The following is a 56,901-nucleotide window of genomic DNA, read 5'->3' as shown; positions in this document are numbered from 1 at the left end:
TGGCCGGACCATGAGTCGCGCCTGAATGCGCAACCCTTTGTCGTGCCGTTCGCACTCTCACTTGCGGCGCCATGCGCCGCTTCATGCCGGGGTCAAGGGACCTGCGGCTCAAACCTGGTGGAGGCTTATGACCATGACGTCTCTGACGCTCAACAAGATTACCTCGCAACGCGGAATCTCCGTCGGCGAGGCAACCAAGAAGATTGCCGATCTCGGCTGGAATCCTTCCTACGTCCAGGAAGCGATGACGTTTCCGACCGACTACAAGATCAACAAGACGCCGCGCGACCCGATGAAGCAGGTCCTGCGGTCGTACTTCCCGATGCAGGAAGAGAAGGACAACCGGGTCTACGGTGCGCTGGATGCCGCACTACGTGGCGACATGTTCCGCAATGTGGAACCGCGCTGGGTCGAGTGGATGAAACTCTTCCTGGCGATCATTCCCTTCCCGGAAATCTCCGCTGCCCGCTCGATGGCAATGGTCGCCCGTATCGCACCCGGCGAGGAACTCAGGACCGGCTTCACGATGCAGATGATCGACGAGTTCCGCCACTCGACGATCCAGATGAACCTGAAGAAATGGTACATGGAGAACTACATCGACCCGGCGGGCTTCGACATCACCGAGGAAGCCTTCGGAAAATGCTATGCCACGACCATCGGCCGGCAGTTCGCCGAAGGCTTCATAACCGGCGACACCATGACCGCCGCCTGCATGTACCTGACGGTGGTCGCCGAGACCGCCTTCACCAACACGCTGTTCGTCGCCATGCCATCGGAAGCCGCCCGCAACGGCGACTATGCGCTGCCGACCGTCTTCCTGTCGGTGCAGTCCGACGAGAGCCGGCATATCGGTAATGGCCACTCGCTGCTGATGGCGGCGCTCAAGGAGCCGGAAAACCACCTCTTGCTGGAACGTGACCTGCGCTACGCCTTCTGGCAGAACCACGCGATCGTCGATGCCGCCATCGGCACCTTCATCGAATACGGCACCACCAACCGCGACAAGAACAAGGAGTCCTACGCGGAAATGTGGCACCGCTGGATCTATGAGGACTACTACCGCACCTACATGCTGCCGCTCGAGAAATACGGCATCAAGGTCCATCACGACGACGTCCAGGCGGCCTGGGAGCGCATTACCAAGAAGAATTATGTCCATAAGGTCGGACAGTTCTTCGCGGTCGGCTGGCCGGTCAATTTCTGGCGCATCGAAGCCCAGACCGACAAGGACTTCGAGTGGTTCGAGCACAAGTATCCGGGCTGGTACGCCGAATTCGGCGACTTCTGGAAATGGTACGCCAAGCTCAGCCACAAGGGCGAGAAGGTGCTGCTGTTCAACAGCGACGTCGGTTACGTCTATCCGCACCGCTGCTGGTCCTGCCTCGTTCCCTGCCTGATCCGCGAGGACATGGTGGTCGGCGAGATCGACGGCCAGTTGCACACCTTCGCCCACGAGCTCGACAAGTGGACCGCGACCGTGGCCTTCGCCGACGAATATGAGGGCCGTCCGACACCCGCCATGGGCCGCTTCAGCGGCAAGCGCGAGTGGGAGACGCTCTATGACGGCTGGGATCTGGCCGATGCCATCAAGGACCTGAACTTCGTCCGCTCCGATGGCAAGACGCTCGTACCGCAGCCGCATATGCGCTTCGACGACAAGGAGATGTGGACGCTGGACGACGTGCGCGGCAACAAGCTGGGATCGCCGTTGAACGCGCTCCGCGGCATGACGCCGGAAGCACGCGCGCAGCACCTGGCGGACTACGCCAAGGGCTTCACCATCAATCCCTGCAACTGATCAGGCCAAGGGGGCGGGTTCGTCCCGCCCCTTCCTTTTACTGGAGGTCCGTATGTCGGAAACCCACACGGTCAGGCTCAGCCCAGTCGGCGTCGAATTCGACGTCGAGCACGGCGAAACGGTACTCAACGCCGCTTTCCGCCAAGGCATCGCCCTGCCGCACGGCTGCAAAGAAGGGCAATGTTCGGCCTGCAAGAGCGTGTTGCTCGATGGCGAAGTCGACATGCTCAAATACTCGACCTTCGCGCTGAACGACATGGAGAAGGAAAGCGGTCACGTCCTTTTGTGCCGCTGCATCGCCTACTCCGATCTGGAAGTCGAGCTTCTCAACTACGACGAGGAGATTTTGGCGAAAGCGATCGCCGTGAAGACGTTCAAGGGCCGGATTGCTCTGATCGAGCACCTGACCCACGACATTCGCGGCATCGAGATCGAACTCGGCTCGCCGTTAAAGTTCTGGGCGGGGCAATATGTCGACATCACGGTTACCACGCAAAAAGGGGAGACGATTACGCGCTCGTTCTCCATGGCAAATACGCCGGACCAAACCCAAAAACTCTGCTTCATCATCAAAAAATACCCTGAGGGAAAGTTCTCCGGCGAGCTCGATTCCGGAGGAATCAAGGTTGGAGCCGAAGTCACCGTCGTCGGACCCTACGGAACCTGCTTCCGTCGGGAAGAACGGCAAGGACCCCTAGTCCTGGTCGGCGCCGGCTCGGGCTTGTCGCCGATCTGGTCGATCCTCAACGACCATCTGAAGAGCGGCGAGAAACGTCCGGTCTATTTCTTCTACGGCGCCAGGACGCGCAACGACCTGTTCTATCTCGACAGGATCGCCGCGCTGATCGGCCAGCATTCGGATGTCACTTTCATTCCTGTGCTGTCGCACGCGACTGATGACGCCGAATGGGAAGGCGAACGCGGTTTCGTACACCAGAGTGTCGACGCCAAGCTCAAGCAATTGGCGGTCGACGGGCAGGGCGATGTCCACGCCTGCGGCCCGCCGCCGATGATCGATGCGCTTCAGCCGGTTCTGTTCATGAACGGGTTCGAGACTGAGCGGATCTTCTTCGACAAGTTCACCACATCGGCAGGTGCAACGCCGGCCCACTGAGGGGGCGGCCATGTAACTGCAACCACAACTGCAACAAGGGAGTGAAGACTATGCCAGCTATCTCGAGTTCAGTCGGATCCGGAGCCGCCGGCGCGGCGATCTTTGCCGACTCCGACAGCCGGAAGTACCGGTATTTCGACCCGAAAGGCCAGCGTGCCACGCACTACGAAGACATGACGGTCGACGTACAGCCTGACCCGGAGCGCTACCTGATCCAGGACTGGATCATCTCCTTTGCCGACGGCAAGGGCGCTTATGTCAAGCAGAACACCGCCGCGCAGAGCTCCAACTGGCACGCCTTCCGCGCCCCCGATCAGGAGTGGGAACGCACGCACTACCAGCGCCAGTCGAAAATCGAGACGATGGTGCAGAGCGTCATCAACAATGCCCGCAAGTCGGGAGCGCCGAAGACCTTCGACAAGGCCTGGGTCAAGATCCTGCAGACGCAGCTCGGCGCCTGGAAACACGCCGAATTCGGGCTCGGCACCTCGCTGATGCAGGCGCAGCGTTACGGCTACACCCAGATGATCAACAACGCGACGCTGACCAACTCGTCCTACAAGCTGCGGCTTGCCCAGGACATCACGCTCTACCTCGCCGAAATCGGCATGGACTTGCCCGGCTGGGACGACGAACTTGGCAAGAAGGCATGGCTTGAGGACCAGAACTGGCAAGGTACCCGCGAAGCGGTCGAAACCATCATGGGCGCGACCGACTATCTCGAACAGTATTTCGCCATCAACATCATCTTCGAACCGCTGGTCGGTGAAGTGTTCCGCTCAGGCTTCCTGATGCAGATCGCAGCCGCCAACCACGATTTCATCACGCCTGCGGTGATCTCGGCGGCGGAAGCCGACTACGAGCGCAACCTCGCCAACACGATCGACCTCATGCACCTGCTCGCCAACGACGAGAAGCACGGCGCGGCGAACAAGAAGCTCTTCCAGGGCTGGGTCAAGAAGCACGGCGCGCTCGCCGACAAGGCAGCCATCGGCCTGCAGCCGATCTGGTCGATGCCACATTCCAAGCCGGTCGCTTTCGCCGATGTCCGCGCCAAATCCGAGGAACGGATTGGCCAGATCCTCGGCGAACTCGGCCTCAAGCGCTGACACAGGGAGAAATTGTCATGTCACTAGCAGCACGCGACGCAACGCATTCCAACATCTTCAAGGAGATGAAGGACATCACCTTCGAACAGACGATTTCGCATCAGTGCGGCGTCACCATGAATGACTCGGTCGAGGCCAGGGCCATCGCCGAATTCATGGGCCTGAAGCCGAATGTGATCGTCACCTACCAACCGGCGATGATCCGCATCGATGGCACCGGCAAGCTGATCTTCAAGATGGACGAGATCAGCGAATATCTCGGCCGCGAGATGACAGCGGAAACCTTCGAGGTCAACAGCTCGACCCACTACGGGCGGATGGTGCGCATCGACGACAACACTGTGATCCTGTTCGGCAACATGGACGAGATGTTCGAATACATCGAATAGCCGCCAAAAAATCGGCGCGCCGCTTGGTTGCGGCGCGCCTAACCGATCAACACCCACTTTGCGGAGGGAAGAATGTTTAGAACACCGGAAGGCAAGGATATTTTCGTGGTCGACGGCCACACCCATTTCTGGGACGGCAGCCCGGAAAACCAGAAGAATATCCACGGCAAGCAATTCATCGATTGCTTCTACGCCTATCACACGGGGCTGAGCCCCAAGGACCAGCTGTGGGAGAAGAGCAAGTTCGAAAAGTATAGTGCCGACGATCTCTATCGCGACCTGTTCATCGACGGTCCCGATGATGTGGCGATCGTCCAGTCGACCTATCTCAAGGATTTCTACAAGAAAGGCTTCAACACGATCGAGCGCAACGCCGAAGTGGCCAAGCGCTACCCGGAGCGGTTCATCGTCAATGGCGCCTTCGATCCACGCGATGGCGAGAAGGCACTTGAGTACATCCACTTCCTCAAGGAGACCTATGACGTCAAGGGCGTGAAGATGTACACGGCCGAATGGAATGGCGCCTCCAAGGGCTGGAAGCTCACGGACCCCGATGCCTACAAATGCTTCGAGCTCTGCGACAAGCTCGGCATCAGGAACATCCACGTCCACAAGGGTCCGACCATCATCCCGCTCAGCAAGGACGCCTTCGACGTGCATGACGTCGACCATGCGGCGACGGATTTCCAGAACCTCAACTGGATTGTCGAGCATTGCGGCCTGCCGCGCCTCGACGATTTCTGCTGGATCGCGACGCAGGAAACCAACGTCTATGGCGGCCTGGCGGTGGCGCTGCCCTTCATCCATTCCCGCCCGCGCTATTTCGGCGAGGTCATCGCCGAACTGTTGTTCTGGATCGGGCCGGAGAAGATCCTGTTCGGTTCCGACTACGCGATCTGGACGCCACGTTGGCTGGTCGAGAAATTCTGGGCCTACCAGATCCCCGAGGACATTGCCGCAGAACGTGGTGTGCAACTGACCGACGAGATCAAGGAGAAGATCCTCGGCCTCAACGCCGCGCGTCTCTACAACATCGATATCGAAGCCAAGAAGAAGGCGCTCGCCAGTTCGCCCTTCAGCATCGCAGCGGAGTAGGAGCCATGGCAACCGCCAGCGTTTCCGGCAACCGCGAGAACGAACTCTGGCGGCGGCTTGGTGAGGTCAACGACCCGGAGCTCGACGAACCGATTACCGAGATGGGTTTCGTCGAGCGGGCCGCGATGACGAGCGATGGCAGCGTGGAGATAGACTTCCGCCTGCCAACCTACTGGTGCTCGCCCAACTTCGCGTTCCTGATGCTGGACGGCGTCCGCAAGGCGCTCGACCAGCTCTCCTGGGCGCCAGCCTATCGTGTCAAGCTGCACGACCACATGTTCGCGGAAGAGGTCAATCGCGGCATGGAAGCCGGCAAGACATTCGGCGATATATTCGCCGAACTTGCCGAGGATCAGGATCTCGGCGCTTTGCGCGAAACCTTCAGGATGAAGGCATTCAAGCGGCGCCAGGAGGCGATCTTGCGCGGCCTCAAGGCGCACGGTCTGACGGATCGGGAAATAGTCGGCATGGAACTGCCGGCATACGACGTCGCACGGTTCGAACCGGGCGAGGCGGCCAAACAGAAGCCGAGATACAGGGCGGCCCTGCTTGAACGCTTTCCCGACCGCCGGGCGGACGATCCCGTCTTCGTGACATGGGAAGGGCACGGCATACCGTCCGGCGCACTTGGTGCCTATCTCGCCGAACTGCGCGCTGTGCGCGTCAATATGGAGTTCAACGGCGCGCTTTGCCGTGGGCTCAAGCAGACCAGATACAAGGAACTGGATGTGGTCGACGGCGAACCGACGCTGGTCGACTTCATCATGGATCGCGTGCCGGCACGCGCCGCGCCGACCGCCTGAAGCAGAGCTGAAACAACGGCCTCCCTCGCACGAGGCCCCTAACCAACAACCCGCCCGTAAGGCGGAAGGAGGAATCATGCCTAAAATAATGCTTCACAATTCCGAGGCCCGCCGTGCTCTCGCCCGTGGCGTCTTCCGGCTGGCCGCTGCCGTCGAGCCGACGCTCGGCCCCAAAGGCATGAACGCCATGATCGACCGGCCCATTGGCACGCCGATGGTGACCCGCGACGGCGTCAGCATCGCCTCCGAAATCGAACTGCACGACCGTTTCGAAAACATGGGCGCGCAGGTCGTCCGCGAAGTGTCGATGCAGACCAACGAGGTCGCCGGCGACGGCACCACGACTGCCATCGTGCTCGCTAACGCGCTCATCCAGGGCGGTGTGGAGGCGAATGAACGCGGCGCGAAATCCGTCGACCTCTGCAAGGGCATCGACCTTGCCGTGGCGGCGGTAGTAGCGGCGCTCAAGGCATCGGCCAAGCCCGCCAAGGGCAACGGCATCCTGGCTTCGGTCGCCAACATCGCGGCCACCAATGCCAAGCTTGGCGCACTGGTGGCGGAAGCCCATCAACGGGTGGGGGCCGAAGGCGTCATCACCACTGACTTCAGCGTCACCACCGAGACCACGCTCGATGTCGTCGAGGGCATGTCCTTCGAACGCGGCTACCTCTCTCATCACATGGTGACCGATCAGGAGAAGATGGAGGCGGTTCTCGAGCGGCCCTACATCCTGATGACCGACCTCAAGATCAAGGAGCCCGGGCAACTCGATGCGGTTCGCCGCATCGCTGACGAGGCCGGCCGGCCGTTGCTGATCGTGTCCGAGGAGATGTCGCCGGAAGTGGTGGTGACGCTGCTCGGCAAGCAGGGACCGGGAAAATACCTCGTCGTGCATCCTCCGGAATATGGCCATTGGCGCAAGGCGATGATGGAGGATCTGGCCATCATCACCGGCGGCAAGGTGATCGCCCGCGACCTTGGCGGCCGGCTGGAGGACATCACTGCCGACGATCTCGGAACGGCTGACCGGGTGAAGACCAGTGCGTCCTATACCTCGATCATTCGTGGCGGCGGCGACCATGCGGCAATCGCCTCGCGCCGCGCCCAGGTGCAGCGGCAGTATGAAGCCTCGCCGCCGAACATCGATCAGGACAAGCTGCGCGAACGCCTGGCCAAGCTCTCTGGCGGCACCGCGATCCTTTACGCCGGCGGTGTTACGCCGGTCGAGCAGAAGCGAACCATTCAGCTCATCGAGGATTCGCTCAATGCGGTGCGCGCAGCATCGGAGGAGGGCGTGGTCGCCGGCGGTGGCTCGGCGCTTGCCCAGATCGCGCCGCTGCTCGACAAGGTGGCGGCCGGCGTCGACGGCGATGTCGCTGAAGGCGTGCGCCTGGTGCGGTCGGTGCTGTCGCGACCGCTCTGGCGCATCGCCGCCAATGCCGGCGCCGATCCCGAAGCGGTGGTGGCGGAAGTCACGCGCATCAATGGCGGCCACGGTTACAACGCGTCCGCCGGCAGCTACCAAAACATGTTCGAGGCAGGGATCATCGATCCGGTCCGCGTCACCTACACAGCACTCGCCAACGCAGCTTCGGTGGCAACGCTGATCCTGACCACGGAAACGTTGATCGGCCATCTCGCCGAGGACGAGGACCCGACGGCCGGACCGGCCCGCGGCGGCGGCTCAGAAAAGCTCGGCCGCGCCTGAAGCAATCCAAACAATCTCGACGTCGAAAGGATACGACGATGAAAGCTGCCAGACTTTACGAATACGACCCGAAGATGAACGTCCAGCTCAAGATCGAGGAGGTCAAGGCGCCGACGATCACCGCCCCCGACGAGGTGATCGTGCGGGTTGGCGCCGCCGGCCTCTGCCGCACCGACCTGCACATCATCGAAGGCGTGTGGAAGCCGACGATGGATCCAGAAGGCACGTTGTTGCCTTACATTATGGGCCACGAGAATGCCGGCTGGGTCGAGGAGGTCGGCAGCGGCGTCAGATCGGTCAAGCGCGGCGACGCGGTGATCTGCCATCCCTTCCGCTCGTGCGGCATCTGCCTCAACTGTCGACACGGCGAGGACATGTACTGCGACAACGGCCAGTTTCCTGGCCTTGGCATGAATGGCGGTTTCGCCGAGTATTTCATCACCAGCGAACGCTCGCTGATCAAGCTGAACGCCAACATCACGCCGATCGAAGTGGCGCCGCTGGCCGATGCCGGCATCACCGCCTACCGCGCCGCCAAGCGGGCGGCCAAGCTCTTGAGGCCGGGGAGTTACTGTGTGCTGCTCGGCATAGGCGGGCTCGGCCATATCGCGCTGCAATCGCTGCACGCGATCTCGGGCTGCCGCATCATCGCCGTCGATCGCGAGCCGGCGGCGCGGGTGCTGGCCAAGGACCTTGGCGCCGACTTCATCCTCGATGGCGGGCCGAATGTCGTCGAGGAAGTCAGCCAGATCACCGGCGGCGGCGCGCATGTGGTGATCGACTTCGTCGGCGAGCTCGGTGTCGAGAACATCTGCTGGAAGATGGTGCGCAAGGGCGGGCAACTGTTCGTCGTCGGCTATGGCGGCAATATCAACGTGCCGACCGCGCACCTGGTCATCGAGGAGATCAATATCGGCGGCAGCCTGGTCGGCAATTTCACCGAGCTTGTCGAACTGATGGAGCTGAACGCCGACGGCAAGGTGAAGATGCACTACACCGAATACAACCTCGCCAGCATCAACACCGCGCTCGACGATTTCAAGAACCGGCGGTTCACCGGCCGCGGCGTCATCGTGCCTTGAAACTTTGGACCGGACTTCGCGCGGACGGGTGCGGCGTCTGGTCCCCACAATCCATCCAGAGGGAAAAAAGATATGAACAAATACATCTGTGAATTCATCGGAACCTTCGCGCTGGTCTTCTTCGGCTGCGCGACGGTTCTGTTCATGCGCTCCGAGGTCGGTCTGCTTGGCGTCGCCATGGCGTTCGGCATGTCGGTGGTGGCGATGGCGTATGCGATCGGGCCGATTTCGGGCGCCCATCTCAATCCGGCTGTCAGCCTCGGTTTCTTCATCTCCGGCCGCATGAAATCGAACGACCTTATCGGCTATGTCGTTGCGCAATGTGTTGGAGCGATCGTCGCGTCGGCGGTGCTCTACGTGATCGCGCAAGGCAAAGGTGGCGGTTATGACGTGACGGCGAACGGCTTTGCCCAGAACGGCTGGTCAACCTACTCGGTAACCTCGGCGTTCCTGTTCGAGGCGGTCGCCACTTTCCTGTTTCTGCTCGTCATCCTTCGCGCCACCGCCGAAGGCGGCGCTGGCCCTCTGGCCGGCCTGGCGATCGGGCTGACGCTGGTCATGATCCATCTCGCCGGCATTGCCGTCTCCGGATCGTCGGTCAATCCGGCCCGCTCACTCGGCCCGGCGCTCTTTGCGGGCGGAGCTGCACTGTCGCAGCTCTGGCTCTATATCGTGGCGCCGTGCCTCGGCGCGGCCGCAGCCGGACTGGCATTGCGCGCGGGGGTGATCGGCGCGAGCGAACCGGCGGCTCAGCCGGCCTGATTGCTTGTCGGATCCGGCAAGCTTTTCTTCCTGAACCCTGTGGCTGATGCCATGGCGTTTTCCGTGTCGGGACGTCAGCGAAGCGCGATCCCGAAACGAGTTTCTTTGCTTCGAGCTTTGGAAAAACGGGAGGACAATATGGATCTTATCACAGGGTTGGCCGTCGTCATCGGCATTATGGGCGGCATTGCAACATGGGCAGCGATCACCATCGGCAACCCTTACTTGCTGATCTGGGCGGTATTTGTCGGTTGGGGGAGTTTCTATCACTGTGGCGGCAAGGAAGCCGGTTTCAAGAACTCGGCGATTGCAAACCTCTGGGGAGCAATCTGCGCCGCCGGCGCACTGATAGCCCTGACGTCTATTGGTGTTACCGCGATCATGGCCGGCATTTGCGTCGGCATTTCAATCGTCGTCCTGATACTCGCTGCCAAGCTGCCATTGCTGAGCGCCATTCCTTCGGCGGTCTATGGCTATGCAACGACCGCCGCGCTTTTTCTGCTTGGCGCGGCCGCCTATGGCGAAGGCATCAGCGGCATCGCCAAGGTCGCGACCGCTGTGGTTATCTCGCTGATCATCGGCAACATCCTCGGCTACGTCTCGGAGAAAGTGACCGGTGCTGTCGTAAAGGCCTGATCATCCCCGCGACCGCTGCCTGAAGGCAATCTCGATTGACGAATTTCCCAACCCCGCGGCGCGAATGCCGCGGGTTTTTTGTTGTGCCGGTGAACGGAGCTGGGCCTAGAGGAAACCGCGCCGGATGCCGTATTGTCCGAGCTTGCGATAGAGCGTCGGCCGCGAAATACCGAGCCTCAGGGCGACCTTGCTGAGATTGCCATTCTCGGCGGCAAGCGCGTTCTTGATCGCCTGGCATTCTGCATCCTCGAATGTGCACACCGGTGCTTCGAGCATGGCTGCGGGATGATCGCTGTGCAGGGTCATATTGTGGCGATCGCCGGCACTGATTTCCCCGGGAAGATCCTGGAGCCCGACGGCCCCACCGCGCGCCAAGATGTGCAACCGCCCAACGAGGTTCTTCAGTTCGCGCACATTGCCCGGCCAACGATAGGCGAGCAACGCGTCTAGCGCTTGGTGCGAGAATTCCAGCGGGTCCTCGCCTGCCGCGGTGGCGATCTGCCGGTTGAAGTGTTCGATCAGCAGCAGCACATCCTCGCCGCGCTCGCGCAGCGGCGGGACAGTGATCGAGACCGCGCCGATTCGATAGTAGAGATCGCGGCGGAAGCGGCCTGCGGCAACTTCCTGCTTGAGATCGCGATTGGTCGAGGCGACCAGGCGCACATCCACCGGGCGACCCCGACTGTCGCCAATGCGGTTGACCACGCGCTCTTCCAGGACACGCAGCAGAAACGGCTGGATCTCAAGCGGCAATTCGCCGATCTCGTCGAGGCTGAGGACGCCGCCATTGGCGAGCTCGAAAACGCCCGGCTTGCCTTCACGCGAGGCGCCGGTAAAGGCGCCGGCGACATGGCCGAACAATTCGCTGCCGAATAGCTCCTTGGTGATCGCCCCGCAATTCATCGCGATGAACGGGTCGTTCGCCGTGCGCCGGCTGCCGGCATGGACAAGCCGCGCAAACAACTCTTTCCCGACGCCTGTTTCACCTTCGACCAGCAGCGATGCAACGCTGCTCGAACGGGCGACGCGGCAGGCGACGTCGATGGCGGCCTGCAGCGCTTCGCTTTCGCCGACGATCAAGGCGACAGCATCCTGAAGATGCTTGTTCACTTCCCGGTGGACCACTGCGAAGCTGGAGACTGCCGGCACGGGGGGGAATACCAGCGCCGCGCCGCGGAGGTCGCCGTCGAGCTTGAGCGGTGTGATGTGGCAGGATCGCAGATGCGCCGGCAGCGCCTTGGCAAGGTCGGCGTCGGAGCCGGACGACGGAAGGTTCATCAGCCAGCGGCCACGGCCTGGCTCCATCGGGCCGTCCATCATCTCGGTGGTCTCGCCGTCAGGCACGTTGTTGCAGAAGATGGCGCGGCCGCGATGGTCGACAATCACCAGCCCGTCTTTTCGGCGGTAGCTGGGAGCCGACGAGATGAAGGCTTCGAGCAGGCGCGTGCGCTGTTCCTGCTGCTGTTCGGCCAATGCCTTTTCGATCTGCCGGGCCGTGGCGGCGACGAGCGCGGTGTTGTGCGGCCGAAAGATCGGCGAATAGCCTGACAGGTCGACCACACCGATGATTTTGCCGTCCAGCGGATCGCGGATCGGCGCGCCGGCGCAGGTCCAGGATTTGATGCCGGCGCAGAAATGCTCGGCCGCATGGACGAAGGTCGGCTGACCGGTCCACAGCGCCGTGCCGATGCCGTTGGTGCCGACGGCGCCCTCGTTCCATTTGCCGCCGATGGCGAGGTGGATATCCATGCCGTCATGCAGCGTCTTCTTGTCGCCGATGGCATCGATCAGCACACCGTCGCTGTCGGCTAGAACCAGCATTGCGCCTGTCCCGTCCAGCAACTGGCCAAGGGAGGCGAACGACCGGCGCGCCGCCGAAAGCAGTTCTGCATTGGCGCGGGTCAAATATTCGATCTCGTCGCGATCGCTGCTTAGAGGCGCTTCAATCCCTTGAGCGTTGATGCCGCCGGTGGCGCTGCGATACCAGGAATCGTGAATGAGCGAGCGGACGTGGCTTGGATGGACAGGATCGCGGGCACATTTGGGCTCGTCGGCCAGAAAACTTTCCCAGGCGCGCATGGTGGCGCGCTCGTCATAGTCGATGTTCCCCAGAACCATTTGCCCGGCGGTCGCCGACGCACGCGCCGGAAGAGCATCGATCTTCATCTGATGGGGGCCTATCTCGCGTTTCATTCAGTCATCACAGAACCTTTGAGGCATGCCATTTCTGTATGCTGTCGCGTTCGTATGCTGCCGCGGGTTGGACGTGAGGAGCACGCCCAGGCGTCTGCACGGTCAGTCGATGCCGAGTTTCGCGCCGATATCGGCTGCAAGCTGTTCTTCGGTATAGGTGGCGGCGAGGCGGGATCCGTCCAGGTCGGCAAGCACCTCGGCGACGGTTTCGTCGACCGGCGAGAAAAAGCCGTTCTGCTTCGTTGCCAGGACGAAGATCTGTTCCCCACCCCGGTTGCGGACATCGCCGATGTGATGAAGTTGGCGGCCTGTGTTCTGATCCTTCGAAATCACGCGGCCGTTCATCGTGACATGAATGGACGGCTTGGCTTCGGCCACAGGCGCGGCACTGCCGCCAACATGGATGATCAGGCCTTCCGCCTTTGGTTGCTGGCGTGGCTTCCTGGAAGCCGAATAGCCGCCGCCGCTGATCTGGTCGGCAAGGCGAACGATGGTCGAGCGGTTCTGCTCGATCAATCTTTTGACCTGAATGTCCTCGCGCCTCGGGCCATCCCGCTTGGAGATGATTTCGACCATGAATCCTCCCAGATTCGCTCAGCGTTGCCGTTGATACGGCCCATTTCTTCTTTTGAGGTGAACCCTACACCGCCCCGGTGGAGTTCGCCATTCATATCACACACATAGTGCCAAAATGTGGGTCGTTGGTAGCAGGCGGCTGCTACACGGGATTTCCGGTATTCGGACGTTTTGAGCAATATGTCCGCAGGTCAGGCTGCCTTGTTCCTCAATTCCGAGGGTTCGCTGTTGAGTAGTCGCCTGTCGCGCAGGTAGAGCGCGCACGTGGTGCGCAGCATGGAGGCAAAGTTCGGGATATGGCCGTTGATCTCCAGCGCTTCATCGTAAAGCGTCGAGAGGAATTTCGGCGCCGTCATCCCCTGTCCCTGGGCGATCTCGTCCAACAGCGTCCAAAAAGTGGCCTCGAGCTGGATGCTCGTCGAATGGCCACCTATTCGAACTGAGCGATTGATTAGCCGATACCCTTCCGGATCCTGCCCGGCAAAGACCTTACACATGCGAAGACCTCCCGTTTGATGTTGCCTTGGGCGAAGGTGCGGCTTCTGAGCCCATTCGCCGGGATGATACCAACCCGAAGCGCATTTTCCGCTCAATTTGCAGTGACTGCAATCGGACCTTGGTGCGTGAACCAGCCTTACGCCAATTTCCTAGCGTGGTAACCGGCTGCCACCCCTTTTTGCAACCAATGGGCCATCATCGACGGTATCCGAGACCACGCGGCAGACTGGAGGCTCCTTTGGCGAAAGCAATTCATTCGATGATCCGGGTGGTAGACGAGAACCTGTCGGTCAGTTTCTACAAAAGTGCATTCGGACTCGATGTTGCGGACCGGTTGGATTTCGACACGTTCACGCTGGTCTATCTGCGCAGTGCGGAAGCCGATTTCTAGCTTGAACTGACGATCAACAAAGGCAGGGACGAGCCCTACGCGCTTGGCGACGGCTATGGCCACTTGGCTCTTTGCATCGACGATCTCGAGGCAGAACATAAGCGCTTGGCGGCCGCAGGTTTTAATCCGCGAAAAATTGTCGAGTTCAACCACGAAGGCGCGCTGCTGGCGCGGTTCTTTTTCGTGGCCGACCCCGACGGCTACCAGATCGAGGTGCTGCAGCGCCACGGACGCTACAAATAAGGCGTTTGCGCACCTCAGTGGTGGTCGAAGACGCAAATGTCCGATGGCGCCGCCTCACGGATGTTGCGCCAGTTTTTCCGTCGGAGGTGCTAAGTGAAGAGCACACCTCGTTGTTGGCGCACGGAACCATACGGAACAATGCGGGAGGTTTTTCAATTCTGGCCCACGAAAAACCCAATAAAATCAACGTTCATGTCACATCCTCCGGGCCTGCCAGCTTGTTACAAATCAGCGGCTAACGCTTAATTCTCGGCGAGGTGCGTGAAGGCTCACCGGATGCGTTCTCCGTCGTCGCTGAAGAGCCGCGCCGATGCGGGCGCGAAATGCAGGGTGATCTTGTCGCCGGTCCTTGGTTGTGACGACCGCCGCTCCGCGATGATGGTCTCGCCGCTCGCCAGCGTGGCGTGGACGTAGCATGTGGAGCCCATCGCTTCGACGAATTCCACGCTTGCCTCGAGGTCGATGCCCTTGTCCTGGTCGAGATGCTCGGGCCGCAAACCGAGCTGCAGTTTCCGTCCCGGCTCAAGCGGGGTCTGTGCCGGGCTGTCCATCTCTCGGCCGCCAAATGCAAGGCGCCCCCCCGCCTGCACAGTGGCGGTCAGAAAGTTCATCCGGGGAGAGCCGATGAAACCCGCGACGAACGCGTTGTCGGGATCTTGATAGAGATTTTCGGGCGTGCCGATCTGCTCGATGCGGCCACTGCGCAACACGACGATCCGATCGGCCATGGTCAGCGCTTCCGTCTGATCGTGCGTCACATAGATCATGGTGTTGCCTAGGACCCGGTGGAGCTTGGCCAGCTCCACGCGCATCTGCACCCGCAGCTCGGCATCCAGATTGCTGAGCGGCTCATCGAAGAGAAACACTTTCGGGTCGCGCACGATCGCGCGTCCAATTGCAACCCGCTGGCGCTGTCCTCCCGAGAGATGAGCCGGCTTGCGCTGCAAATAGTCTTCGAGCTGCAGGATCTTGGCCGCGCGCCCGACCTTGTCGGTTATTTCCTCTTTCGGGCGGTGCGCCATCCGCAGGCCGAAGCTCATATTGTCCGCCACCGTCATATGCGGATACAGCGCATAGGACTGGAACACCATCGCCACGCCCCGGTCGGCAGGCTCCGCGTCGGTCACGTCGTCACCGCCGATGAAGATCTCGCCCGCGCTGGTCTCTTCGAGCCCGGCAATCATGCGCAGCAGGGTGGATTTTCCGCAGCCCGACGGCCCCACGAACACGGCGAACTCGCCCTCTTCGATCGAAAGCGAGACACCGCGGATAACCTCCGTCGACCCAAAGCTCTTGCTGACATGTTTCAGTTCGACACGCGCCATCGACTAACCTTTCACTGCGCCCACGGCGATCCCCGAAACGATTCGCCGTTGGAACAGGATGTAAAGAACAACGATCGGCGCCGCCGCGATGACGATGCCAGCGGTAAACAGGGGTATCTGGTCCGAGTACTGGCCCTTGAGCGCGGAAATCCCCACCATAAGGGTGCGGTGCTTCTGCATGACCAGCAGGGAAATCAGAATGTCGTTCCAGCAGCTGAGGGTGTTGAGGATAGCCAGCGTGACCAATGCCGGCATTCCCAGGGGCAGCATCACGTGCCACCAGACCTGCAGCAAACTGGCCCCGTCGATCCGCGCCGCTTCGATCAGCTCGCGCGGCAGTCCGGAGTAGAACGCCGTCATCATGTAGACCGAGAAAGGCAGGAAAAATGCGGTGTATGACAAGATGAGCCCGAGATGCGTGTTGACGAGATCGAGGGCAAGCATCGTGCGCATGAAGGGCACGAGAACGACCTGCACCGGGATCATCAGCGACGACAGGATGACCGCAAACAGCAAGCGCCGATAGGGAAAGCGCAGCGACGCCAGGGCAAAGCCGGCCATGGAAGACACGACCATCAACAAGATGACCGCCCCGAGCGTCGCAATCACGGAGTTGAGGAAGTACTCGTTGAGGTGCGCGCGGGTCCAGGCCTGGACGAAATTGTCGAACGTGGGCTGCAGGGCCAGCCCGAAGCGGTCGCGCATGTAGTCATCGCGGGTCTTGAACGCGTTGTTGATCGCGAAAAAGATCGGGTAGAGGCAGCTCAGGGCCAGCAGCCCCATTGGGACCGCCGCAATCCTGAGGGCCAGCCTCTGTCGTTTTCCTGCTCCTGACACAACGCCCCCTTCAGATATTCGCGTTGCGTGACAAGATGCGGATCTGCAGCCAGGCGAGAATGCTGGTCATGACGAACAGGACCATCGAGATGGCCGCGGCGTAGGCGGGGCGATTGAGCCTGCCCTGGGCAGCCCAGATGAGATATTCGGGCACCGTCGTTGCTGTGCCGGGTCCGCCACCGGTCAGCACGTAAATCAGGCCGAACATCGATGTAAGCAGGCCGATGGTCGTGATCACCGTCGAGAACTCGATGATCGGGCGAAGCTCGGGGATGATGACATGCCACCAGATTTGCCACATCTTGGCGCCGTCGAGACGCGCCGCCTCCACCATCTCCTTTGAAACGGTCGACAGGCCGGCAAGGAAGATCAGCACACCCATGCCGAAGGTTGACCAGCATTGGATCGCGAGCGTCACCGGAAGGGCGGTCGCCGAGTGCCCCAGCCAGTCTACACCCTTGATGCCCGCGAGGTTCAGCAGCGCGTTGAGGTTGCCATTGAAGCTCAGCACCACGCTGAAGATCGAGCCGATGATGACGCTCGAGAGAATGGCGGGAAAGAAATAGACGGAGCGAAAAAACGTCCGTCCCGGCACGCCCTGATGGATCAGGATGGCCAGCAGCATAGGGATGGTGACAAAGATCGGCACCGAAAGCAGCACCACGACGGCGTTGGCCATGGCGGAGCGGAAATTCGGATCGTCCAGCGCCCGCAGATAGTTGCCGGCGCCGATGAACTGGCCAGGGTCGGTCGACGTCGCGCTGGTCAGGGAGATGCCAAACCCCCAGAACAGCGGGAAAATGCGGAACACCAGAACAAGCAGGATTGCCGGAAGCAGGAACAGAAATGCTACGCGGGCCTCTGCTCGGCGGCCCCTATTCCGGCGGGAACGGAGCCGCGCGGCCTGGCCAGTCTGGTGTAGCGAATTGGCGGTCATGCACTGGTCACTGAGCTTGGGGATGGGGGCGCATGGTTGCGCCCCCACCGAGAAAGATTACTTTTGCGGCTTGGCCTCAGCCTGGACCTTGTCCAGAGCAACCGCGGCCTCGTCCACCGTGGTTTCGCCATTGCAGAGAAGCTGGCTCTGGCGGTGCCATTCATCGAGCTCTGGCGCCGAGGAATTGGCGTGCGTGGTCGGAACGGCTCTGGTTGCAAGCCAGCCCATGATCTGCTTGAGGCCGGGGCTGTCGATACCGGAAGTGTTGACTTCGGTGTTTGCGGGCACCGATCCGGTGTCGTTGACCAGATAGGACAGGACCTCCGGCGAAGCGAGGATCCGCACCGCGTCAACGGCGAGATCGATGTTGGGAGAGTCCTTGTTGACGCCGTAGCCGACGCCGCCATCAAGCGGCACGCCGGGAGCGCCTTCATGCTGATCGGCGGCAACGGTCGGCGAGGGCATCGGATAGACGCCGACCTTGTCGACGCCCATGTTCTTTTCAAACTGCTTCCAGTGCGCGACGTTGGAGAGCAGCCCCATCACGTTGGCCCCGACGCCTTGTTCGAAGAGGGCGAACTCATCCATGAACATGGTCTGCGAGTTGCCGCCCTCCTGATACCAGCCGTTCTTGGCGGTATCGACCCAGGCCTGCAGGATCGCCTTGATCGGCGGATCCGACCAATGGAGCTTGCCGGCCAGCCAATCGGCCTGCTGCTGGGCTGTCAGCGACTGGTTTGCGGCCTCCGACAGGAAGAACTCGGCGTTGTAGCCTTCCTTGTTGGCCATCATGAAGCAGGCTGGCTTGCCCTGCGCCTTGAACGCGTCGCAGACCTTGGTCAGCTCGGCCCAACTTGTCGGCGGCTTCTCCGGATCGAGCCCCGCGGCCTTGTAGAGCGCCTTGTTGTAGTAGACGACGTGACCCTGCAGCGTCGTCGGGATGAAGTACAGCTTGCCGTCAGGTCCGGTGAACGCAGACTTTCCAACCAGCTTTGAGATCAGGTCGGGCAGCTTGTCGTCGAGCGGGATCAGCCCGCCGACCAGGGCCTTGGCCTGGGCGCCACCATTGGCCCAGATGACGTCAGGACCGGCTTTCGAAGCGAGCGCCGTACCCAGCAGCGTGTAGTACTCGGCGTCCGGCTGGGACAGGAGGTTGAGCGTTGCTCCTGGGTGCGCAGCCTCGAATGCGGCCTTCGCATGATCGTAGTATGTCGCGTGGGCGGCATCGTCCACGTTGACGTCCCATACGGTGATTTCCTGTGCCAGCACGGGCGAGGCGACCATCATGGTCGCAATGGCAGTCAATAACTTCAGTTTCTGCACGTCATTCCTCCCTTTTTTATCCAACAAGCTTTCGCTTCATCCAGCGCTCGCTGCGAGTTTGGGACGCCCATCAACCCGCGGGTTGACGGGCGCATCGCCAAGTTCTTCGCGCGACAGGATTTCAGGGCGCGTCCAGGCCAGACGCGCAGTCTCCGACAGGACCAGCCCATGGCCCGGTCGATCGGGTGCATAAATCCAGCCGTCATGAATTTCGAATGTCTGCTCGACCAGGTGGTCGAAGTTCTGGAACGAGTATTCGAGCCACTCGACTTCGGGCAGCGCACAGGCCATGTGCACGCCGACCTCAAGAAACGTGTTGCCAAGCGTCACCGGAACGCCGAGTTCAGCTGCCAGCCAGCCGATCCTCATCACGTCGGTCACCTGCCCATGAACATTCAGCATGTCGGTAGCCCCGGCCTGCATCAAAAGGCGCTTGCCGGCGGCGTCGAGGTATTCGCCCGAATTGATCATGGTCCAGGGCGTTGCCGCCTTGAGGTTGCGAAGGCCGTCGAAATCATGGCGCAGGATAGGGTCCTCGACCCATAGGAGATCATAACCAAGGCTATGAATTTTCTGCAGTTTCGCCGACGCCTCCTTGGCTCCCCAAGCCTCGTTGGCGTCAATCATGATCGACGAACCGGGCCGCACCGTCTTTCTCAGCAGCTCCAGCCGGGACAAGTCCCGGTCGAAATCGGGATGCCCCACCTTGATCTTGAACGCGCGGTAGCCGATGGCCTCGGCATGGGCGAAAAACGCCTGGAATTCATCGTCGCCAAGGTGGAAATCGAGACCGGACGCATAGGCTTTCACGCGCGTGCGCCGGCTTCCCAGGAGCTCGTGCAACGGCAGGCCGACCAGCTTTGCGCTCAGATCCCACAACGCAACCTGCAGGGCTTCCTCGAAAGGCAAGCCGAAGGCGCGCCTGTTTCCGCCGCGGGGCCGGTGGACCCGATGCACCAGCGCCAAAGGCGATTGCCCGACAAGGCCGGGCCAGGCCTCCTCGTCAAAAACCCGAACGATCTCCGCCTGGCTCGGCAAGGGGTGAAACAAGCTCTGGATAAAGCCCAGCCCGACCAGGCCGTTCTCGGTAACGAGCTCAAGCGCGGCCACATGTGCCGTATCGATGCGAACCTGACTGTCGCCAATGGTCCGGTCGCGAGCGAATTGATAGCGGGTAATACGATACTCTGCGATGCGCATACGAGGTCTCTGATATGTCAGAATGCGATTTAGATATTTCAGATTTGGGCAAGAGGCAAGTAGCCAAGTGCTAAACAGAAGGCCGACGGCGACGCCAGCGCAGTGGATAGTGCCTTGTCGGCCGGACTTGTGCGTGAATTCTCCAGGTGTTTGGGGCTCAAGGGAAAGCGCTCCATGTCGCGAGGCGATCCCCAAACAGCCTAGGATACCGGCTGCGCGCTGCGCGATGCACCCAGTCAGCCATATCCGGCACAAGTGAATTGATAAATGATCATGCGATATTCTACGATGCGCACGATCTGTAATGTTTCAGATTAATGTTTAGATATTTCAGATTCGGAGAAACAAAAGGTGGCTCAGCACGAAGATCAGTCCGACGAGCCCGCTGGAGCAGCGGGCCAACGTCTTGGCGATCGGGCCTACACGCGAATTCTTGAAACGCTGTTTGAGCGGAAGATCCCTGCCGGGGCCTTTCTGTCGCAAGGCGATCTCGTCAAGATGCTGCAAATCCCGGTTGCGCCGCTGCGCGATGCACTCAAGCTGCTCGAGGCCGAGGGGATCGTCATCATCCATTCGCGCTCGGGCATCCAGTTCGTCAAGCCCGGGTTCGAACTGACCAGATCGACCTATCAGTTTCGCAGCATTCTGGAGCGTGCGGCGACAGGCGTTTACGCGCAAACAGCCGAAGAGGCGGAATTGGCGGAACTGGAACGACGACACCTGGCGGCCATCGAAGAGATCGAGCGCAGCGGGCTCACTGACCGGGGCAGGGCCGACCTCGAGCAACTCGAGACCTTGCTACATCACTCCATCATTGCCAGCCTGAACAATCCATTGATCGACAGTTCGTACAAGCGGCTGCACAATTACGTTCGGCTGATCCGGTTGGACAGAAAAGTCACCGTGCCTCTCGTGCTGCAATCGCTGCGCGAGCACATGCAGGTCATCCTAGCATGCAAGGCGCGCGACCCGGAGGCGGCCGCGGCGGCGATGCAGGCGCATCTGGCGTCGGCCCTGCAACGCGGTCTGGGCCTCTACTACGGCTACTAGGCTCAGGGAGGCTCACGAAACCGCTTTCAGGTTTCAGACGGCCACGAGGCGGGCCAACAGTGACGCCGCATCGGTGCCCGCCACGCCAAAGTCGCGGACGCTGCTCATGTGGTTGGTTGCCGCAAGGGTGGTGCGTGAAACAGCCAGTACTTGTTTTTCCAGCTGGTTCGCGAAGATCGCGGCCTGACTGTGGAAGGGCGGCGTTTCATCGGCGCCGACCGCGATCTCAACAGCCACGGAGGGATCGAAGCTGTGGTTGATCGGCGAGAACCGGCGGACGTCTTCGTCGGTGATCGCGATCTCGGCGGCAAGGAACGAGGTCTGCAATGGCTTCAGGTCGTAAAGGCCGCCGAGCAGCAATGCGGCCTTAATGCCGGACGGTCGGTTGTCGTCGTCGAAAAGCATCGTTGCCAGATGCGCGCCGGCGGAATGACCGCTGACGGTCAGCAGGTCGGCATTGCCGCCATGGTCTGCGATATGGTCGAGCACCCATTGCCTGGCGCGGCGCACCTGGTCGACGATCGTGGCCATCCTGACGGCCGGCATCAGCGCATAGTCGACAATGACCGCGATCGCGCCTGCCTTCGTCACGGTCTCGGCAACATAGGAATAGTCACGCTTGGAGAACATGCGCCAGTAGCCGCCGTGGATGAACATGTGCACCGGCAGGCGGTCTCGTTTGCCCCGGGGAAAGAACAGATCCACTGTCTCCGTGGCGTCAGGTCCGTAGGCGACATCCGCGACCATTGGAACGTTGGCCCTGGTAGCCTCGCTTCTGCGCACGATGTCGGCGACGATGTCGTCGAACTCGACCACATGGTCGCGAATGCGAAACGGATCTTTGGCGTGTCCGCTCACAGGGTCACGGCGATGTACTTCGCCTCCACGAACTCGGCAACGCCGTGCTTCTGACCACCTTCGCGGCCCAGCCCGCTCTGCTTGACCCCGCCGAAAGGAGCTGCCGGATCGGACATCAGGCCGCGGTTCAGGGCGATCATGCCCGACTCGATCTTCGATGCCACGCGCATCCCCTTGGCCAGGTCACGCGTGTAGACGTAGGCCGCGAGGCCGTATTCGGTGTCGTTGGCTTTTGCGATGGCATCCGCCTCGCTGTCGAAGCGCATGATCGGAGCCACCGGACCGAATATTTCCTCGTGGACCATTGCGGCGTCAGCAGACACGTCGCGAAGCACCGTCGGCGGGTAGAAGTAGCCTTTGCCTTCGGCAATCGCTCCTCCGCACAGAATCCTTGCGCTACGGGCGACCGCGTCTTGGACGAGCCGATCGATGTTGTGCACGGCTTTCCTGTTGATCATCGGTCCGCACTCGGTTTCTGAGTCTGTGCCCGGGCCGACGTTGAGTGCCGCCATGCGTTTGCTCAAGCCTTCCGCAAAAGCATCATGGATGCCGGCCTGCACGTAAAGCCTGTTGGCGGCGGTGCATGCCTCGCCGGCGTTGCGCATCTTGGCGATCATCGCACCGTCGAGCGCTGCTTCGAGGTCGGCGTCGTCGAAGACAATGAACGGTGCGTTGCCGCCAAGCTCCATGGAACAGGAAATGACGTGTTTTGCGGCTTCGGCAAGGAGCGCGCGGCCGACGCCGGTCGAGCCGGTGAAGGACAGCTTTCGCACGCGTGGATCGGCCAGCATGGCTGCCGTCACCGACCCGGGGGTCGAGGTCGTCAGCACGTTGACGACGCCCGGCGGCACGCCGGCTTCCTCGTAGAGCGCTGCAAGCGCATAGGCCGTCAGCGGCGTCTCGCTGGCGGGCTTCAGGATCACAGTGCAGCCGGCCGCCAGCGCCGGCGCGATCTTGCGTGTCGCCATGGCGGCCGGGAAATTCCACGGCGTGATGAGCACGCAAATGCCGATGGGCTGGTAGTCGACAATGATCCGGTTCGCGCCCGAGGGCGCAAGACCGAACTCGCCGCTGATGCGGACCGCTTCCTCGGCGTTCCAGCGAAAAAACTCCGCCGCGTACGCAACTTCACCACGCGCGTCGCGCAATGCCTTGCCGTTCTCCAGCGAGATCAGCGCAGCCAGGATCTCTGCCCGTTCGGTCATCAGTTCGAAGCAGCGGCGCAGGATTTCCGAACGCTTGCGTGGCGAGGTCTCGCGCCAGCCGGCCGCTGCCTTGGCGGCCGCGTCGACGGCGGCGGCGGCGTCGGCAAGCGTGGCATCGGGAACCGCCGCGATCACGGCTTCGGTCGATGGATCGACCACTTCGATCACACGGCCTTCCGACGCGGGTCGCCAGCGACCGCCGATGTAGAGACCGTGCGAGGTCGTGGCGTAGTCGAACATATCTTGATCCTCGTCGGATATGCCTGCGGCGATATTCATGGAATGAACTCCTGATCGATCACATCATGGTGGCGGACATGTCGCCGTCATAAGCAGCCCTGACCAACCATCGCATCGCGGCGAGGTCGAAGGGACGCGGATTGTTCTTGATCAGCCGGTCGATGCCGAGCGCCTGTTCGGCCGTCCAGTCGATCTTGTCCTCGGCAAGGCCAAGTTTGGCCAGGGTCGATGGGATGCCGACGGCGCCAAACAGCCGGCTCACCTCCCGGATGGTGGCGTGCGCCGATGCATCGGCACCGTCGCCGCTCCGAGCGGGAAGGCCGAGAGCCGCGCCGACTTCGGCAATCTCCGCGGCCGCGGCGGCAAGGTTGTAGGTCATCACATAGGGCAGCATGGTGGCGACGCCCAGACCATGCGCTGTATGGGTAAGCGCGCCGACAGGATACTGCACCGCGTGCGCAGCGGCCGTTCCGGCCGTGCCGAAGGCGCAACCGGCGGCCAGCGCTCCCATCATGACGTCGGCGCGCGCATCCTCGTCCGATCCGTCGCGATATGCCTTTTCGAGACTGCGGCCGAGCAGCCTGATGGCCAGAAGCGCGAAATGATCGGTCAGAGCGCTCTTGCCGACGAAGACATGCTGCTGCGGCAGATGCGGATCAGCGCCGCGTCTGGCGGCGGTGAAGGCCTCGATTGCATGCGTCAGCGCGTCGGCGCCGGCGATCGCCGTCAGCGAGGGTGGACATGTCGCCGTCAGTTCCGGGTCGCAAAGCGCCACAGCGGCGATGAGATGAGGGCTCGAAATGCCCACCTTCAGCGTCCGATCCGGATCGGAGATCACGGCAACGGGGGTCACCTCGGACCCTGTCCCGGCCGTTGTCGGCACGGCGATCACGGGAAGGGTAGGGCCCGGTACCTTGAACTCGCCATAGTAGTCTTCGAGCCTGCCGCCATGGCTGAGCAGCAGCGCTGCGCATTTGGCCATGTCGAGGCAACTGCCGCCGCCGATCCCGATCACCATGTCCGGCTTGAAATCCTTCGCCTCCGCAATGCCGGCGGCGACGCTGTCGCGGGGCACATCCGGCAGCGTTCGGTCGTAGACCAGCGTGTCTATCGCCGCCTTGTGCAAGCCAGCAAGAATTTCGGCGAACTGCGATGTCGCCGCAAAACGCTCATCGGTACAGACGAACGCGCGCCGCCCATATTTGGCGGCAACGACAGGCAGCACATGGCGCTGGCCTTTGCCGAACAGGATCTCGCGCGGCAGGCGCGCCGCTGCAAACAAGCTCATTCGCAGCATCCTTCGAAGACGGATTGGGAGCCAAGAGAATTGGCTTCGTTCCGGAGACCGGCCGCGACGCTCCGGGTCATTCTCATGCGCTATCCTCTATGAAATCGTATATGATATAGGATTGAATTGAGCGGAGCATCGTGTTAGTGGGTGGTTCTGTCAAGAGGCAAACGATGCAGAACACCGACCTGACGGTTGACAACGAAGCACGTGCGACCGGCCGCATCCAGCGCGCCAACAGCCTGGCCGGCGACGTTTACGAGGCAATCTTCGCGCAACTCATGTCTTTGAGAATTGCTCCGGGATCGCGCATCACCGTCGACAATCTCGTCAAGGAATTCAACGTCTCGCATACGCCCATTCGCGAAGCGCTCGGCCGGCTGGAAGGGGAGGGCCTTGTGGAGAAGACCCACCTGATCGGCTATCGCGCCGCCCCGCAAATCACCCGCCGGCGTTTTGACGAACTCTACGAGCTGCGCCTTCTGCTCGAGCCTGCCGCGGCGGCCAAAGCCACCGCTACAATGGACTACGAGCGTCTTGCCGTGCTGCGGGAGGCGGCCGGCGTCATGACCCGACGGGTCGGCAAAGACGAACGCCTGCGCTATTCGAACTTCGCCCGGCAGGATGCGATCTTCCACGACAAGATCGTCGAGTTCGCCCGCAACGAGCTCATTCGCGAGACGCTGAACCACCAGCATACCCACTTCCACATCTTCCGCCTGATGTATCACTCGCGGGTGACCGAAGAGGCGCTCGACGAGCACGAGGCCATTCTCGCCGCTTTCTCCGCGGGCGATCCGGCCGCTGCCGAAAAAGCCATGCGTGTGCATATCGAGAATTCGCGGGACCGGCTCCTGCCTGCGTTCGAGTAGCCGTTGCGATGTCGGCCGTCCGGGAGACCCTCAAGCTCGGCGCGCCGCTGATTATCCGGGCCAACGCCAAGGAATGTTCCCCCGCCACCCCATTCTGATCCGATTCTATTCCCAACCGGCGAGGCGCGACGTGCACCTCGCCCTGAAACAAGCCCAGAGGAAGCGCCATGCCAAGCAAGAAGATCCTGATGTTGACCGGCGAATTCACCGAGGAATATGAAATCTTCGTCTATCAGCAGGCGATGGAAGCGGTGGGGCACACCGTTCACGTCGTGTGCCCCGACAAAAGCGCCGGCGACACGATCAAGACGTCGCTGCACGATTTTGAGGGCGACCAGACCTATACTGAAAAGCCCGGTCACAATGCGCTGATCAACAAGACCTTCTCCGACGCCGAGAAGCAGCTCAGCCAATACGACGCTGTCTACTGCGCAGGCGGTCGTGGCCCAGAATATATCCGCACCGACAAGCGCGTGCAGGCGATGGTGCGTCATTTTCACGAAGCCCAAAAGCCGATCTTCACAATCTGCCATGGCGTCCAGATTCTGATTGCGGTCGACGGCGTCGTCCGTGGCAAGAAGGTGGCGGCGCTCGCGGCTTGCGAGCCGGAGGTGACGCTTGCCGGCGGCACCTACATCGATCTGTCTCCCACCGATGCCTATGTCGACGGGACGATGGTTTCAGCCAAAGGCTGGACGGCGCTTGCGGCGTTCATCCGTGAATGCCTGAAGGTGCTGGGAACGGAAATCCGCCACGCTTGAGAGCCTCTTTGTCCCGACGCATCCCTGAGGGGATGCGTCGGCTCCCACAATGGCGGTTTCCTCCCTTCATCAAGTCCAGATCAGCGAACGCATCAGCGTCGCTCTTGCCGAAGCGAGATGCGCCTGGCAGGCCCGTTTGATGCGCTCGGAATCGCGGCTCTGGAGCGCATCGATATAGGCAACGTGCTCGAGGATTGCTGCCTGGTTGCGCTGCTTTTCATCCTGCTTGTTCCACTGGTAGTGGTAGTGGAAAATGAAGCTGATGATGTCGTAGAAATCGTCGATGAAGCGGTTCGGTGAAGCCTCGTTTATGAGCCGATGAAAGCGGTTGTCGAGGCCGGAAAAGTCGTGAAAGCGGATCTCAATCTGCTTCAGCAGTTCGGCGTGCGCAATCTTGAGCGCGGCGAGCTTGTCCCACAGCGGAGATGTGTCGGGCTGCCGTGAAAACAGATGCGCCGAGCGCAGCTCGAACATCACCCGGATCTCGAACAGCTCAAGGGCGAAATCCTCCGTGAAGCCCTTGAAAAGCCAGCCCGTGTTCGGCCTCTTCTCGATCAGTCCAAAGCGGCTGAAGCGGATCAGGAACTCGCGAATGCCGTTGGTCGCAACACCGAATTGCCGCGCCAGTTCAAGCTCGTTGATGCTTGTTCCGGGTCTGGTGTCACCCCGCAGCATCCACTCCATGAATTGCTGTTCGACATGCTTGGCCCGCGGCGTGGTTTCGGCGTCGGGATAGCAGTCATTTTCATCGACCTCTCGTCCCACTGTCCTGATGCCGTCGTGTAAATTGACAAGTTCGCGGCGAACAAGTTCTTGCAGAACCTTTCGGACGGTGGTGCGGCTGACGCCGATGAGCCGCCTCAGCTCATTTTCGGAGGGAAGTTCCCCGACCAGTTGTCCATCGCGCAGCATAGTTGCAGTTCGATTGAAGGCCTTCTTGTAGACGGTGTCGGTTCGCATCGCACCTTCCTCCAAACAATACCTTGTCCTTTTTAGCATGAACTTTATCCATAAAAAACAACTTGACCCGACCATGCGCGTTGTTTTTTCTCGATAAGAAGAGGACCTAGCACGATTTGAGTTTTTGACGACGCGGCTCGTACGAGCCTCGGCGGGGAGGGGAATTTTGCCTGAAACGGGAAACACCGGCACCACTGCCGGCGAGGCCGCGTTGCCGGCGTCCAGGAAGCAGGGAGCTGTGCCCGGCCTTGCGCTCGGCCTGGCCCTGCTGAGCGCTGGTCCGGTCGTCATCCTGGTGTTGCTGATCGTCGTTCTCAGCTTTCTGTCGCCCTATTTCCTGACGGGGCGCAACCTCAGCAACATCCTCGCCCAGACCGCCGTCATCTCGGTTGTGGCGATGGGGCAGCATCTGGTCATCCTGACACGCGGTATCGATCTCTCCGTCGGCTCGAACGTTGCGCTGGCCTCCGTCGTCGGCGCACTCAGCTTTCATGCCGGTGCCCCCGCCTTCGTGGTGATTGCGGTTATGGTTGGATGCGGTGCGGCGGTCGGCGCCATCAACGGTCTGTTCTACGTCTTCGGCCGCCTGCCACATCCTTTCATCATCACCCTGGCGACATTGAGCATCGCCAAGGGATTGGCGCTGCAGCTGGCCGACGGCCGAGCCATCCCCGGCATGCCGGATTCGATCGACGCGCTCGGCCGCGAGGCGGTCTGGGGTCTGCCTGGATCGGTTTTCGTGGTTGCCGGCGTTGCCGCGGTGCTGTTCGTCATGGCCAAAACGATGGTTTGGGGGCGCTGGATTTATGCCGTAGGTGGCCGCCCCGACGCCGCCGTGCGCATGGGCATTCCCGTCTCCTGGGTTCTGGTTTCGGTCTATGTGATCTCAGGGCTGTGCGCCGGCATCGGCGCGGTCATCCTTGCCGGCCGCACAGACGCCGGTTCGCCCTTGTTCGGCAATCTGCTGGAACTGGATACGATCGCGGCGGTGATCATTGGCGGTGCCAGTTTTCTCGGCGGCCGCGGCCATCTCGGCCATGCCTTGATCGGCGCCATCATGATCGGTGTCATCCGCAACGCGCTCAACCTGCTCAACGTCAATGTCTTTTTCCAGCTCATCGTCATCGGCGTGGTCATCGTCATAGCGGTCGAGTCCGATGTGCTGCGCAACTATCTCGAAGGGCGCGTGCGTGTCATGCAGGCCGGGAGGCAGTCATGAGCGCGGTTGCGTCCACTGTCGATCATGTAGCCATCGCTGACGATCCTGTGCTGGCGGTGCATGGCGCCACCAAGCGTTTCGGCTCGGTCGTGGCGCTGGACGATGTCAGCATCGAGGTCCGGCGCGGTGAGATCCTCGGGCTTCTCGGCGACAATGGCGCTGGCAAGTCGACGTTGACCAAGTGCATCAGCGGCGTCCATCAGCTCGACGCCGGCGCCATCATTCTCGACGGTGTGCAAACGCAGATACGCTCGCCGGCGGATGCGCGCTTTGCCGGCATCGAAACCGTCTATCAGGACCTGGCGCTGTTCGACAATCTGACGCCTGGACAGAACTTCTTCGCCGGTCGCGAATTGGCCTGGCCGCAATGGCTCCCGCGCGGCCTGCGATTTCTTCAGCAGCGCAGGATGGACGCCGAGACCCGCGTATTATTGACAAACCTCAAGGTCACGCTGCCGCGGCTGGACGCCGTCGTCGCCATGATGTCGGGCGGTCAAAGGCAGGCCATCGCCGTGGCCCGCTCGACCGTGTTTGCCCGCAAGGTTGTGATCCTGGACGAACCGACCGCCGCCCTTGGCCTGCGTGAATCGCGGCAAGTGCTCAACCTTGTCGCAGCGCTCCGCGACCAGGGCAACGCCGTCATCCTGATCACCCACAATATGGAGCATGTCGTCGAGCTTGCCGATCGCGCCGTGGTGCTTCGCCAGGGCCGCAAGGTTGGTGAACTTGTGCCGACCAGGGACAACAAGCAGGAGCTGGTTTCCATGATCGTTGGAGCCTGATCCGTTCGAGATTTGGGGATCGTTCCGGTCCGCAAATGCCTGAAGCGACTTCCGTGGGAAGACGCCTCAATTCCAAGGGAGGAATGGAATGCCAATGAACCTGAAACTGTTCGCCGGGCTGGCGATCGCCGTTACGTTTGCGATGCCGGCTTCGGCCGCCGACAAGGTCAAGGTCGGCCTGATTACGAAATTCCCGGTGCCGTTCTACTCGACCATGGAGGATGCCGCCAAGAAATACGCGGCCGCTCATCCCGAAATCGAACTGGTAACCGGCCAGGGCCAGGCGGCTACCGACATCGAAGGCCAGATCGCCCTGATCGAATCCATGATCACCCAGGGCGTCAAGGGTCTGGCGATCACCCCGGTCGATCCGACGGTTGCGCCGGCACTCGACAAGGCGGTCGCCGCCGGCATCAAGGTGGTCCTCGTCGACAACAGCATCCCTGACTGGAAAGGTCAGACAGCATTGGTTTCGACCAACAATCTCAACGGCGGCAAGATCGCCGGAGAGTATCTGAAGACCGTGCTGAAGAGCGGCGACAAGATCGGCATCCTGCAAGGGGTTCCCGGAGTGCCGGCGCTGGACGACCGGGTCACCGGCATGATGGAGGGCCTCGGCGACGTCAAGGTCGAGGTCGTCGGCAAGGGTGCAACCAATTGCACGCTCGAACTCGGCACGTCGGTGACGGAAGACATCCTGACCGCCAATCCCGACCTCAAGGCGATCTACGCGGCTTGTGGCCCGCCGATTCCGGGCGCCGTCAAATCGATCAGCAATGCCGGCATTGCCAACGACAAGATCATCCTGGTCGGCTTCGACGCCTGCTGTGGTGAGATCGAAGCGATCAAGTCCGGCGCGGAAGATGCCAGCGTTGCACAGTTTCCGGCAAAAATGGGCGAGCTTGGCATCGACACCGTCGTCAAGGCGATCCGCGGGGAGGCCGTCGACGCCAATGTGGATACCGGTGCCGGACTGGTGACGCTGCAGAACGTCAAGGACTTCGAATAGGCTCCACACCTTGGCCCGGCGGTCCATCCCAGCCGCCGGGTCCTTTTTTGCAACATTTCAGGATGGCCCGGATGAAAGCGCTCGTGTGCCGAAAGCCCGGCGAACTGATCTTCGAGGATCGCCCGGCGCCCGGCCGGCCCCGCGCCGGATGGGCGCTGGTCAGCATCAGCCAGGTCGGCATCTGCGGCACCGACTACCACATTTTCGAGGGCAAGCATCCCTACCTGGCCTATCCACGTATCATGGGGCATGAGCTCTCCGGCACCGTGACCGCAATCGGCGAAGGCGTCGCCATCGAGGTCGGTGAGCGGGTCGTCGTAAATCCCTATTTTGCCTGCGGCAAATGCATTGCGTGCCGTCACGACAAGCCGAATTGCTGCGTATCGATCGAAGTGTTGGGTGTTCATCGCGACGGCGGCATGTGTGAAGAATTGCTGGTGCCTGCCGGCAACCTCTACCCGGTCGCCGGACTGTCGCTTGTCGACGCGGCAGCTGTCGAATTCCTGGCGATCGGCGCTCACGCGGTGAGGCGCTCGAGGCTTGCTGGCGGCGCACGGTCGCTGGTGATCGGCGCGGGGCCGATCGGACTGGGTACGGCCTTGTTTGCGCGTATTGCCGGCCAGGCGGTGACAATCATGGACATGAGCAGGGAACGGCAAGACTTCGCCGAAGGACTCGGCTTTCCCGTTATCGATGGTGCTTCGGTGTCACCTGTCGACCTGGTGCGGCAGCGAACCGACGGCGATTGCTTTGACCTTGTCTTCGACGCCACCGGCAGCAAGGCCTCGATAGAGGCCGCTTTCGCTTATGTGGCGCATGGCGGCGCCTTGATAATGGTCAGCGTCATCAAGGACGAGATCAGCTTCTCCGACCCCGAATTCCACAAACGCGAGATGATGTTGATCGGCAGCCGCAACGCGCTTCGCGTCGACTTCGACCACGTCATGGCGGCAATGCGCGATGGCGCCGTTCCCGTGGCCAAGCTGATAACGCACCAGACGACCCTTCAGGACAGTGCGCATGATATTTCTCGTTGGGCCGATCAGAAGTCGGGACTTATCAAGGCGATGATCGCCTTTTAACCCCGCGCTGGGACACGACCGCCGCTCGGTGCCAAAACGTCCGAGAGACGATGTCAATCACCAATAGCTCAGCCTGCTTGACGTCACGTAGCGAAGAAAGTGACGCTTGTATCCGCTATTCGGCGAGGAATTGGCAGGGAGACACCAGCAGCATGATGCACCGCGATCAGGTCCATATCGATGCTGAAATCGTTCGCCAGATGATCTTCGACCAGTTCCCGCAGTATCGCCGCGAGCGGATCGAGCCGCTTGATGCCATCGGCACGGTCAATGCAATCTTCAGGATTGGACCCAGTGTAGCGGCAAGGTTCCCGCTCCGCACAACGGACCCGGTCGAATGCGCCAATATGTTGCGCAAGGAAGCCGCCGCGATGACGGAGTTTGCAACGCATTCTCCGTTTGCCTGTCCTCGACCGATCGGGGTTGGTCAGCCGGGTCCGCTCTATCCGTTGCCTTGGGCAATGCAGAGTTGGATAGAAGGTGAGGTTGCCACGCAAGATGGGCTTGCTGCTTCCACGACCTTCGCACGCGACATTGCCAAGCTGATTGCATCGCTACGCGCAGCCAACACACATCGCCGTCGTTTTGACGGGCAAGGGAGGGGCGGCAGTCTTCCTGACCACGACGACTGGATGTCGACCTGTTTCAAGAACAGCGAGGGTCTCCTGGACGTGTCTCGGCTCCGTCGCATCTGGGCTCGGCTGCGTGAACTGCCGCCGTCCGGTCGCGACGTCATGAGCCATCGCGATCTTATTCCGGCCAACCTCCTCGTGCGTGGGGACCGCCTTGTGGGCGTGCTCGACAGCGGCAGCTTCGGACCGGCCGACCCGGCCCTGGATCTCGTTGCGGCATGGCATCTTTTTGATCGCAGTCGGCGCGAAACCGTGCGCACCCATCTTGGATCGAGCGAAGTCGAGTGGCAGCGCGGAGTGGCATGGGCCTTCCAGCAGGCAATGGGCCTGGTCTGGTACTACCGCAGCAGCAATCCTGCCATGAGTGCACTTGGCCGCACCACGCTCTCGCGCATCATCGACGATCTGAGAATCTGATCCGAACCTGAGCGTCGGTCGGGTCAGAACAGGCGAGCTGCGTTGGTGCAAAAATCGCATCTGTAGGAAGACACGGTCATCCTCGTGTCTAAGAACATTTGGAGTTGGCTTTTCGCCACTCCTCGTACTCTCCGCGGGCGTCGTCATGCAGTGGATAATAGCGTTGCAATGACCCGCCCTGCATGAGCTTCTCTCGCGAGAACTCTTCCCAATCGTGATGCTTCTTCGCTTCTTCGATTACCTTTGCGGCCATTGCGACGGGAAGTACCACCACCCCGTCGTCGTCGGCGATGATGATGTCGCCGGGGATCACCGTGACACCGCCGCAGGCAATCGGAACGTTGACGGCATTGGGATAGATGCTGGTCTGCACATGGTAGTTGGGCGTCCAGCCACGCAGCCACAGGGGCAGATCGAGCTTTTCGACATTGGGCCGGTCGCGCATGCATCCGTCGATGACGATGCCCGCGCCGCCTCTGCCCTTGAAATACGTCGACATCATATCGCCGAAGACGCCCGAACTCATGTCGCCGCGCGCGTCGACCACGACCACATCGCCTGCCTGCGCGTGATAGAGCACGTGCCGGTGCAGTTGTGTCTCCGGATCGGCATATTCTCCCTCGCTGAAGAGGTCGGGCCGCTGCGGCAGGAACTGCAGCGTCAGCGCCGGTCCGACGATCGACTTGCCGTGGTTCTGCGCCACCGGACCGACCATGTGCGGATTGCGGAAACCCATGTGGCCAAGCGTGCCGGCAACCGTCGCGGCGCCGATCTCCCTCAGCGCGTCGATCAGTTCTTTGGGCGGCCGCGTGATGTCGGGAGTGTGCGTCATTTTTGGACTCCGGCTGAAATGGAACTACCAGTTGGTTACGGAACCGTCGCGGCGCTTGAGGTGAGGCGCTTCCCAGAAACGGAAACTCTCCGCCTGGATCGCCGCCTCGTTGATCTCGACGCCCAGCCCCGGCAGATCGCTGACGGGATAGCAGGCGCCATCGAGTCGTAGTTGCACAGGGAAGAAGTCTGAACTGTCGAAGCCCAGCTTTCTTTCGGGCTCCCTGGTCTCGAGCCACGCGAAGTTGGGTACCGCAGCGGCCAGATGCACGGTCGCCGCCGTGCACACTGGACCCAGGGGATTGTGCGGCATCAGGTCGACATAGTGTGCCTCGCTCCAGCCAGCGACCTTCATCGCCTCGGTGAATCCGCCGACATTGCAGATGTCGAGCCGGTTGAACTGGTGGATGCCGCGCTCGATATAGGGCAGGAACTGCCACTTGCTGGCAAATTCCTCGCCGATGGCAAACGGGATGTCGGTCATCGTACGCAGGGATTCGTAGGCCTCCGGTGTCTCGTCGCGTATCGGCTCCTCGAGGAAATCAAGCACGCCGCGGCCGAGCTTGTTGCAGAAGCTCGCCGCCTCGGCCACCGATAGCCGGTGATGATAGTCGATGCCGAGGACGACATCGTCACCCAGCGCCTCGCGCGCCTTGTTCAGCATCCTTGCGGTAGCGCCGATCGACTCGCGCGGCTCGAAAATATCCCTGCTGCTTTGCCCGACCGGGAAGAAGCGGATCGCCTGCCAGCCTTGCGCGCGCAGTTCGCGGGCCCGCTCGATGGCAACGTCGCCCTCGGCCTCGTCTCCGGTCGAGGCGAAGGTGGGGACGCGGTCGCGCTGCTTGCCGCCCAGCAGCTCGTAGACCGGCACCCCCAGCGCCTTGCCCTTGATGTCGTGAAGGGCGATGTCGATGGCGGAAATCGCCGCCTGCAGAACGCGCCCGCCTTCGAAATACTGGCTGCGATAGACCTCCTGCCAGATCCGGCCAATCTGCATCGGGTCGCGGCCGATGAGAAACTCGCGATAGTGCTCGACCGCGCCAGCCACGGCCCTCTCGCGACCGCTCAAGCCGCTCTCGCCCCAGCCGAAGATGCCGTGGTCTGTCTCGACCTTGACGAGCATCTGGTTGCGCGTTCCCACCCACACCGGATAGGGCTTGACCGCGGTGATCTTAAGCTTCGTAGTCATTCACGCCCACGTTCGACATGCATCCGCCCCTGTCTCAATCGGCCTTGAGGGCCATTTCGGTTTCGCCGTCGAACAGATGCATGCGCTCCTGGTCGAACTCGAGCCAGATCTGCTCGTCGGGCGCGACGGCAATGGTCGGCGGCACGCTGACGTTGACGATGGCGCCGGACAGGAAGGCCTGCACGAAGGTGACGTCTCCGGTCGGCTCCACCGTGTAGGCCTTGGCCGGGACGCTGCCTGGCACCGCGCTCTTGTGGAGCTTGATCGTCGAGTGACGCGCGCCGAGCACGACTTTCCGGGTCGTTGCCTTGGCAACCTTCCGGGCATTGTGCTGCGAGAGCTCGAGACGCCAGCCCTCCGCGCCGGTCAACACGGTGTTGCCGTTTGCCGTCGACGCTTCCAGCGCGATAAGGCTCATCGCCGGGCTGCCGATGAAGCTGGCGACGAACATGTTCACCGGATGGGCAAAGACCTGCGCCGGTGAATCATATTGCTGCAGGAAGCCGCCGTTCATCACCGCCATCTTGTCGGCCATGGTCACGGCTTCGAGCTGGTCGTGCGTGACATAGATGATCGTCGCCTTGAGGTCCTGGTGGAAGCGCTTGATCTCCGAGCGCATCTGCACGCGTAGTTTGGCATCGAGGTTGGAGAGTGGCTCGTCCATGAGGAACACTGCGGGGTCGCGGACGAGGGCACGGCCGAGCGCCACACGCTGCTGCTGCCCGCCCGAAAGTTCACGCGGCTTGCGCTCGAGCAGGTGCGTCATGTCGAGCACCCGCGCCGCTTCCCTGACCTTCTTGTCGATCTCGTCCCTGGGCAGTTTGCGCATCTGCAGTGGGAACGCCAGGTTCTTGTAGACCGATTTCTGCGGATAGAGCGCATAGTTCTGGAACACCATTGCGATGTCCCGGTCCTTGGGGTCGAGGTCGTTGACCACCCGGTCGCCGATGACGATGTCGCCCGATGTGATCGGGATCAGTCCCGCGACGAGATTGAGGGTCGTTGTCTTGCCGCAGCCTGAAGGGCCGACCAGCGCAACGAACTCGCCATCATTGACCGTCAGCGAGACGTCGTTGACGGCTTTGAAGCCGCCATAGGTCTTGACGAGATCTCTCAGGACCACATGGGCCATCGGCAACTCCTAGTGCTTGACCGCGCCTTCTGTAAGGGCGCGTACGAAGTATCGTTGCAGGACGAGGAACAGCACCACGACGGGCACGCTCATCATGAAGCTGGCCGCCATCAGGCCCGGAAAGTCCGTCGTATTTTCCGAGAAGAAGCGCTGGATGCCGACCGGCAGCGTCAGCTGCTCGTTCTTGGAGAGGAAGGTGTAGGCGTAGATGTACTCGTTCCACGCGCCGATGAAGGAATAGATCGCGGTGGCAATGATGCCCGGCGTCGAGAGCGGCATCACGATCAGGATGAAGGCCTGGAACCGGGTTGCCCCATCGATGCGCGCCGCCTGCTCGAGCTGCACCGGGATGTTGTCGTAGAAGCCCTTGAGCAGCCAGATCGCCAGCGGCAGGCCGAAAGTGAGATAGGTGAGGATCAGCGAGCCATGCGTGTTCACCAGCCCGAGCATGCGCATCAGGATGAAAAGCGGCACCAGAAAGATCACCGCCGGGAACATGTTGCGCAGCAGCACGGCGAAGAACAGGAAGTTCCGGCCTGGAAAACGGAAGCGCGAAAACGCGTAGGCCGCAGGGACAGCCACGATCACGGAAAGGATCGTCGTGGCGGTCGACACGAAAAGGCTGTTCCAGAAGAAGCGGAGGAAGTCCTGGCCGACGCTGTTCTGCGGATCGAGCAGCTTCTGGTAGCTGGCAAGCGTCGGCTCGTCCGGCCACCATTGCGGCGGGAATTGCATCGCCGCGAACCCGGACTTGATCGACGTGAGCAGCATCCAGACCATCGGCAACGCGGTGTAGAGCAGCATGAACACGAGGAAGATGCGCCCCGCCCACCGCCATCCGTCGACGCGCGTGCGGCGACGTGTCTGAGGGACTGTCTCGGTGATCGTGCTCATGCGCCCCCCTCTTTCCGGTCGTTGCCGCTCAGCGCACGGACGTAGAAGTAGCCAAGCGTCATCAGCATGAGGAACAGCAGCACCGAATAGGCGGATGCCACGCCCCAGAGCTGTCGTCCGAAGGCGAGCTCGTAAATGTGAGTGATCCAGATATGCGAGGCATTCGATGGCCCGCCGCCGGTCATGATCCAGGGGATGATGAAGGAATTGAAATTGGCCACTGCGAGCAGCAGGATCGTCACCGTCGAGACGCTACTCAGATGCGGGAACGTGACGTGCCAGAAGCGCTGCCACGCACTGGCCCCATCGACTTTTGCGGCGCTCAGCAACTGTTCGGGAACTGTCTGCAGGCCGGCCATCATCATGATCATGGCAAACGGAAACTCGCGCCAGATATTGACGACAATCAGGGAGGGCAGCACCGTGCTGACGTTGTCGATGAAATTCGGCGGCCGGTCGGCCAATCCAAGGCCGACCAGCACCGCGCCGATGATCCCGAAGTCCGAATGGTAGATCCACTTCCAGATGTAGGAGGCGGCGACCGCGCTGATGACCCAGGGAATGATCAGGATGGCGCGCATGACACCACGGCCGACAAAGTCGCGGTGGAGCGCCAGCGCGGCGGCAAACCCCAGGACGAAGGAGATGAACGTCGACGCCAGTGTCCAGATCAGGGTGTTCCAGGTGACTTTCCAGAATACCCGGCTGGTGAGGATGGCCGTGTAGTTGTCGAAGCCGATAAAGGTCTTGTCGCGGAGCTGCAGGCCAGGCGGGGTCTTAAAGAACGACAGCTCGATCGTGTAGTAGATCGGATAGGCGATGACGATGAGCATCACGGCGATCGCCGGCAGCACGTATGCGTAGTCGGCGCGATGCTCCCACACATTCCGCAGCACGCCGGACCTGCCGGTTTGCAATGTTCGGCGAGCCTCGGCCTTGCCGGTCACGATCGTCACTGTGGCGCGCCCTTGTTTTCTCGGAGATAGATAGCCGGCTGCACCCTCGGTACAGCCGGCCAGTGTCAGGCTCAGGCTAGAGTTTGCCTTCCATCAGGTTCTTTACCTTCTCGGCCGCGTCGTCGGCTGCCTGGTCGACGGTCATCGCTCCGGTCAGGGCATTCTGCAGCATATCCGGGACGATGATGTTCATGATCTCGGGAGCCTGCGGCAGCGCCGGAAACGGGATGCCGTATGGCAGCATCGAGGTCGTGACATCGAGGAACTTGATCTTCTCCAGGCGTTCCTTCATCCATTTGGTTTTGAAGCCGTTAAGGTTGCCGGGGTTCGAGCCGGCGTAGGCCATCTTCAGCGACCATTCGGGGCTCGTCCACATGCAGATGATCGCTTTTGCGGCCGGCTCGTCCACCTTGCCGCCCTCGACATATTCGGGCTTCAGGATGTGGATGTTCGAGCCGCCGAACACGACGGCGCGCTTGCCGTCGGGGCCGGTCGGGATAAGACCGTAGCGCATGTTGTCGATGACGGTCTGCGCCTTGTCCTTGTCGGTGCCCGTCGCCTTCTTCTGCAGGTCGAGCATGACGTTGTAGTCGGACGGGTGCGAGATCATCATGCCGAGCTGGCCGGCGACGAACAGGGGCTGGTTATCGGCCTGCTGGTTGGTGAGTGCCGAGACCGGAACCGACTTGTCGCGAACATACATGTCGTACGAGGCCTGCAGCGCCGCCTTGCTTTGCGGCGTATTGAGTTCGACCTCCTTATAGGTCGGGCTCGCCGTGGCTTCGTCAAAGACGCCGCCGCCATAGCCCCAAAGCTGCGGCATGAAACGGTACGGCGTATTGCCGGCATTCTTGCGAGCCACGAGACCGTAACCGGCAATGCCGAGCTTGTCGTGAATCTGCTTGGAATACTTGACGACGTCGTCCCAGGTTGCCGGAGCCTTGTCCGGATCAAGGCCCGCTCGCTTGAAGATATCGGCGTTCCAGATGAACGCCATCGTCTCGTTGTTGGTCGGAATGCCGTAGGTCACGCCATCCCAGGTCACGGCCTTCATGGCGCCGGGCCAGAAATCTTCGGTCGAATATCCCACATCCTCGGGCTTGAGCGGCTCCAGATAGCCCTTTGATGCGAACTCGGTACCACCCAGGATTTGCAGGCGGACCGCCATCGGCGCGGCATTGCCCAGCAGCGCTGTGCGGAACTTGTCGAGCAGGTCGTTATAGGTGAGGGCCTGTTCCTCGAGCTGGATGTTTGGATAGGTCTTGCGGAAGGTCTCGAAGAACTCCTTGTAGTACTGGCGCAGCAGGTCGGGGTCGCCCTCGAACACACCCTGGTACCAGAAGGTCAGTCGCCCCTTGTAGTCGAGCGGGGTGACCTTGCCGCAATCGGCCGCCGTGTCGAACTCCTGTGTGCCCGCAATGGAGCGCACATATTCGGGCGACCACTTGCTCAAATCGACCGGCGGCGCGCCGAGCGCCGACGCGGACATCAACGATACCATCAATGCAGTGGAGACAGTGCCGCGCAGGACGGCACCGCCGAGCGTAATCCTCATCATAGGTATCCTCCAGGTTTTCTCCCATGCCGCTCTGCGTCGAGGCAAGCGGTCGGTTCGTTCGATCGCGGGACGTCTTGCTATTTTATGTATCCCTTCGGTCACTTCATACGTTTTCAGATAGTAGATTGCATGTCAACGCGCTAAATCGTACATTGTTTATGGAAACCGTGCGTGATATCGATCAAGGCGTGTATTGATTTGGGGAGCCGGCCTTGGCCGAAACAAGCGATTTCAAAGCAGAACCACCCCAGGGGATTGACCCCATCGGGGCCTCCAGCGAGGGAGCCTCGCTCTATCAGCTGATCAGGGAAGACATCATCGAAGGGCGGCTCGCCGCCAACGAGCGGCTTGTGGTGACCGATCTTGCCCGGCGCCACGGCACGTCGACCAACCCCGTGCGCGAGGCCCTGCAGCTCTTGCGCGGGGAGGGGTTCGTCACCTTCCTTCCCAACCGCGGGGCGCGCGTCCGGCCGATAGATCAGGATTTTGTCCGCGATATCTACGAGATCGGGGTGCTTATCGAGCCGGCTCTGACGCGATGGTTTGTGAACATGGCGACTGCAGAGGACATTGCCGAACTCGAACGTATCCAGGGCCTGATCGAAGAGAACAACTTTGCCGACACGTTCAGGCACAGTGAACTGGATACCGCCTTCCACACCGTGATGTACCAGCGGCACTACAACCGCCATGCCGCCGAGCTTTGGTGGAAGCATCGCGAAGTGCTGCGGGCCGTGAGCCGGCGTTTCAATTTCACGCTTGCCCGGCGTGCCGCGATCATTCGCGAGCATCGCGAACTCATCGCGCATGTAAAAGCGGGAAATGCCGACGAGGCCGCCGAACTCATCGCACGCCATGTCGAGGGCTCCGGCCGGCATGTCCTCGAACACATGCGAGCACGCAACGCTGCCCGGGCAGGATAGAAGATCCGGTCTGGACAGCGCCGGCCTGACCCATTCCAGAGAGGTAATTGAGATGAAGATCACGAGCATTCGGCCGTGGCTGATCAAGTCCAATGCTTCCTACTGGGGAGAGTTCCTGTTCGTCGAAGTGACGACCGACGAGGGGGTGAGCGGATGGGGCGAGATCACCACCACGACAAGGCTCGCCAACCGCGCTCTTTGCACGATCCTGCGGCAGATCGGCATCGCCGTGACCGGCGAGGATCCCGCGCGTATCGAGTATCTTTGGCACAAGATTTTCCGCAGCTTCACCTACATGGGCAGCCGCGGCGCTGCCGTCGAATGCGTGAGCGCCATCGACATCGCCCTCTGGGACATCCGGGGCAAAGTCCTTGGCAAGCCCATCTACGAGCTGCTGGGCGGACCGGTGCGCGATGAAATTTCGCTCTACACCCATCCCAACCAGGCCAAATTCACCAGCAAGGAGGCTGTGGTCCGCGAGATTCTCGACATCGTCGAGTCCGGACACACGGCGCTCAAGTTCGACCCGTTCCCGCATCAGGGCCGTAGCGCCGACGGGCAGTCGCGCGAGCAACGGGACGGCTACCTCGATGGCGGCATGACGCGCAAGGACGAGCGCGAGGCGGCCGAACTGACAGCGCTGATCCGCGAAACGGCAGGCCCCGATGTCGACATCCTCATCGATGCGCATGGCCGCTTCGACGTTCCCACCGCAATTCGCCTCTGCCGCAGCCTCGAGGAGGCCGGCCAGATCGACTGGTTCGAGGAGCCCTGTCCGCCCGAGAGCCTCAACGCCCTCAAGCAGGTGCGCGAGAAAGTCAGTGCCGCCATCTCATGGGGCGAGCGCGGCCACACCAAGTGGGATTTCGTCCCGGTGCTGGAGAACAAGCTCGCCGACTACATCATGCCTGATGTCACCTGGACCGGCGGCATTACCGAGCTCAAGAAGATTTCCGCTTTGTGCGAAGCCTACTACATCCCGGTCTCGCCGCATGATGCCGCGGGGCCAATCAACGTGGTTGCCGGCGCGCAGGTGATGATGACCGTTCCCAATTTCTACAAGCTCGAAACGTCGGAGTGGAACCTGGGCAAATACGATCACCTCATCGACAAACCACTCGATGTTTCGAACGGCAGCCTCAAGCTGACGTCGAAGCCTGGCCTGGGCGTCGAGATGAACCGCGACTACCTGCAGGCCCATGAGATTGAGCTGGGCTAGCGACGCTCCATGCCGGCGCAGCGTGCGGGCGACAAGCCCCGCCGACCAGTACGAGGATAAGCCATGCCAAAGACGAGTGGAGCCGACGAGGCGCTCAATTGGGTGAACCCGCACTCCAAGCCGTCCGATCTTCGCATCACCGACCTGCGTGTCGCCGAGATTGTCGGCGCGCCATTCACCTCGGCGTTGCTCAAGATCTACACCAACCAGGGCATCGTCGGGCTTGGCGAGGTGCGCGACGGCGCCAGCGCCACCTATGCGCTGATGCTCAAGAGCCGGTTGCTGGGCGAGAACCCTTGCGACATCGATCGCCTGTTTCGCCGCATCAAGCAATTTGGCGGCCACGGCCGGCAAGGTGGCGGCGTCTCGGCAGTCGAGATCGCATTGTGGGACCTCGCCGGCAAGGCCTATGGCGTGCCGATCTACCAGATGCTCGGCGGACGGTTCCGCGACAAGGTGCGCGTCTATTGCGACACCGACGCGGACAAGCCCAGCGGCACCGAGACCGGCAAGCGGCTCAAGGCGCGGATGGATCTCGGTTTCACCTTCCTCAAGATGGACCTCGGGCTGGCGCAGATCTCCCACATCCCGGGCGCGGTGGTGGCGCCCGCCGGCGTGCTCGACGGTTTCCGCATGCATGCCGCTCGCGGCCCTGCGCGCACGCTGGACGAACGCCGTGCGCGCAACGCCGCCTATGATGCGCAGAACGTCCCGCATCCCTTTACCGGCCTCCACTTCACCGAAAAGGGCATCGACCTGCTCGACCAATATATCCACGAGGTCCGCGAGGTGATCGGCTACGAGGTCCCGCTCGCCATCGACCATGTCGGCCACATCTCGCTGCAGGACGGCATTCGCCTGGCACGGCGCATCGAGAAATACGCACCAGCCTGGCTCGAGGACGTGATCCCCTGGCAGTACACCGAGCAGTATCGGCAGTTGCAGCAGGCCACCTCCGTGCCAATCTGCACAGGGGAAGACATCTACCTCAGGCAAGCATTCGAGCCGCTGCTCGACGCAGGCATCTCGGTCATCCACCCGGACCTGCTTACGTCAGGCGGCATCCTCGAGACCAAGAAGATTGGCGACGCCGCGCAGGACCATGGCGTCGCCATGGCCATTCACATGGCGGAAAGCCCTATAGCGGCGATGGCCGCCGCGCATGTCGCGGTGGCCACGGAAAACTTCATGGCGCTCGAATATCACAGCGTCGAAGTGGAGTGGTGGGACGACATCGTCACCGGCCTGCCCAAGCCGCTGGTCAAGGACGGCTTCATCACAGTGCCGGACAAGCCGGGGCTGGGCATAGACGACGTCGTCGACGAGGTGATCAGCCAGCATCTGCAGCCCGGTGTCACGGGGATATGGCAATCCACCGGGCATTGGGACAATGAATATAGCTGGGACCGGACCTGGAGTTAGCCCAGACCCCCGCCCACATTCCCCCAGGCTCACAGGGCCAACGACCGACCATTCGTGTCGACCTCTCCCAAGGGAGAGGCAAAGAAGGAAACGGACGAAACCATGATCTACGAACTGCGTATCTATGACTGCCTGCCGGGCCGGCTGTCGGCTTTGCTCAAGCGCTTTTCCGACCAAACGCTGGCCATCTGGGAGAGGCATGGCATCCGCCAAGCCGGGTTTTTCACCACGGCGATCGGCGAAAGCAGCAATCGCCTCACCTATTTCCTCGCCTGGGAATCGCTGGCCGAGCGTGAGGCGAAATGGGCGGCTTTCGTCACCGATCCGGCATGGCACAGGGCCCGGGACGAGTCTGAGCGCGACGGGCAGATCGTTGCCAATATCAGCAGCCAGTTGCTCACGCCGACAGCTTTCTCGTCTGTGAAATAGGACTGCGCCATGAAGATCACCGACCTGCGCTGCGCTGTCATCGGCAAGCATCCCATCGTCCGCATCGTTACCGACGAGGGCCTCTATGGCCTTGGCGAGGTCGAGTACACCAAGCCTTATCTCAAACCCTTTGTGCTGCATTTCCGCGAGGCCCTGATCGGCGAAGACCCGACCGACGTCGAGCGGGTGATGCTGAAGATCCGCCAGAGGGGTTCGTTCAAGCCCTATGGCGCCGCCGTCAGCGCCATCGAGCACGCGCTGTGGGATATCGCCGGCAAGGCGGCAGGCGTGCCGGTCTACAAACTGCTCGGCGGGAAGGTGCGCGACAAGGTGCGCGTCTATAACGGCTCGATCCGCCGGAAACGCACGGGCGACCGGCCGGAGGATTACGCCGCCGACGTCAAATGGATGATGGAGCAGCCGCAGAATTTCTTCATGGTCAAGCAGGGCATCTCGTTCCACTCCAACATGAAGGATAGCATCGAGGGCTTCCACTACGGTGTGACGCAGAAGAAGGCCGGCTATCACGGCGCCATGGATCAGGGCGTGATCAGCGAGCGCGGTTTCAACCACATGCTCGACTGTGTGATCGCGATGAAGGAAGTGCTGGGCGACAAGGTCAGCCTGGCGCTCGACTGCGGCCCGGGCTGGATGCTGCCCGATGCGATCAAGTTCGCTCGCGCGGTCGAAAAGTACAATTTGATGTGGCTCGAGGACATGCTGACCGGCGACTACGTTCCGTGGGTCAATCCGCAGGCCTATCGGGAACTGACCACTTCCACCTCGACGCCAATCCACACTGGCGAACAGATCTACCTCAGGCACAATTTCAAGGAGCTGATCGAGACGCAGGCGGTGCGCATCATCGGCCCCGATCCTGCCGATGTCGGCGGCATTGCCGAGCTCAAATGGATCGCCGAGCATGCCTACATGCACTCGATCCTGATGGCACCGCACGGTACCGCCAACGGCCTGCTCGGCCTCGGCGCGCTGATCAATGTCTGCGCCACCTTGCCCGCCAATTACATCGCTTTCGAATACCCCAGCGCCTCCGACCCCTGGTGGGAGGACATCGTCGTCGGCCTGCCGAAGCAGATCGTGAAGGAAAGCATGGTGGACCTGCTGGAAGCGCCGGGGCTGGGCCTCGATATCGATGCCGAAGCAGCCAGAAAGTATCTCAGGGAAGAGGATGTGGGCTTCTTCGACTGAGCAATCCTTCGTTAGCCTGCACCACGCGGGCAGCTTCACACCCGTTTTTCGGCTCATGAGATACTGCAGCTCGAGTTCGATGACGTCCTGGATCTCGAAAGAGGCCTGACATCAGCCGGCGCTCTGGCCTTCCTGGTCGAAGCCGACAGGTGGCCGAGCCTGAAGGGCACGAGCACCTCGCACCAGGCCATGCTGACGCGCCGTTATCCGGTGGCGGAGCCTGCCATCACTTCGCCCGACGGCTCCACTTTGTCCTACATGGGCGAATATGACGGCGTCACCGCGGATTGGAACGCCTGGCATCTGGCCTATAACGCCCGGCATCCTTTCCTGCTGGCGAAGTTTCCCGGCATCAGGGCGATCGAGATCTATACGCCGGCCACGATCGTGTGCGCTCTCCCCATCCGGACGCGCACCGCCATGCAACGCGACAAGACCGTCTTCGACAGCCCGCAAGCCATGGAAATCGCCATGGCCAGCAAGGCGCGGCCGGCCCTGCGCGCCGATTTCCTGACGCTGCCGGCGCTCGAGGGCCGCAAGGACCATCTGCCTTTCCAAGCGGTTGAAGTGAAGGGGCCGAAGGCGACTGCCGGCACGACGCGATGAGACAGCATTGCCGCTCAATTCATAACGCCCCCGTCTTTATTTGTATCTGATCTGCTGATACATAACCCCGTGTGACGAGTGCGGGGCGATATGTCGAATGAAATCATGGTTGTCGATCCGCTTGAGCGGCTCGACTTGTTGAAGAGCCTTGCGAGCGAGGTCCGGGTCCGGATTCTCGATCTGCTGCACCGCAAGGGGCCGAAAAACGTCAATCAAGTGGCCGACGAACTGGGTCTTCCGCAATCGACGATTTCCGCAAACATCCAGGTTCTTGTCGATGTCGGTTTGATCGAGACGAAATCACAGAAAGCGCGCAAGGGAAGCCAGAAGGTCTGCTATTCGACCTTCTCCGAGTTGGTTGTCGTCTTCAAGGACCGCACCCCGGCGCAGGATTCCGGCGTCATAGAAGTGGCGATGCCGCTTGGACTCTATACAAGATGCGAAGTTTCCGCCCCCTGCGGCCTGTGCTCAAAGGACGGCGTCATCGGACTTCTCGATGTGCCCAATACCTTCCTCGATCCTGACCGTATGCGGGCCGGGCTGCTGTGGTTCACGCGCGGCTTCGTCGAATACCAGTTTCCCAACAATGCGACGCTTGCCAATGCCAAGGTCGGCGGGTTGGAGCTGGCGATGGAACTTTCGTCCGAGGTGCCGGGCACCTCGAAGGATTGGCCATCGGACATCACGGTCGCGATCAACGGACACGAGATAGATACCTGGACGGCGCCGGCCGATTATGGCGACAAGCGCGGCAAGCATACGCCCGGCTGGTGGAAGCTGGCCGGATCGCAGTATGGCGACCTCGCACACTGGCGCGTCACGAACAACGGCACCTATCGCAACAATGACAAGGTCTCCAAATGCTCGCTGGCCGATCTGGAGCTCGAGCGGCACCGCTCGATCCGGATACGAATCGGCGTGAAGGAAGATGCGCGTCACCCCGGAGGGATAAACATCTTCGGCAGCGGCTTCGGCAACTACAGCAACGACATCGTTCTGCGCCTGCTGAAGGCTTGAGAGCAAATTGGGCCCTTGACGGGCGGACGAACTCCACCCTTAACTGACCCCACGATCCGGATATAGACCGGAAAGTCGGATTGATAGTCCGCAGTGGGAGGGATCATGAAGGCCAGAGTCACGGCGAACGCGGCCTATGCCGTCGCGGATATCGACAAACGTCTCTACGGGTCGTTTCTCGAGCATCTTGGCCGGGCGGTCTATACGGGCATCTACGAGCCCGGACATCCGCAAGCGGACGCAGAGGGGATGCGCAAGGACGTGATCGAGCTGGTGCGTGCGCTCGACACGCCGATCTGCCGTTACCCAGGTGGCAACTTCGTGTCCGCCTACAATTGGGAAGACGGCATAGGCCCGAAGGAGAACCGCCCGCGGCGGCTCGATCTTGCCTGGCGCACCACGGAGCCGAACCTGGTTGGAATCCACGAATTCGCCGACTGGGCCGAAAAAGCCGGCACCGAGATGATGCTTGCGGTCAATCTCGGTTCCCGCGGCCTCGACGAGGCGCGGGCCTTCGTTGAATACGTCAACCATCCGGGCGGCAGCTACTGGTCCGACCTCAGAGCCAAGAACGGGCGCGCGCAACCCTGGAACTGCCGCCTCTGGTGTCTTGGCAATGAAATGGACGGTCCCTGGCAGGTCGGCCACAAGTCGGCAAGCGAATACGGCCATCTCGCCAACGAGACCGCCAAGGCGCTGCGCGGCCTCGACCCGACGGTGGAACTGGTCGTCTGCGGCTCGTCGCATTCCAACATGCCGACCTATCCGCAGTGGGAAGCAACCGTGCTGGAAGCGACCTACGAGCAGGTCGACTACATCTCTCTCCACATGTATTTCGAGAATTATGAGAAGAATACGGCCGAATATCTTGCTCTCCCGGCCAAGCTCGACCGCTACATCGGCACGGTCTCGGGCATCATCGACTATGTGAAGGCCAAGACCCGCTCGAAGCGGGACGTGAAGATCTCCTTCGACGAGTGGAACGTCTGGTACCATCAGCGCAAGCAGGACGCCGAGCGTATGCGCGGCTGGGACTGGCCGGAAGCGCCGAGGCTTCTGGAAGACATCTACAATTTCGAGGACGTGCTGCAGGTCGGCTGCATCATCAACACCTTCATCCGCCGGTCGGATATTGTTCGCATCGCCTGCATTGCGCAGCTGGTGAACGTTATCGCGCCGATCATGACCGACCCCGGCGGCAGCGCCTGGCGGCAGACGATCTATTGGCCTTTCATGCTCGCCTCCAGGCACGGCCGCGGCACCGCGCTGCAGCTCGCGGTCGAGGTGCCCACCTATGACGCGGCCGCGGCCGACAAGGTGCCGTGGCTCGACATTACAGGCGTGCACAATTCGGACGCCGGCACGCTGACCTTCTTCGCAATCAACCGGCATGGGTCCGAGACGATAGAGGCCGAAATCGCCCTCGAGCGGTTCGCCGCCAAGTCCGTCGAGCATACGATCATCCGTCATGACGATCTCGAGGCCTGCAACACGAAGGACGCGCCGGACAACGTATCCCCTGTCAAAGGCAACGGGGCAACGCTCAGCAGCAAGGGAATGACTCTGAACTTGCCGCCGCACTCCTACTCAATGGTGCGTGTGACGCTCTGAGTTAATATCCGACTATCAGATATATACCGTAAAATCCGTTGCAGGTGGATTGGTTTGGTGTAGCATTGAAACGTTCAAGGCGGATCTAACCGCCGTACTCGGGAGGAGCTGAGATGAACTTTCGCAGGATGATGGCCGTAGCGGTGGTTGCGGCCGGAGGATTCTGGGCCGTCGCGGCCCAGGCCGAAGAGACCGTCATGTGGTGGGATTTCCTCGGCGGCGGTGACGGTGTGCGCATGAAGCAGATGATCACCGACTTCAACACCGCCCACGCCGGCAAGATCAAGATCGACGCCACGACGCTGGAGTGGGGCACGCCCTTCTACGCGAAGGTGCAGACCTCGGCCGCGGTCGGTGAGGCGCCAGACGTCATGACCTATCACGCCAGCCGCATCCCGTTAGCGGTGAGCCAGGACATTCTCGAAGAAATCACCGCCGACGACATGAGCAAGATGGGCCTCTCGGCCTCGGACTTCGCCCAGACGACAATGGGCGCGGTGACGGTCGACGGCAAGCAATACGCTGTGCCGCTCGATACCCATCCAATCGTCCTCTACTACAATCGCGACCTTCTGAAGAAGGCAGGCGTGCTCGGCGACGACGGCCGTCCCGTGGGCATGAGAAACAAGGAGGAATTCACCGCGACACTGCAGAAGTTAAAGGATGCCGGCGTCGAGTTCCCGCTGGGCAGCGTCACCGCCGACGGCAACTTCATGTACCGCACCATTTATTCGCTTGTGTGCCAGCAAGGCGGCGAGCTTCTGACGGGCAACGAGTTCCTCGCCGGCGACAATGCTGAAAAGCTGGCGAAGGCGCTGGCGGTTCTGCAAGGGTGGACGAAGGCAGGGCTGCAGTCGACCTATACGGATTATCCCGCAACCGTCGCCCTGTTCACCTCGGGCAAGGCCGCAATGATGATCAACGGCGTCTGGGAAGTTCCCACGATGACCGACCTCGCCAAGCAAGGCAAGCTGTTCGACTGGGGCGCCGTCGAGATCCCAGTGATCTTCGACAAGCCATGCACCTATGCGGACAGCCACTCTTTCGCGATCCCAAAGAACAAGGGCAAGGAGATCAGCCCGGAAAAGCGCGCCGCCGTTCTCGAAGTGATCTCATGGATAGACAAGCACTCGCTGTTCTGGGCCACGGCAGGCCACATCCCGGCATACAAGCCGGTCACCGAGTCGGCCGAATACAAGGCAATGGAGCCCAACGCGACCTACTCGACGTTGACGGCCAACATGATCTTCGATCCCAAGTCGCCCAAGGCTGGCGTCGCCGGGCCGATCTTCGACATCATGTCCAATTATTTCGTGCCGACCCTCAACGGAGAGATGGACCCGGGCGAGGCAGTGAAATCCATCAAGGAAGAGCTGAACGGCATGTAGGAGCTCAATGGCTGGGACCGTCCTCCCAGAGCGGTCCCAGCCATATCTGAGGAAGAGCCGTGCTTCGCAACTCCCGCACTGAACGTCTTGTCGCGCTGGTGCTGGTCGCTCCCTTCCTGGCGATCTACCTGCTGGCGTTCGTCTATCCGACGGTTCAGATGTTCCGCATCTCCTTCACCGATGCGCCGCTGATCGGCGCGGGTCAGTGGGTTGGTCTCGACAACTACCTGCGGCTCGACAACGACCCGATGTTCCGGCGCGCGGTCTGGAACACCGCTTACTTCGTGCTGATGACGGTCATCCCAGGGACACTCATCGCCCTGTTGATCGCGCTTGGTGTGTCACGCCTCAAAGGCCGCTTCCAGGCGATCGTGCTGGCGCTGTTCTTCCTGCCCTATATCCTGCCGGTATCCGTGGTCTATCTGATCTGGGACTGGACGCTGAATTTCCAGTTCGGGATCGCGATGCACGTGCTGGACTGGCTGGGAATTCCGCGCGTGCCGGTCTTCAAGTCGCGCGTCTGGTTCTTGCCGGCTGTGGCCGGAGTGACGATCTGGTGGACCGCGGGCTTCTCGATCCTGCTCTTCCTCGCCGGACTGCGGTCCATACCAGTGGAGATCTATGAAGCCGCGGCGCTCGACAACTCGACGCGATGGACCACGTTCCGGCGTATCACCTGGCCGCTGCTGTGGCCGATCACCTCGCTGGTATTCACCATCCAGCTCATCCTGCAACTCAAGATCTTCGATCAGGTCTATCTGTTCTCGATCGGCGGCCGGCCGAACGACAATATGGTGCTCGTCTACTACGTCTTCCAGAAGGCCTTCCAGCAGAACCAGGGAGGCAGGGCGGCGGCTGTCGCCGTCACCCTCTTCATGCTTGTGGTCGCCGTCTCGGTTCTGCAATTCCAACTGCTCCAGTTCGCCGAAAGGCGGCGCCGATGAACGCCATGGCTGTGCAACGCTGGAATTTTTGGGGCGGGATAATCACGGCGCTGACGGTCGTGTGGGCCATCCTATGGGCATTCCCGCTCTATTGGGGTGTGATCTCATCGCTCAAACCGGACGACGAGGTCATCCGGCCTTACATCGAACTCTGGCCCGAGACGCCGACGCTGGAGAACTACATTGACGCCCTGACCACGACACAGATCGGCGCCTGGTACGTCAATTCGGTGGCTGTCGCGGTCGGCGTAACGGTCATCACCATCTTCATCTCGATGCTGTGCGGCTACGCGATCTCGCAGTTGCGATTCCCGGGCCGGATCGCGCTATGGTGGCTGATCCTCGCCTCCTTCATGGTGCCGATTTCGGCGCTGATCATCAATCATTTCGTGCTGGTCGCCAACCTTGGCCTGCTCAACAGCTGGGCCGGAATCATGTTGCCGCAGCTCATCCACCCCGTCATCATCATCGTGTACAAGCAGTTCTTCGATCAGGTCCCTAAGGATTTCCGCGAGGCCGCGGTCATGGACAACGCGTCTGAATTCGGGATCCTTTTCAAGATCTACATGCCGATGAACTGGGGGGTGACAACGGCGCTCTCGATCGTATGCTTCATCTGGACGTGGAATGCGTTCTTGTGGCCGTTCCTCTCGGTGACCCGCACCGAGATGATGACGATCACCGTCGGTATCACGCAGGTCAATGACGCCTTCGGTGTCTACTACGCGCGCCAGCTGTCGGCAGCCGTACTGGCCGGCCTTCCGGTGGCGCTAGCCTACCTCTTCTTCCAGCGCCGGGTAACTGAAGCGATAACGCTCTCGGCAGGTATCAAAGGTTAGCTTCGGCTCGCAAGCGAACCGCAATGCCAGAGGGCACGCCCCCGCTCGACAGGGTTCAGGCCCCGTCGGCGCGCGCGTGCCAGGTCGATCCGTCCGCGGCGAAGAGATGGAGGGCCGTGGTGTCGAACTTCAGCCGAACGGTGTCGCCCGGTTTGACGCTCGAAAGCCCGCGATCCTGTGCCGTAACCTGCGTCCCATCCGCAAGCCGCGCATAGATGAGCGTTCGCTCGCCAAGGCGCTCGACAACGGTGGCCGTAGCGGACGTTTCATTGCCCTCGGAGACGACAGTCAGCGATTCCGGTCGCACGCCGAGTTCGCGCCAATCCATGGTGACCGGCGCGCCGGGAATTTCGACGAGCGATCCATCGGTCAAGCGCGCATTGAGCCTGTCGCCTGAGCCTGAAATCGTAACAGGCAGAATGTTCATCGCCGGAGACCCGACGAAGGTCGCGACGAATCGCGACGCCGGACGTGCATAGACATCGACGGGTCTTCCCATCTGCTCAATCCGGCAATCGTTGAGGATCACGATACGGTCGGCGAGCGTCATCGCTTCCACCTGGTCGTGAGTGACGTAGATCATCGTCGACTTCAAACGCTGATGCAGTTCGGCAAGCTCGACGCGTGTGCGGGCTCGAAGCGCTGCGTCCAGATTGGAGAGTGGCTCGTCGAACAGGAATGCCTTGGGCTCCTTGACGATCGCACGACCGATGGCCACGCGCTGGCGCTGCCCACCGGAGAGCTGCGACGGCCGCCGGTGGAGCAGCGCTTCGATCTCCAAGATACGCGCAGCCTCGGCGATCCGTTGGCGTATGACATCCGGCGCGACCCGAATGTTCCTCAGCCCAAAGGCCATGTTCTCCGCGACTGTCATATGTGGGTAAAGCGCATAGTTCTGGAAGACCATCGCAACGTTGCGCCTGCCAGGCGCAAGGTTCTCCGAGCGCACCCCGTCGATCGTCAGCGTGCCCTTGTCAATGCTTTCGAGGCCGGCGATCATCCGGAGCAGCGTCGTCTTGCCGGAACCGGACGGACCGAGAAACACGACCAGCTCTCCCGGCTCAATGTCCAGGCTCACGTCGCGGATCACTTCGACAGCGCCAAAGTGCTTCGATACGCCCGACAGCGCGATTCCCGTCATGCTTGCGATCCTTCTTTCCTGCATAATTTCGGATAAATACCCGATGTCAAGGAACGAAGCTGCGTTTTGGGCCGACTGACTTTCATGGTGACCGAACCTCAGGGGTGCCGATTGGCAATGGGGGTCGCGAGGCCGTGCATCAGATGGCGAGTTGCAGGCATTCCTGCGCGCTAAGCCGCAAACCGGCAGCACGAGCAAAACTGCTGATATGCTCGGGCTTTGTTGCCGAGGCAATCGGCGCGATCACCCCGGGCTGCGCCATCAGCCAGGCCAGCGCGACCTCGCTGAGGCTTGCTCCGTGCCTCGCCGCAACCGCTTGAAGGGCGTCCAGAAGGGCGAAGCCGCGTGGCGTGAGATACTTCTCGACGTCCTCTCCGCGGACCGACTTCGACAAATCCGCCTTGTCGCGATACTTTCCGCTGAGAAAACCCGAGGCCAAGCTGAAATATGTGACTGCGCCGACGCCTTCCTGCAGGCAGAGGTCCTGCAGCGGCCCTTCAAAGTCCGAACGGTCGTGAAGATTGTATTCAGGCTGCAAGACCGTATAGCGGGGCAAGCCGCTTCCGGACAGGGCCAGGGCCGCCCGCAGTTGGTCCGCATCGAAGTTCGACGCGCCGATCGATCGGATCTTGCCGGCCTCAAGAAGCGCGCCGAAGGCCGAGAGCGTTTCTTCCTGGGGTGTCTCGGAATCCGGCCTATGCGCGAAATAGAGATCAATGACGTCGGTGCCGAGCCTACGGAGGGAGTGCCCGGCGGCTTCAAGGATCCATCGCCGCGACAATCCCTTCCGGCCTGGTCCGCCCATATCGGAACCGACCTTGGTGAAGATCACCACCCGATCGCGCATGCCCGGCCGAGCCCTAAGCCAGCGGCCGATCATGGCTTCGGATTCACCGCCTGAATTGCCAGGCGCCCAGTTGGAATAGACATCCGCCGTGTCGATGGCGTTGAAGCCGTGATCGACAAACGCATCGAGTAGACGAAATCCCGTCTTCTCATCGACGTTCCAGCCGAAGACATTGCCACCAAATACCAGGGGCGCGATAGAAAGGCCGGATTGGCCAAGCGTGCGTTTGATCATGGTTCTTCCGACGTTGATGGGGAGGGGTTGGATTTCGGCGGTGCAGCCAACCAGCCGCATTTCCGGCCTGCCGGTCAGGCTGCTGACCCGGCGAGCCATTCTGCTGTCGTCATCACCCTGGCGAAGCCGGCAGCCAGCGTCGCGGCGGTTGCCGCCTTGATCGCATTCTGCGTCGCGGTTTCGGACAGGTCGGGACAGCCGGTCGCATCGAGGGGAAAGTCAACGAAGTAGTCGAGATCATGACCATGCCTGGCCGTGGCCTCGCAGCAGAAATTCGTCATGAAGCCGGTCACGACGATCCGGTCCACCGACCTTTCCCGTAGCTCCCGGTCGAGGTCCGTGCCCACGAAGCAGGAATAACGCTGCTTGCTGATCGCCAAGGTGCCGGCCGGGATGCTGAGCCTTGGGTCGTCTTCGACTTCCTCTGTGCCCGCGACAAAGCCGAGTTCTCCCGCCTCGCCAGTGAAATCGAACATGCGGCCGGCATCTGCCCCGTCCGCGCGATGAACGTGGCGGACATGAACGATCAGCTCGCCCGCGGCTTCCGCCACGGAAATGATCGCATTGATGTTGGCAATTGCTTCGGCATTCCCCGCACAATGCAAAGGCGAAGCCGGGTCGGTGTAGACTTTCTGGACATCGACCACGAGGATTGCGCGCGCCATGATTTTTCCTTTTCTAGTAACCTGAAGCCATTCCATCTTTGCGATGATCCGAGGCTCCCGTCAGCGTGCCGATTTCCCAGTCGATCCAAACGGCCTGTCCGCCTCCGAAAGGTTCTGGCGCTTCCTCCACCTTGTGTCCAAGCGCCTGCAATTCCCTTGCAGTGGCGTCGGAAACGCCTCTTTCCGCCTTGATACTCCCCTGCGTATGGAAGAGGCGGGGACTATCGAGCGCGGCCTGCACATCCATGCCGAAATCCAGGATGTTGGTCAGAAGGTGAACATTACCCATCGGCTGGTAATCGCCGCCCATCACGCCGAAGGGCATGACGGCACGGCCATTCCTGGTGAGCATGCCGGGCATGATCGTGTGCATCGGCCGCTTGCCGGGTGCCAGCGCGTTGGTATGGTCCGGATCCATGCGGAAGCTCGAACCCCGATTTTGCAGGACGATGCCGGTCGACGGGCAGGTAATTCCGCTGCCGAAGGAATCATAGGTCGAATTGATGAAGCTGATGGCGTTGCGATCCTCGTCCACCACCGAGATATAGACAGTGTCCGACCGCCTGAGTTCGACTTCGGGAAGATCGGTCATCGCATGGTTCATGCAGATTTTCTGGCGCAGGCGGGCGGCATGGCCCTTCGACAGAAGGGATTCGATCACCGGGCTTGAGGGATCAAGGTCGCCCAGGCGGTTGTCCCGCTCGCGATAGGCAAGCCGCGCCGCCTCCACCTCCAAATGGAAACGCCGTGCATCGTTCGGGTCGAACGATGACAAATCGTCCTGGGCAAGGATGTTCAGCATCAGGAGCGCGGTCAGGCCCTGATTGTTCGGCGGCATCTGGTGCACGCGGTAGCCGCGGTAATCGACAGAAACAGCACTGACGTAATCGCAGCTGGTTGCGGCGAAGTCGGCAAGGGAATGCAGGCCGCCCAGTTCCCGCAACCGTGCGACCATGGCCTGCGCCACCGGCCCTTCGTAAAAGCCCTTACGGCCCAGTTCGGCGACGCGCCGCAGGGTGGCAGCCAATGCCGGCTGGACGTGTATGTCGCCTGCCTCGAGCGCCCGGCCGTTGCGCAGGAAGATTGCCGCTGAATGCTCGTCCTGCTCCAGCAGGACCTTGGCCTCCCGCCAGTCGAAGGCCACGCGGTCGTGCACCACATAGCCCTTCTCGGCATAATGGATGGCGGGAGCGAGCACGTCGGCCAGCGTCTTCCTGCCATGATCACTGATCAGCCGGTCCCAGGCGTCGATTGCGCCCGGAATCGAGACCGAATGGGGTCCAAAGGTCGGGACTTCCGCCATTCCCATGGACCGAAAGCGATCGATGGAAGCCGCGGCCGGGGCTCGCCCGGAGCCATTGAGCGCTATCACCTCGTCCATACCGCCTGGGCAATACAGCACGAAGCAATCGCCACCGATCCCGGTCGATTGAGGCTCGACCACGGCCTGCACGGCGCTTGCGCAAACGGCCGCATCCACGGCGTTGCCACCAGCGCGCAACATTTCGACAGCTGCCTGGGTGGAGAGAGGGTGGGACGTCGCGGCCATTGCGCCGGTTGTTCGAACGGGTGAGCGCCCGGGTAGTTGGAAGTCACGCATGTCTGCTAGGGCCTCTGGACAATTGAGTTTCGGGGGCTCCGGCGGAGAATGGGCCTCCGCCGGAGCACGCACATCACTTCATCAGTTCGGTCCAGATTTTGGTGTAGAGTTCGTCCACCTCGGCGGGGCAGACGTCCTGCCAGCCGCCGGCGGCAACATACTCCGCTGGAATGTTCAACTCGGGCGCGGCCTTGATGTCGTCACGCATGAACTGGGTCGAGCCCTTGATGCCGTTGGCATAGGTCGCGAAGTTCGAAATCAGGGCCGCGTTTTCGGGCGCCATGATGAAGTTCAGGAACTTCTTGGCATTTTCCGGATGCGGCGCGTCGGCGAGGATTGCCACACTGTCCATGAACAGCGAATAGCCTTCCTTGGGGAAGCCGAGCTTTACGTCGGCATTGATCTGCCGCGCCCGGAATGCGGCGCCATTGTAGTAAAGCTGGGCCAGCGTATCGCGGCTGTCCATCTTTTCGATGCCGTAATCCATCGAGACCCAGGATTTCTTGGCTTCGAGCAGCTTGTCTCGAACCTTCTTCAAGAGCGCCTTGTCTCCGGTGCACCAGGTGCCGCCCATGTACCGGATGGCGGCATAGAGAACATCGTTCTTCTCGGGCACGACATTGATCTTGCCCTTCAATTCCGCCGGCGGATCGAGCCAGATTGCGCTGGTGTTGATGTCACCCTTGTAGAAGGACGTGGCAACGACCGGCCCAGTCATGCCCCACTGCCACGGCACGGAATAATGACGGCCCGGATCCCAGCCGACATTCACCCAGCGTTCGTCGACATTCTTGAAATTCGGCATCTGGTCGGGCCGGGCTTCAAGGAGAAGACCCTCCTTGATCCAGATCGGTACGAAATTGGCTGACGGAACCACCATGTCAAAACCCGAGCCGCCCGCCCTGACCTTGGACAGCGCGGTGTCGTTGGAGTCGTAGTCCGTGACTGTGACCTTGATGCCGGTTTCCTTCTTGAATTTTTCCAGAAGTTCCGGGCTGGTGTAGTTGCCCCAGTTGTAGAGGCTCAGTTCTTCCTCGGCGAGGGCCGCAGAACTTGTTACCGCGAGCAGCATCGCCGATGTCAGCGTCGTCAATATGGATCGCATGCTTGTCACTCCTCTGTAAGGTTGATTATTTCTTGCGGTTGATCAGATGTACGGCCGTCACCAGAAGAATCGAAGGCACCAGGAGCATGGTGGCGGCGGCATTGACTTCGGGGGTCATGTCACGACGGATCTGGCCCAGCATGTAGGTCGGCAGGGTTTCCTGTCCGCCGGACTTCACAAGATCGGTGATGACGACATCATCCAGGGAAACAACGAAGGCCAGCATGAAACCCGCTATGATGCCGGGCGCGAGTCTCGGAAGCGTCACATGCAGGAAGGTCTTCCACGGGTCCGCATAGAGATCGGCCGCCGCAGTTTCGAGGGTCAGATCCATGCCTTCCAGACGAGCGCGGATCGGCAGATAGGCAAACGGGATGCAGAAGGCCGTGTGCGCCAAGACCAGATAGCCGGTTCCCGAGTAGCCGGTTGCCGACTTGACCGCGGCGAACACGATCAGAAGCGAGATTGCCGTTACGATTTCAGGAACGATCAGCGGCTGGTTGATCAGGGCGTAGGAGATCGTCTGCCCGCGATAGGCGTCGGTTCGGGTCATGGCGATGGCAGCCATCGTGGCCATGACCGTCGCCAGCACGCCGGCTACGGTCGCAAGAAACAAGGAGAAGAGGGCGGCATTGATGATCAGGTCGTTGTGCCAGGCCTTGACGAACCAATTGAACGAGAAGCCGCCCCAGACACCGAGCGAGGAGGTCGCGTTGAAGGCGAACACGACGAGGAGAAGGATCGG

53 protein-coding genes and 1 pseudogene (1 of these 54 running past the window's edge) are annotated in these 56,901 nt (G+C 61.3%); 30 read left to right on the top strand and 24 right to left on the bottom strand.

Annotated features, from left to right (window positions below):
* Positions 1-127 precede the first annotated feature (127 nt).
* The 10 genes from AC1DX6_RS09565 (at position 128) to AC1DX6_RS09520 (ending at position 10,499) form a co-directional block, all read left to right on the top strand.
* The gene (locus AC1DX6_RS09565) at positions 128-1,801 is read left to right on the top strand and encodes an aromatic/alkene/methane monooxygenase hydroxylase/oxygenase subunit alpha (protein WP_352531471.1); all 1,674 of its coding nucleotides are present in this window, start codon (positions 128-130) and stop codon (positions 1,799-1,801) included.
* Positions 1,802-1,853: 52 nt separating this feature from the next.
* Complete coding sequence (locus AC1DX6_RS09560) at positions 1,854-2,915, top strand: 2Fe-2S iron-sulfur cluster-binding protein (protein WP_477312560.1); 1,062 nt, start codon at positions 1,854-1,856, stop codon at positions 2,913-2,915.
* Between the two features lie 50 nt (positions 2,916-2,965).
* The gene (locus AC1DX6_RS09555) at positions 2,966-4,024 is read left to right on the top strand and encodes an aromatic/alkene monooxygenase hydroxylase subunit beta (protein ID WP_477312558.1); all 1,059 of its coding nucleotides are present in this window, start codon (positions 2,966-2,968) and stop codon (positions 4,022-4,024) included.
* A gap of 17 nt (positions 4,025-4,041) precedes the next feature.
* A complete protein-coding gene (locus AC1DX6_RS09550) occupies positions 4,042-4,413 on the top strand; it encodes an MmoB/DmpM family protein (protein WP_477312556.1) in 372 nt (123 codons plus the stop codon).
* Positions 4,414-4,485: 72 nt separating this feature from the next.
* Positions 4,486-5,508 carry an amidohydrolase family protein gene (locus tag AC1DX6_RS09545; protein WP_477312554.1) on the top strand — a complete coding sequence of 341 codons (1,023 nt, stop codon included), beginning with the start codon at positions 4,486-4,488 and terminating at the stop codon, positions 5,506-5,508.
* A gap of 5 nt (positions 5,509-5,513) precedes the next feature.
* The gene (locus AC1DX6_RS09540; RefSeq protein WP_477312552.1) at positions 5,514-6,311 is read left to right on the top strand and encodes an iron-sulfur cluster assembly protein; all 798 of its coding nucleotides are present in this window, start codon (positions 5,514-5,516) and stop codon (positions 6,309-6,311) included.
* A gap of 76 nt (positions 6,312-6,387) precedes the next feature.
* A complete protein-coding gene (groEL, locus tag AC1DX6_RS09535) occupies positions 6,388-8,019 on the top strand; it encodes a chaperonin GroEL (protein ID WP_477312550.1) in 1,632 nt (543 codons plus the stop codon).
* Between the two features lie 38 nt (positions 8,020-8,057).
* Positions 8,058-9,101 (top strand): NAD(P)-dependent alcohol dehydrogenase, encoded by a 1,044-nt coding sequence (locus tag AC1DX6_RS09530; RefSeq protein WP_269903293.1) that lies wholly within the window; start codon positions 8,058-8,060, stop codon positions 9,099-9,101.
* Positions 9,102-9,173: 72 nt separating this feature from the next.
* Positions 9,174-9,863, top strand: a complete 690-nt coding sequence (locus AC1DX6_RS09525; protein ID WP_477312548.1) for an MIP family channel protein — start codon at positions 9,174-9,176, stop codon at positions 9,861-9,863.
* Positions 9,864-10,499 (top strand): DUF1097 domain-containing protein, encoded by a 636-nt coding sequence (locus tag AC1DX6_RS09520; RefSeq protein WP_477312546.1) that lies wholly within the window; start codon positions 9,864-9,866, stop codon positions 10,497-10,499.
* Positions 10,500-10,604: 105 nt separating this feature from the next.
* On the opposite strand, the gene AC1DX6_RS09515 is transcribed toward AC1DX6_RS09520, so the two are convergent.
* From AC1DX6_RS09515 to AC1DX6_RS09505, 3 genes are all read right to left on the bottom strand, one after another.
* The gene (locus AC1DX6_RS09515; protein ID WP_477312544.1) at positions 10,605-12,692 is read right to left on the bottom strand and encodes a sigma-54-dependent Fis family transcriptional regulator; all 2,088 of its coding nucleotides are present in this window, start codon (positions 12,690-12,692) and stop codon (positions 10,605-10,607) included.
* A gap of 102 nt (positions 12,693-12,794) precedes the next feature.
* Entirely contained in the window at positions 12,795-13,268 is a 474-nt protein-coding gene (locus tag AC1DX6_RS09510; protein ID WP_477312542.1) for a hypothetical protein, read from the bottom strand.
* A gap of 191 nt (positions 13,269-13,459) precedes the next feature.
* Positions 13,460-13,765 carry a ribbon-helix-helix domain-containing protein gene (locus AC1DX6_RS09505; protein WP_477312540.1) on the bottom strand — a complete coding sequence of 102 codons (306 nt, stop codon included), beginning with the start codon at positions 13,763-13,765 and terminating at the stop codon, positions 13,460-13,462.
* A 239-nt stretch (positions 13,766-14,004) separates the two neighbouring features.
* On the opposite strand from AC1DX6_RS09505, the pseudogene AC1DX6_RS09500 reads away from it, so the two are divergent.
* Positions 14,005-14,400, top strand: a pseudogene (locus AC1DX6_RS09500) (VOC family protein).
* A 269-nt stretch (positions 14,401-14,669) separates the two neighbouring features.
* Here AC1DX6_RS09500 and AC1DX6_RS09495 read toward each other — a convergent pair.
* The 5 genes from AC1DX6_RS09495 to AC1DX6_RS09475 all read right to left on the bottom strand — a co-directional run bounded on the left by AC1DX6_RS09495 (position 14,670) and on the right by AC1DX6_RS09475 (position 20,022).
* On the bottom strand, positions 14,670-15,725 hold the full coding sequence (locus AC1DX6_RS09495; RefSeq protein WP_477312538.1) for an ABC transporter ATP-binding protein: 1,056 nt from the start codon (positions 15,723-15,725) through the stop codon (positions 14,670-14,672).
* A gap of 3 nt (positions 15,726-15,728) precedes the next feature.
* Positions 15,729-16,508 (bottom strand): carbohydrate ABC transporter permease, encoded by a 780-nt coding sequence (locus AC1DX6_RS09490; protein WP_477312536.1) that lies wholly within the window; start codon positions 16,506-16,508, stop codon positions 15,729-15,731.
* Positions 16,509-16,572: 64 nt separating this feature from the next.
* Positions 16,573-17,373, bottom strand: coding sequence for a carbohydrate ABC transporter permease (locus AC1DX6_RS09485; protein WP_477312534.1), 801 nt, complete (start codon positions 17,371-17,373; stop codon positions 16,573-16,575).
* 183 nt (positions 17,374-17,556) lie between these two features.
* Positions 17,557-18,822, bottom strand: a complete 1,266-nt coding sequence (locus AC1DX6_RS09480; protein WP_477312532.1) for an ABC transporter substrate-binding protein — start codon at positions 18,820-18,822, stop codon at positions 17,557-17,559.
* A gap of 36 nt (positions 18,823-18,858) precedes the next feature.
* Positions 18,859-20,022, bottom strand: coding sequence for a mandelate racemase/muconate lactonizing enzyme family protein (locus AC1DX6_RS09475; RefSeq protein ID WP_477312530.1), 1,164 nt, complete (start codon positions 20,020-20,022; stop codon positions 18,859-18,861).
* Between the two features lie 351 nt (positions 20,023-20,373).
* Here AC1DX6_RS09475 and AC1DX6_RS09470 point away from each other — a divergent pair, with 351 nt between their 5' ends.
* Positions 20,374-21,072, top strand: coding sequence for a GntR family transcriptional regulator (locus AC1DX6_RS09470; protein WP_477312528.1), 699 nt, complete (start codon positions 20,374-20,376; stop codon positions 21,070-21,072).
* Positions 21,073-21,105: 33 nt separating this feature from the next.
* On the opposite strand, the gene AC1DX6_RS09465 is transcribed toward AC1DX6_RS09470, so the two are convergent.
* The 3 genes from AC1DX6_RS09465 to AC1DX6_RS09455 all read right to left on the bottom strand — a co-directional run bounded on the left by AC1DX6_RS09465 (position 21,106) and on the right by AC1DX6_RS09455 (position 24,663).
* On the bottom strand, positions 21,106-21,777 hold the full coding sequence (locus AC1DX6_RS09465) for an alpha/beta hydrolase (protein ID WP_477312526.1): 672 nt from the start codon (positions 21,775-21,777) through the stop codon (positions 21,106-21,108).
* A 149-nt stretch (positions 21,778-21,926) separates the two neighbouring features.
* Positions 21,927-23,375, bottom strand: coding sequence for an NAD-dependent succinate-semialdehyde dehydrogenase (locus AC1DX6_RS09460; RefSeq protein ID WP_477313671.1), 1,449 nt, complete (start codon positions 23,373-23,375; stop codon positions 21,927-21,929).
* 58 nt (positions 23,376-23,433) lie between these two features.
* Positions 23,434-24,663 (bottom strand): iron-containing alcohol dehydrogenase, encoded by a 1,230-nt coding sequence (locus tag AC1DX6_RS09455; protein WP_477312524.1) that lies wholly within the window; start codon positions 24,661-24,663, stop codon positions 23,434-23,436.
* Positions 24,664-24,836: 173 nt separating this feature from the next.
* On the opposite strand from AC1DX6_RS09455, the gene AC1DX6_RS09450 reads away from it, so the two are divergent.
* A complete protein-coding gene (locus tag AC1DX6_RS09450) occupies positions 24,837-25,535 on the top strand; it encodes a GntR family transcriptional regulator (RefSeq protein ID WP_477312522.1) in 699 nt (232 codons plus the stop codon).
* Positions 25,536-25,702: 167 nt separating this feature from the next.
* Positions 25,703-26,296, top strand: a complete 594-nt coding sequence (locus AC1DX6_RS09445) for a DJ-1/PfpI family protein (protein ID WP_477312520.1) — start codon at positions 25,703-25,705, stop codon at positions 26,294-26,296.
* Positions 26,297-26,365: 69 nt separating this feature from the next.
* Here the strand turns inward: AC1DX6_RS09445 and AC1DX6_RS09440 are convergent, their stop codons facing one another.
* Positions 26,366-27,256, bottom strand: coding sequence for a GntR family transcriptional regulator (locus AC1DX6_RS09440; RefSeq protein ID WP_477313669.1), 891 nt, complete (start codon positions 27,254-27,256; stop codon positions 26,366-26,368).
* Between the two features lie 268 nt (positions 27,257-27,524).
* Between AC1DX6_RS09440 and AC1DX6_RS09435 the strand changes: the two genes are divergently transcribed.
* The 5 genes from AC1DX6_RS09435 (at position 27,525) to AC1DX6_RS09415 (ending at position 32,397) form a co-directional block, all read left to right on the top strand.
* Positions 27,525-28,475: an ABC transporter permease gene (locus AC1DX6_RS09435; protein WP_477313667.1), complete on the top strand. Its 951-nt coding sequence runs from the start codon at positions 27,525-27,527 to the stop codon at positions 28,473-28,475.
* On the top strand, positions 28,472-29,257 hold the full coding sequence (locus AC1DX6_RS09430) for an ATP-binding cassette domain-containing protein (RefSeq protein WP_477312518.1): 786 nt from the start codon (positions 28,472-28,474) through the stop codon (positions 29,255-29,257). The genes AC1DX6_RS09435 and AC1DX6_RS09430 overlap by 4 nt, the downstream gene beginning before the upstream one ends.
* A gap of 94 nt (positions 29,258-29,351) precedes the next feature.
* Positions 29,352-30,266, top strand: coding sequence for a sugar ABC transporter substrate-binding protein (locus AC1DX6_RS09425; protein WP_477312516.1), 915 nt, complete (start codon positions 29,352-29,354; stop codon positions 30,264-30,266).
* Positions 30,267-30,337: 71 nt separating this feature from the next.
* On the top strand, positions 30,338-31,348 hold the full coding sequence (locus tag AC1DX6_RS09420; protein ID WP_477312514.1) for a zinc-binding alcohol dehydrogenase family protein: 1,011 nt from the start codon (positions 30,338-30,340) through the stop codon (positions 31,346-31,348).
* A 152-nt stretch (positions 31,349-31,500) separates the two neighbouring features.
* Positions 31,501-32,397 (top strand): aminoglycoside phosphotransferase family protein, encoded by an 897-nt coding sequence (locus AC1DX6_RS09415; RefSeq protein ID WP_477312512.1) that lies wholly within the window; start codon positions 31,501-31,503, stop codon positions 32,395-32,397.
* An 88-nt stretch (positions 32,398-32,485) separates the two neighbouring features.
* Here the strand turns inward: AC1DX6_RS09415 and AC1DX6_RS09410 are convergent, their stop codons facing one another.
* The 6 genes from AC1DX6_RS09410 to AC1DX6_RS09385 all read right to left on the bottom strand — a co-directional run bounded on the left by AC1DX6_RS09410 (position 32,486) and on the right by AC1DX6_RS09385 (position 38,957).
* Entirely contained in the window at positions 32,486-33,229 is a 744-nt protein-coding gene (locus tag AC1DX6_RS09410) for a ribonuclease activity regulator RraA (protein ID WP_477312510.1), read from the bottom strand.
* 24 nt (positions 33,230-33,253) lie between these two features.
* Entirely contained in the window at positions 33,254-34,417 is a 1,164-nt protein-coding gene (locus AC1DX6_RS09405; protein ID WP_477312508.1) for a mandelate racemase/muconate lactonizing enzyme family protein, read from the bottom strand.
* A 34-nt stretch (positions 34,418-34,451) separates the two neighbouring features.
* A complete protein-coding gene (locus tag AC1DX6_RS09400) occupies positions 34,452-35,549 on the bottom strand; it encodes an ABC transporter ATP-binding protein (RefSeq protein WP_477312506.1) in 1,098 nt (365 codons plus the stop codon).
* 9 nt (positions 35,550-35,558) lie between these two features.
* Entirely contained in the window at positions 35,559-36,443 is an 885-nt protein-coding gene (locus AC1DX6_RS09395) for a carbohydrate ABC transporter permease (protein ID WP_477312504.1), read from the bottom strand.
* The gene (locus AC1DX6_RS09390; protein ID WP_477312502.1) at positions 36,440-37,399 is read right to left on the bottom strand and encodes a carbohydrate ABC transporter permease; all 960 of its coding nucleotides are present in this window, start codon (positions 37,397-37,399) and stop codon (positions 36,440-36,442) included. Before AC1DX6_RS09390 ends, AC1DX6_RS09395 begins: the two co-directional genes overlap by 4 nt.
* Positions 37,400-37,475: 76 nt before the next feature.
* Positions 37,476-38,957, bottom strand: a complete 1,482-nt coding sequence (locus tag AC1DX6_RS09385) for an ABC transporter substrate-binding protein (protein WP_477312500.1) — start codon at positions 38,955-38,957, stop codon at positions 37,476-37,478.
* A gap of 212 nt (positions 38,958-39,169) precedes the next feature.
* Between AC1DX6_RS09385 and AC1DX6_RS09380 the strand changes: the two genes are divergently transcribed.
* From AC1DX6_RS09380 to AC1DX6_RS09330, 11 genes are all read left to right on the top strand, one after another.
* Complete coding sequence (locus AC1DX6_RS09380) at positions 39,170-39,880, top strand: GntR family transcriptional regulator (protein ID WP_477312498.1); 711 nt, start codon at positions 39,170-39,172, stop codon at positions 39,878-39,880.
* Positions 39,881-39,932: 52 nt separating this feature from the next.
* The gene (locus AC1DX6_RS09375; RefSeq protein ID WP_477312496.1) at positions 39,933-41,099 is read left to right on the top strand and encodes a mandelate racemase/muconate lactonizing enzyme family protein; all 1,167 of its coding nucleotides are present in this window, start codon (positions 39,933-39,935) and stop codon (positions 41,097-41,099) included.
* 63 nt (positions 41,100-41,162) lie between these two features.
* On the top strand, positions 41,163-42,521 hold the full coding sequence (locus AC1DX6_RS09370; RefSeq protein ID WP_477312494.1) for a mandelate racemase/muconate lactonizing enzyme family protein: 1,359 nt from the start codon (positions 41,163-41,165) through the stop codon (positions 42,519-42,521).
* Positions 42,522-42,623: 102 nt separating this feature from the next.
* The gene (locus AC1DX6_RS09365; RefSeq protein WP_477312492.1) at positions 42,624-42,950 is read left to right on the top strand and encodes an NIPSNAP family protein; all 327 of its coding nucleotides are present in this window, start codon (positions 42,624-42,626) and stop codon (positions 42,948-42,950) included.
* Between the two features lie 9 nt (positions 42,951-42,959).
* Positions 42,960-44,159, top strand: a complete 1,200-nt coding sequence (locus AC1DX6_RS09360; protein WP_477312490.1) for a mandelate racemase/muconate lactonizing enzyme family protein — start codon at positions 42,960-42,962, stop codon at positions 44,157-44,159.
* A gap of 189 nt (positions 44,160-44,348) precedes the next feature.
* Positions 44,349-44,765 (top strand): hypothetical protein, encoded by a 417-nt coding sequence (locus tag AC1DX6_RS09355; RefSeq protein ID WP_477312488.1) that lies wholly within the window; start codon positions 44,349-44,351, stop codon positions 44,763-44,765.
* A 90-nt stretch (positions 44,766-44,855) separates the two neighbouring features.
* Entirely contained in the window at positions 44,856-45,782 is a 927-nt protein-coding gene (locus AC1DX6_RS09350) for an ArsR/SmtB family transcription factor (RefSeq protein WP_477312486.1), read from the top strand.
* Positions 45,783-45,887: 105 nt separating this feature from the next.
* Complete coding sequence (gene arfA, locus AC1DX6_RS09345; protein ID WP_477312484.1) at positions 45,888-47,393, top strand: arabinosylfuranosidase ArfA; 1,506 nt, start codon at positions 45,888-45,890, stop codon at positions 47,391-47,393.
* 113 nt (positions 47,394-47,506) lie between these two features.
* A complete protein-coding gene (locus tag AC1DX6_RS09340; protein ID WP_477312482.1) occupies positions 47,507-48,781 on the top strand; it encodes an extracellular solute-binding protein in 1,275 nt (424 codons plus the stop codon).
* Positions 48,782-48,840: 59 nt separating this feature from the next.
* Entirely contained in the window at positions 48,841-49,725 is an 885-nt protein-coding gene (locus AC1DX6_RS09335) for a carbohydrate ABC transporter permease (protein WP_477312480.1), read from the top strand.
* Positions 49,722-50,564, top strand: coding sequence for a carbohydrate ABC transporter permease (locus AC1DX6_RS09330; protein ID WP_477312478.1), 843 nt, complete (start codon positions 49,722-49,724; stop codon positions 50,562-50,564). The genes AC1DX6_RS09335 and AC1DX6_RS09330 overlap by 4 nt, the downstream gene beginning before the upstream one ends.
* 55 nt (positions 50,565-50,619) lie before the next feature.
* Here AC1DX6_RS09330 and AC1DX6_RS09325 read toward each other — a convergent pair whose 3' ends face one another.
* From AC1DX6_RS09325 to AC1DX6_RS09300, 6 genes are all read right to left on the bottom strand, one after another.
* Entirely contained in the window at positions 50,620-51,705 is a 1,086-nt protein-coding gene (locus AC1DX6_RS09325) for an ABC transporter ATP-binding protein (protein ID WP_477313665.1), read from the bottom strand.
* Positions 51,706-51,844: 139 nt separating this feature from the next.
* The gene (locus tag AC1DX6_RS09320) at positions 51,845-52,786 is read right to left on the bottom strand and encodes an aldo/keto reductase (RefSeq protein WP_477313663.1); all 942 of its coding nucleotides are present in this window, start codon (positions 52,784-52,786) and stop codon (positions 51,845-51,847) included.
* A gap of 74 nt (positions 52,787-52,860) precedes the next feature.
* Positions 52,861-53,451: a cysteine hydrolase family protein gene (locus AC1DX6_RS09315; RefSeq protein ID WP_477312476.1), complete on the bottom strand. Its 591-nt coding sequence runs from the start codon at positions 53,449-53,451 to the stop codon at positions 52,861-52,863.
* A 13-nt stretch (positions 53,452-53,464) separates the two neighbouring features.
* Positions 53,465-55,051, bottom strand: coding sequence for a gamma-glutamyltransferase (ggt, locus tag AC1DX6_RS09310; protein WP_477312474.1), 1,587 nt, complete (start codon positions 55,049-55,051; stop codon positions 53,465-53,467).
* 73 nt (positions 55,052-55,124) lie between these two features.
* Positions 55,125-56,156 (bottom strand): extracellular solute-binding protein, encoded by a 1,032-nt coding sequence (locus AC1DX6_RS09305; protein ID WP_477312472.1) that lies wholly within the window; start codon positions 56,154-56,156, stop codon positions 55,125-55,127.
* Between the two features lie 25 nt (positions 56,157-56,181).
* On the bottom strand, positions 56,182-56,901 hold the 3' portion of the coding sequence (locus tag AC1DX6_RS09300) for an ABC transporter permease (protein WP_477312470.1). Its footprint extends 87 nt past the window's final position; 720 of the gene's 807 nt are visible here — the last part of the coding sequence; its start codon lies beyond the right edge, outside the window; it ends in the stop codon at positions 56,182-56,184.

Source organism: Mesorhizobium sp. P2_C4 (assembly GCF_056404575.1).
Note: the sequence above shows the minus strand (reverse complement) of the source record. Positions and strands in the feature narration are given on the sequence as shown.

Bases quoted from the DNA above. Each gene is read 5' to 3' on its own strand.
- AC1DX6_RS09565 (WP_352531471.1), top strand. From the start codon at position 128: ATGACCATGACGTCTCTGACGCTCAACAAGATTACCTCGCAACGCGGA.
- AC1DX6_RS09560 (WP_477312560.1), top strand. From the start codon at position 1,854: ATGTCGGAAACCCACACGGTCAGGCTCAGCCCAGTCGGCGTCGAATTC.
- AC1DX6_RS09555 (WP_477312558.1), top strand. From the start codon at position 2,966: ATGCCAGCTATCTCGAGTTCAGTCGGATCCGGAGCCGCCGGCGCGGCG.
- AC1DX6_RS09550 (WP_477312556.1), top strand. From the start codon at position 4,042: ATGTCACTAGCAGCACGCGACGCAACGCATTCCAACATCTTCAAGGAG.
- AC1DX6_RS09545 (WP_477312554.1), top strand. From the start codon at position 4,486: ATGTTTAGAACACCGGAAGGCAAGGATATTTTCGTGGTCGACGGCCAC.
- AC1DX6_RS09540 (WP_477312552.1), top strand. From the start codon at position 5,514: ATGGCAACCGCCAGCGTTTCCGGCAACCGCGAGAACGAACTCTGGCGG.
- groEL (WP_477312550.1), top strand. From the start codon at position 6,388: ATGCCTAAAATAATGCTTCACAATTCCGAGGCCCGCCGTGCTCTCGCC.
- AC1DX6_RS09530 (WP_269903293.1), top strand. From the start codon at position 8,058: ATGAAAGCTGCCAGACTTTACGAATACGACCCGAAGATGAACGTCCAG.
- AC1DX6_RS09525 (WP_477312548.1), top strand. From the start codon at position 9,174: ATGAACAAATACATCTGTGAATTCATCGGAACCTTCGCGCTGGTCTTC.
- AC1DX6_RS09515 (WP_477312544.1), bottom strand. From the start codon at position 12,692: ATGAAACGCGAGATAGGCCCCCATCAGATGAAGATCGATGCTCTTCCG.
- AC1DX6_RS09510 (WP_477312542.1), bottom strand. From the start codon at position 13,268: ATGGTCGAAATCATCTCCAAGCGGGATGGCCCGAGGCGCGAGGACATT.
- AC1DX6_RS09505 (WP_477312540.1), bottom strand. From the start codon at position 13,765: ATGTGTAAGGTCTTTGCCGGGCAGGATCCGGAAGGGTATCGGCTAATC.
- AC1DX6_RS09495 (WP_477312538.1), bottom strand. From the start codon at position 15,725: ATGGCGCGTGTCGAACTGAAACATGTCAGCAAGAGCTTTGGGTCGACG.
- AC1DX6_RS09490 (WP_477312536.1), bottom strand. From the start codon at position 16,508: ATGGGGCTGCTGGCCCTGAGCTGCCTCTACCCGATCTTTTTCGCGATC.
- AC1DX6_RS09475 (WP_477312530.1), bottom strand. From the start codon at position 20,022: ATGCGCATCGCAGAGTATCGTATTACCCGCTATCAATTCGCTCGCGAC.
- AC1DX6_RS09460 (WP_477313671.1), bottom strand. From the start codon at position 23,375: ATGTTCGACTACGCCACGACCTCGCACGGTCTCTACATCGGCGGTCGC.
- AC1DX6_RS09455 (WP_477312524.1), bottom strand. From the start codon at position 24,663: ATGAGCTTGTTTGCAGCGGCGCGCCTGCCGCGCGAGATCCTGTTCGGC.
- AC1DX6_RS09450 (WP_477312522.1), top strand. From the start codon at position 24,837: ATGCAGAACACCGACCTGACGGTTGACAACGAAGCACGTGCGACCGGC.
- AC1DX6_RS09445 (WP_477312520.1), top strand. From the start codon at position 25,703: ATGCCAAGCAAGAAGATCCTGATGTTGACCGGCGAATTCACCGAGGAA.
- AC1DX6_RS09440 (WP_477313669.1), bottom strand. From the start codon at position 27,256: ATGCGAACCGACACCGTCTACAAGAAGGCCTTCAATCGAACTGCAACT.
- AC1DX6_RS09430 (WP_477312518.1), top strand. From the start codon at position 28,472: ATGAGCGCGGTTGCGTCCACTGTCGATCATGTAGCCATCGCTGACGAT.
- AC1DX6_RS09425 (WP_477312516.1), top strand. From the start codon at position 29,352: ATGAACCTGAAACTGTTCGCCGGGCTGGCGATCGCCGTTACGTTTGCG.
- AC1DX6_RS09420 (WP_477312514.1), top strand. From the start codon at position 30,338: ATGAAAGCGCTCGTGTGCCGAAAGCCCGGCGAACTGATCTTCGAGGAT.
- AC1DX6_RS09415 (WP_477312512.1), top strand. From the start codon at position 31,501: ATGATGCACCGCGATCAGGTCCATATCGATGCTGAAATCGTTCGCCAG.
- AC1DX6_RS09410 (WP_477312510.1), bottom strand. From the start codon at position 33,229: ATGACGCACACTCCCGACATCACGCGGCCGCCCAAAGAACTGATCGAC.
- AC1DX6_RS09405 (WP_477312508.1), bottom strand. From the start codon at position 34,417: ATGACTACGAAGCTTAAGATCACCGCGGTCAAGCCCTATCCGGTGTGG.
- AC1DX6_RS09400 (WP_477312506.1), bottom strand. From the start codon at position 35,549: ATGGCCCATGTGGTCCTGAGAGATCTCGTCAAGACCTATGGCGGCTTC.
- AC1DX6_RS09395 (WP_477312504.1), bottom strand. From the start codon at position 36,443: ATGAGCACGATCACCGAGACAGTCCCTCAGACACGTCGCCGCACGCGC.
- AC1DX6_RS09385 (WP_477312500.1), bottom strand. From the start codon at position 38,957: ATGATGAGGATTACGCTCGGCGGTGCCGTCCTGCGCGGCACTGTCTCC.
- AC1DX6_RS09375 (WP_477312496.1), top strand. From the start codon at position 39,933: ATGAAGATCACGAGCATTCGGCCGTGGCTGATCAAGTCCAATGCTTCC.
- AC1DX6_RS09370 (WP_477312494.1), top strand. From the start codon at position 41,163: ATGCCAAAGACGAGTGGAGCCGACGAGGCGCTCAATTGGGTGAACCCG.
- AC1DX6_RS09365 (WP_477312492.1), top strand. From the start codon at position 42,624: ATGATCTACGAACTGCGTATCTATGACTGCCTGCCGGGCCGGCTGTCG.
- AC1DX6_RS09360 (WP_477312490.1), top strand. From the start codon at position 42,960: ATGAAGATCACCGACCTGCGCTGCGCTGTCATCGGCAAGCATCCCATC.
- AC1DX6_RS09355 (WP_477312488.1), top strand. From the start codon at position 44,349: ATGCTGACGCGCCGTTATCCGGTGGCGGAGCCTGCCATCACTTCGCCC.
- AC1DX6_RS09350 (WP_477312486.1), top strand. From the start codon at position 44,856: ATGTCGAATGAAATCATGGTTGTCGATCCGCTTGAGCGGCTCGACTTG.
- arfA (WP_477312484.1), top strand. From the start codon at position 45,888: ATGAAGGCCAGAGTCACGGCGAACGCGGCCTATGCCGTCGCGGATATC.
- AC1DX6_RS09340 (WP_477312482.1), top strand. From the start codon at position 47,507: ATGAACTTTCGCAGGATGATGGCCGTAGCGGTGGTTGCGGCCGGAGGA.
- AC1DX6_RS09330 (WP_477312478.1), top strand. From the start codon at position 49,722: ATGAACGCCATGGCTGTGCAACGCTGGAATTTTTGGGGCGGGATAATC.
- AC1DX6_RS09325 (WP_477313665.1), bottom strand. From the start codon at position 51,705: ATGACGGGAATCGCGCTGTCGGGCGTATCGAAGCACTTTGGCGCTGTC.
- AC1DX6_RS09320 (WP_477313663.1), bottom strand. From the start codon at position 52,786: ATGATCAAACGCACGCTTGGCCAATCCGGCCTTTCTATCGCGCCCCTG.
- AC1DX6_RS09315 (WP_477312476.1), bottom strand. From the start codon at position 53,451: ATGGCGCGCGCAATCCTCGTGGTCGATGTCCAGAAAGTCTACACCGAC.
- ggt (WP_477312474.1), bottom strand. From the start codon at position 55,051: ATGCGTGACTTCCAACTACCCGGGCGCTCACCCGTTCGAACAACCGGC.
- AC1DX6_RS09305 (WP_477312472.1), bottom strand. From the start codon at position 56,156: ATGCGATCCATATTGACGACGCTGACATCGGCGATGCTGCTCGCGGTA.